At 74.0% G+C, this 57,671-nt stretch carries 38 protein-coding genes and 1 tRNA gene (1 of these 39 running past the window's edge); 28 read left to right on the top strand and 11 right to left on the bottom strand.

Translation table 11 applies throughout. The annotated features are described in order from the left end of the window. On the bottom strand, positions 1-789 hold the 5' portion of the coding sequence (locus tag ABTY56_RS27270; RefSeq protein ID WP_350631825.1) for a DNA glycosylase AlkZ-like family protein. The gene continues 441 nt to the left of window position 1, outside the view; 789 of the gene's 1,230 nt are visible here — the first part of the coding sequence; the start codon lies at positions 787-789; its stop codon lies beyond the left edge, outside the window. Positions 790-1,026: 237 nt separating this feature from the next. On the opposite strand from ABTY56_RS27270, the gene ABTY56_RS27265 reads away from it, so the two are divergent. The 7 genes from ABTY56_RS27265 (at position 1,027) to ABTY56_RS27235 (ending at position 9,820) form a co-directional block, all read left to right on the top strand. Next, a complete protein-coding gene (locus ABTY56_RS27265; RefSeq protein WP_350631839.1) occupies positions 1,027-1,782 on the top strand; it encodes a nucleotidyltransferase domain-containing protein in 756 nt (251 codons plus the stop codon). 47 nt (positions 1,783-1,829) lie between these two features. Further along, positions 1,830-1,905 (top strand) — tRNA-Lys (locus tag ABTY56_RS27260). Between the two features lie 418 nt (positions 1,906-2,323). Beyond that, positions 2,324-3,865 (top strand): tryptophan halogenase family protein, encoded by a 1,542-nt coding sequence (locus ABTY56_RS27255; RefSeq protein WP_350631824.1) that lies wholly within the window; start codon positions 2,324-2,326, stop codon positions 3,863-3,865. 317 nt (positions 3,866-4,182) lie between these two features. Beyond that, positions 4,183-4,698: a flavin reductase family protein gene (locus tag ABTY56_RS27250; RefSeq protein ID WP_350631823.1), complete on the top strand. Its 516-nt coding sequence runs from the start codon at positions 4,183-4,185 to the stop codon at positions 4,696-4,698. Next, entirely contained in the window at positions 4,695-6,092 is a 1,398-nt protein-coding gene (locus ABTY56_RS27245) for a cation:proton antiporter (protein WP_350631822.1), read from the top strand. Before ABTY56_RS27250 ends, ABTY56_RS27245 begins: the two co-directional genes overlap by 4 nt. Positions 6,093-6,483: 391 nt before the next feature. Next, positions 6,484-9,507, top strand: a complete 3,024-nt coding sequence (locus tag ABTY56_RS27240) for an AfsR/SARP family transcriptional regulator (protein ID WP_350631821.1) — start codon at positions 6,484-6,486, stop codon at positions 9,505-9,507. 127 nt (positions 9,508-9,634) lie between these two features. Continuing rightward, the gene (locus ABTY56_RS27235) at positions 9,635-9,820 is read left to right on the top strand and encodes a hypothetical protein (RefSeq protein WP_350631820.1); all 186 of its coding nucleotides are present in this window, start codon (positions 9,635-9,637) and stop codon (positions 9,818-9,820) included. A gap of 177 nt (positions 9,821-9,997) precedes the next feature. Here the strand turns inward: ABTY56_RS27235 and fabG are convergent, their stop codons facing one another. From fabG to ABTY56_RS27200, 7 genes are all read right to left on the bottom strand, one after another. After that, entirely contained in the window at positions 9,998-10,780 is a 783-nt protein-coding gene (gene fabG / locus ABTY56_RS27230; RefSeq protein ID WP_350631819.1) for a 3-oxoacyl-ACP reductase FabG, read from the bottom strand. A 137-nt stretch (positions 10,781-10,917) separates the two neighbouring features. After that, complete coding sequence (locus tag ABTY56_RS27225; protein ID WP_350631818.1) at positions 10,918-12,060, bottom strand: beta-ketoacyl synthase N-terminal-like domain-containing protein; 1,143 nt, start codon at positions 12,058-12,060, stop codon at positions 10,918-10,920. Positions 12,061-12,088: 28 nt separating this feature from the next. Continuing rightward, on the bottom strand, positions 12,089-13,327 hold the full coding sequence (locus ABTY56_RS27220; RefSeq protein ID WP_350631817.1) for a beta-ketoacyl-[acyl-carrier-protein] synthase family protein: 1,239 nt from the start codon (positions 13,325-13,327) through the stop codon (positions 12,089-12,091). Then, positions 13,324-13,593 carry an acyl carrier protein gene (locus ABTY56_RS27215; RefSeq protein ID WP_350631816.1) on the bottom strand — a complete coding sequence of 90 codons (270 nt, stop codon included), beginning with the start codon at positions 13,591-13,593 and terminating at the stop codon, positions 13,324-13,326. The genes ABTY56_RS27220 and ABTY56_RS27215 overlap by 4 nt, the downstream gene beginning before the upstream one ends. A 112-nt stretch (positions 13,594-13,705) precedes the next feature. Continuing rightward, positions 13,706-14,737 (bottom strand): AfsR/SARP family transcriptional regulator, encoded by a 1,032-nt coding sequence (locus ABTY56_RS27210; protein ID WP_350631815.1) that lies wholly within the window; start codon positions 14,735-14,737, stop codon positions 13,706-13,708. 178 nt (positions 14,738-14,915) lie between these two features. After that, positions 14,916-15,560 carry a response regulator transcription factor gene (locus tag ABTY56_RS27205; RefSeq protein ID WP_350631814.1) on the bottom strand — a complete coding sequence of 215 codons (645 nt, stop codon included), beginning with the start codon at positions 15,558-15,560 and terminating at the stop codon, positions 14,916-14,918. Beyond that, positions 15,524-16,861 carry a sensor histidine kinase gene (locus ABTY56_RS27200; protein ID WP_350631813.1) on the bottom strand — a complete coding sequence of 446 codons (1,338 nt, stop codon included), beginning with the start codon at positions 16,859-16,861 and terminating at the stop codon, positions 15,524-15,526. The genes ABTY56_RS27205 and ABTY56_RS27200 overlap by 37 nt, the downstream gene beginning before the upstream one ends. 412 nt (positions 16,862-17,273) lie before the next feature. Here ABTY56_RS27200 and ABTY56_RS27195 point away from each other — a divergent pair, with 412 nt between their 5' ends. The 21 genes from ABTY56_RS27195 to ABTY56_RS27095 all read left to right on the top strand — a co-directional run bounded on the left by ABTY56_RS27195 (position 17,274) and on the right by ABTY56_RS27095 (position 55,347). Continuing rightward, on the top strand, positions 17,274-18,056 hold the full coding sequence (locus ABTY56_RS27195; protein WP_350631812.1) for a thioesterase II family protein: 783 nt from the start codon (positions 17,274-17,276) through the stop codon (positions 18,054-18,056). A gap of 101 nt (positions 18,057-18,157) precedes the next feature. Continuing rightward, positions 18,158-19,402 carry an FAD-dependent monooxygenase gene (locus tag ABTY56_RS27190; protein ID WP_350631811.1) on the top strand — a complete coding sequence of 415 codons (1,245 nt, stop codon included), beginning with the start codon at positions 18,158-18,160 and terminating at the stop codon, positions 19,400-19,402. 79 nt (positions 19,403-19,481) lie between these two features. After that, complete coding sequence (locus ABTY56_RS27185; RefSeq protein ID WP_350631810.1) at positions 19,482-20,105, top strand: ArsR/SmtB family transcription factor; 624 nt, start codon at positions 19,482-19,484, stop codon at positions 20,103-20,105. A gap of 137 nt (positions 20,106-20,242) precedes the next feature. Beyond that, positions 20,243-22,390, top strand: coding sequence for an MMPL family transporter (locus ABTY56_RS27180; protein ID WP_350631809.1), 2,148 nt, complete (start codon positions 20,243-20,245; stop codon positions 22,388-22,390). 211 nt (positions 22,391-22,601) lie between these two features. Then, the gene (locus ABTY56_RS27175) at positions 22,602-24,002 is read left to right on the top strand and encodes a condensation domain-containing protein (protein ID WP_350631808.1); all 1,401 of its coding nucleotides are present in this window, start codon (positions 22,602-22,604) and stop codon (positions 24,000-24,002) included. A gap of 234 nt (positions 24,003-24,236) precedes the next feature. Further along, entirely contained in the window at positions 24,237-25,250 is a 1,014-nt protein-coding gene (gene sbnA / locus ABTY56_RS27170; protein WP_350631807.1) for a 2,3-diaminopropionate biosynthesis protein SbnA, read from the top strand. After that, positions 25,244-26,248, top strand: a complete 1,005-nt coding sequence (gene sbnB / locus ABTY56_RS27165) for a 2,3-diaminopropionate biosynthesis protein SbnB (protein WP_350631806.1) — start codon at positions 25,244-25,246, stop codon at positions 26,246-26,248. The genes sbnA and sbnB overlap by 7 nt, the downstream gene beginning before the upstream one ends. Before the next feature lie 60 nt (positions 26,249-26,308). Next, positions 26,309-26,524 carry an MbtH family protein gene (locus tag ABTY56_RS27160; protein ID WP_350631805.1) on the top strand — a complete coding sequence of 72 codons (216 nt, stop codon included), beginning with the start codon at positions 26,309-26,311 and terminating at the stop codon, positions 26,522-26,524. 151 nt (positions 26,525-26,675) lie between these two features. Further along, a complete protein-coding gene (locus ABTY56_RS27155; protein WP_350631804.1) occupies positions 26,676-31,697 on the top strand; it encodes a non-ribosomal peptide synthetase in 5,022 nt (1,673 codons plus the stop codon). Continuing rightward, positions 31,694-42,478 (top strand): non-ribosomal peptide synthetase, encoded by a 10,785-nt coding sequence (locus tag ABTY56_RS27150; RefSeq protein ID WP_350631803.1) that lies wholly within the window; start codon positions 31,694-31,696, stop codon positions 42,476-42,478. The genes ABTY56_RS27155 and ABTY56_RS27150 overlap by 4 nt, the downstream gene beginning before the upstream one ends. Positions 42,479-42,524: 46 nt before the next feature. Next, positions 42,525-43,475 (top strand): ornithine carbamoyltransferase, encoded by a 951-nt coding sequence (locus tag ABTY56_RS27145; RefSeq protein WP_350631802.1) that lies wholly within the window; start codon positions 42,525-42,527, stop codon positions 43,473-43,475. Further along, positions 43,472-44,776, top strand: coding sequence for an MFS transporter (locus tag ABTY56_RS27140; protein ID WP_350631801.1), 1,305 nt, complete (start codon positions 43,472-43,474; stop codon positions 44,774-44,776). Before ABTY56_RS27145 ends, ABTY56_RS27140 begins: the two co-directional genes overlap by 4 nt. 183 nt (positions 44,777-44,959) lie before the next feature. Next, entirely contained in the window at positions 44,960-45,784 is an 825-nt protein-coding gene (locus ABTY56_RS27135) for a hypothetical protein (protein ID WP_350631800.1), read from the top strand. A gap of 121 nt (positions 45,785-45,905) precedes the next feature. Then, positions 45,906-47,069, top strand: coding sequence for an inositol-3-phosphate synthase (locus ABTY56_RS27130; RefSeq protein WP_350631799.1), 1,164 nt, complete (start codon positions 45,906-45,908; stop codon positions 47,067-47,069). A gap of 83 nt (positions 47,070-47,152) precedes the next feature. Further along, positions 47,153-48,001, top strand: a complete 849-nt coding sequence (locus ABTY56_RS27125) for an SCO3242 family prenyltransferase (RefSeq protein ID WP_350631838.1) — start codon at positions 47,153-47,155, stop codon at positions 47,999-48,001. Further along, positions 47,998-48,894 carry a sugar phosphate isomerase/epimerase family protein gene (locus tag ABTY56_RS27120; RefSeq protein ID WP_350631798.1) on the top strand — a complete coding sequence of 299 codons (897 nt, stop codon included), beginning with the start codon at positions 47,998-48,000 and terminating at the stop codon, positions 48,892-48,894. Before ABTY56_RS27125 ends, ABTY56_RS27120 begins: the two co-directional genes overlap by 4 nt. Next, on the top strand, positions 48,891-49,595 hold the full coding sequence (locus tag ABTY56_RS27115) for an EboA domain-containing protein (RefSeq protein WP_350631797.1): 705 nt from the start codon (positions 48,891-48,893) through the stop codon (positions 49,593-49,595). The genes ABTY56_RS27120 and ABTY56_RS27115 overlap by 4 nt, the downstream gene beginning before the upstream one ends. Before the next feature lie 42 nt (positions 49,596-49,637). Further along, complete coding sequence (locus ABTY56_RS27110; protein WP_350631796.1) at positions 49,638-50,513, top strand: TatD family hydrolase; 876 nt, start codon at positions 49,638-49,640, stop codon at positions 50,511-50,513. A 3-nt stretch (positions 50,514-50,516) separates the two neighbouring features. Beyond that, positions 50,517-51,707: a metabolite traffic protein EboE gene (gene eboE / locus ABTY56_RS27105; RefSeq protein WP_350631795.1), complete on the top strand. Its 1,191-nt coding sequence runs from the start codon at positions 50,517-50,519 to the stop codon at positions 51,705-51,707. Further along, entirely contained in the window at positions 51,704-53,092 is a 1,389-nt protein-coding gene (locus ABTY56_RS27100; protein ID WP_350631794.1) for an alkaline phosphatase family protein, read from the top strand. Before eboE ends, ABTY56_RS27100 begins: the two co-directional genes overlap by 4 nt. Before the next feature lie 248 nt (positions 53,093-53,340). Next, positions 53,341-55,347 (top strand): carbamoyltransferase C-terminal domain-containing protein, encoded by a 2,007-nt coding sequence (locus tag ABTY56_RS27095; protein WP_350631793.1) that lies wholly within the window; start codon positions 53,341-53,343, stop codon positions 55,345-55,347. A gap of 91 nt (positions 55,348-55,438) precedes the next feature. Here ABTY56_RS27095 and ABTY56_RS27090 read toward each other — a convergent pair whose 3' ends face one another. The 3 genes from ABTY56_RS27090 to ABTY56_RS27080 all read right to left on the bottom strand — a co-directional run. Continuing rightward, positions 55,439-55,624, bottom strand: coding sequence for a hypothetical protein (locus ABTY56_RS27090; protein WP_030245889.1), 186 nt, complete (start codon positions 55,622-55,624; stop codon positions 55,439-55,441). An 82-nt stretch (positions 55,625-55,706) separates the two neighbouring features. Further along, positions 55,707-56,591, bottom strand: coding sequence for a class I SAM-dependent methyltransferase (locus ABTY56_RS27085; RefSeq protein WP_350631792.1), 885 nt, complete (start codon positions 56,589-56,591; stop codon positions 55,707-55,709). Continuing rightward, on the bottom strand, positions 56,588-57,671 hold a 1,084-nt coding region (locus ABTY56_RS27080), incomplete at its 5' end, for a cytochrome P450 (protein WP_350631791.1). The genes ABTY56_RS27080 and ABTY56_RS27085, both read right to left, overlap by 4 nt.

Here is a 57,671-nt window from a genome sequence, read left to right as displayed (position 1 = left end):
GGGCGATAGCAGGAGCTCCGAGCCGGGTGCGAGCGGGACCGCGCCCGCCTCGGCGACGGCCCGCCGGGCGGTCGCGGCGGTGAAGCCGGAGAACCAGCGGAAGTGTTTGACGGTGGCCGGGCCGGCCCAGGAGAAGTAGCGGCGGGCGAGGTCGACGGCGTCCCCCGCGACCGGCTGGTCCCAGCCGACGTAGCCGTAACGCTGTTGGTCCAGGCGGCCGTTGACGGACACCCGGCGGATCCGGCCGCGCGACTGCATCAGCCCGAGGGCGAGCGGCAGCGTGGTGGCGAGGCCGCGCTTCCTGCCCGCCTCGCCGAGCGGGCGGACCGCGTCGCCGACCGACTCGCGGATCGTGGTCGGGTCCAGCGGCTCGTCCGGCGACAGCACCCGCTCGATGGCCAGGCAGAGCTTCTCCACCTCGTCCCGGCCGACCCCCAGGTGCTTCTCCGCCGCGGCCAGTTCGCCCACCGGCGCGGCGCCGCCGCAGGCCAGGCCGAGCGCGAAGTCGGAGCCGGGCAGCAGGTACGTGCAGCCGCGGGCGGACGGCAGCTCGTGCACCTCCAGCCGGGCCACCGCCGCGTCCACCGCCGCCCGGCGGAGCCCGGCCCGGGCGAACAGGCCCAGGTACGGCGCCGCGCCGCCCACCGAGCGGGCCCAGCCGGTGGCGGCCAGCGCCTCGGCGGCGGACGCACCGGTGTGCGGGCGGTCCAGCCACTGCCGGTGCGACCACCAGGCCCGCAGCTTCTCGACGCCGCCTGCCACCGCTTCCACGTGGGGATCGTGCTCCATGGGGCCAGTATCGGCGGCCGGGCGGGCCCCGGACCGGAAATCGCTCGCCCGGCGCGGCCCGTTCCGGAGAGGATGCCCGTACCCGCCGCAGCCTGGCCGTCCGCGGCCCGACCGCGGCCGGCCCGTTCGCCGTCCGACCGTACGCCTCCCGGGAGGAGACCGCCCGTGCCCGCAGCCACCTCCGTGCCCGTAGCCACCCCCGGGACCGTAGCCACCCGCGGGACCGCAGCCACCCCCGTGCCCGTAGCCACCCCCGGGACCGTCCTGCTCTCCGGCATCGTCGGTTCCACCGCCTACGGCTTCGCCCACGCCGGCTCCGACCTGGACCGGCTGGGCCTGTTCGCCACCCCCACCGAGGAGTTGCACGGCCTGCACCGCCCGGCCGAGTCGCACGTCAGCACCGCGCCCGACCTCACCCTGCACGAGGCCGCCAAGTGGTGCCGGCTGGCGCTGACCTGCAACCCGACCGCCTCCGAACTCGTCTGGCTGCCCGACGACCTGTACGAGACCCGCACCCCGCTCGGTACGGAACTCATCGGCATCCGCACGAGCTTCCTCAGCGCGCCCGCCGTGCGGAAGGCCTATCTCGGCTACGCCGACCAGCAGTTCCGCAAGCTGCTGACCCGCGACACCACGGACCCGGCCACCCGCCGCCGGGCCGCCAAGCACGCCCGGCACCTGGTCCGGCTGGTCGAGCAGGCCGTCCGGCTGCACGAGAGCGGCCGCAACCTGATCCGGCTGCCCGACCCCGAACGGATCCGCGAACTCGGCGAACGCATCGCCGACCGCCCGGCCGTCGCCGAAACGCTGCTCGCCGACGCCGCCGACCGCCTGGCCGGCCCCGGCGTCCTCCCGGCCGCCCCCGACCCGCGCCCCGCGGAGGCCTGGCTCCGCCGCGTCCGCGCCGCCCACTACACGCCGCCTCGAGGACCGCTGCACACCGACGGCGCGTCCGCGCAATCCACTGGCGGAGCCCTGGGCCCCACCGGGTAGGATCGCCGTGGCTCTCCCCACCGGGCACCACCGGGGCCAAGAGCCGCGGGGCACTAGCTCAATTGGCAGAGCTGCGGACTTTTAATCCGTAGGTTCAGGGTTCGAGCCCCTGGTGCCCCACCAGATCCGTCACCGGCCGCCCCGGCGAGCTCCCGGAGGCGGCGGATCGGACGCCGCGTGCTGCGTCGGTGAGCCCCCCGCCGCAGCGGAACGGCCAGGGCTCTCGGGCCCACCCCTCCCCCGAACGACGCCGTGCGGCGCCGTGCCCGCCGTGCGGCGCCGTGGCCGCCGTGCGCGGTTTCGGCGGTATCCGGACATTCCCGCACAGCCCGTCTGGGCCCCCGGCACGGGCGTCGAGCCCGACCGCGTCCGCTCCCGCCCCGGCGCGCGACCACCCGTGGTCTTCGATTCGATTCGGGCGTCCGTCGATATTGTCGGGAACATTGTCGATCTTCCCGCGCCATTGACGACCGATAACGAAGGAAAAACGTGGCTGGATAACTTCGCTGCACGAATCACGGATCTCCAGGAGGGCTCGGGGATGATCAACTCGGTAGTGATCGTCGGCGGCGGAACCGCAGGCTGGATGAGTGCCACCTACCTGAAGGCGGCATTCGGCGACCGGATCGACGTGACGCTGGTGGAATCGGACCGCGTCGCCGCCATCGGCGTCGGCGAGGCGACCTTCAGCACCGTCCGGCACTTCTTCGACTATCTCGGCCTGGACGAGCGGGACTGGATGCCGCACTGCTCCGGCTCCTACAAGCTCGGCATCCGCTTCGAGAACTGGCGCGAGGTCGGGCACCACTTCTACCACCCGTTCGAGCGGCTGCGGACCTCCGACGGGTTCAACGTCGCCGACTGGTGGCTGCAACTCAGCGACCGCAGCGAGTCCTTCGACCGCAGCTGCTACGTCACGCCGTACCTGTGCGAGTCCAGACGCTCGCCGAGACTCCTGGACGGGTCGCTGTTCGCCGGTGGCCTGGACGGTTCGCTCGGCCGCTCCACCCTGGAGGAGCAGCGCGCCCAGTTCCCGTACGCCTACCACTTCGACGCCGGCCTGCTGGCCCGGTTCCTCACCGACTACGGCACCCGGCGCGGGGTGCGGCACGTGGTGGACGACGTGGTGGACGTGGCCCGGGACGAGCGCGGCTGGATCAGCCACGTCACCACCCGCGAGCACGGCGAGCTCGCGGGCGACCTGTTCATCGACTGCACCGGCTTCCGCGGGCTGCTGATCAACCAGACGCTGGAGGAGCCGTTCGTCTCCTTCCAGGACGTCCTGCCGAACAACCGGGCCGTCGCGCTGCGGGTGCCGCTGGACGAGGAGCAGCGCAAGGACATGCGTCCGTACACCACGGCCACGGCCATGGAGGCGGGCTGGATCTGGACCATCCCGCTGTTCGGGCGCAACGGCACCGGCTACGTCTACTCCGACGAGTTCGCCACCCCGGAGGAGGCGGAGCGCACGCTGCGCGAGTTCGCCGCGCCCGGCCAGGAGGACCTGGAGGCCAACCACATCCGGATGCGGATCGGCCGCAACGAGCGCTCCTGGGTGAACAACTGCGTGGCCATCGGCCTGTCCAGCGCCTTCGTGGAGCCGCTGGAGTCGACCGGCATCTTCTTCATCCAGCACGGCATCGAGCAGCTGGTGAAGCACTTCCCCGACGAGCGCTGGGACCCGGCCCTGGCCGCGGACTACAACCAGCGCGTCGCGAACGTGCTGGACGGCGTCAAGGAGTTCCTCGTCCTGCACTACTGGGCGGCCCGCCGCGACGACACGCCGTACTGGAAGGAGACCAAGGTCCGCCCGCTCCCGGACGGCCTGGCCGAGCGACTGGAGGTCGCCGCCTCGCACCTGCTCGACGAGCAGACCATCTACCAGGGCTACCACGGCTTCGAGCACTACTCCTGGAACACCATGCTGCTCGGACTGGGGCACGAACCCCGGGCGGCCCGGCCGGCGCTCGCGCACATCGACCCGACCACGGCCCGCGCCGAGCTGGCCCGGATCAAGGCCGACGCGGACCGCCTCGTCGCCGCCCTGCCGAGCTGCTACGAGTACCTCGCGTCGATCAACTGACGCGCACCCGGCAGGGGCGCACCGAGCCCCCGGCCCGACGGGTCCCGACCCCCGCGGACCCGTCGGGCCGGGTTCCCGTCGGCGCACCGGCGGCGACCGAGGACGGTCGCCGTCCGACGGCGCCCGGCGGTGCCCCCCGGCAGGGTTCGGCGACCATCCGCACCGCTCCCAGAAGGCGAGAACGCATGGCCAGCCCACCCGCGTCGAGCCAGGCCCCGGCCGGCAGACGCTTCGTGGACCGCGCCGGTCCGCAGCCCCGCTCCCCGAGACAGCCGCCCATCGCCGGACACGTGCCGGCGGACGACTACCGGGGGCTGATGAGCCGATTCCCGACCGGCGTCGCGGTGGTCACCACCACCGACCCGGCCGGCCGTCCCCGCGGGCTCACCTGCTCCTCGCTGAGCAGCGTGACCACCGCTCCGCCCGTCCTGTCCGTCTGCCTGAAGGCGCCCAGCAGCACGCTGGACGCGCTGGTCGCGCGGCAGGCCTTCGCCGTCAACCTCCTGCACACCGGGGGCCGGGCCGCCGCCCGGGTGTTCACGAGCGCCGTGGCCGAGCGCTTCGCGCACGTCGACTGGCGGCCGTCGCCCGTCCTCGGCCTGCCCTGGCTCACCGGGGACGCGCTGGCGCTGGCCGGCTGCCGGGTGCGGCAGCTGGTCGAGGTCGGCGACCACGTCCTGGTCCTCGGCGAGGTCGTCGAGGTGCACCGGGCGGGCGGGGTCCCGCTGTTGTACGGGCTGCGCCGGTTCGCCGACTGGCCCGCCGCCGAGCAGGACGCCGAGCCGGACGCCGAGCCGGCCGGGGTCGGCGCCCGGGGGGTGTCCGCGCCGTGACCACGGTGGGAACACCGGCACCCGAGGGGCCGGTCCGTCGTGGGGCGTCGGCGCGGCGCCCGCGGGAGGGCGCCGTCCGGCAGGCGGTGGTCCGCTGGGTCCCCGGGCTGGTCGTCGTGGTGCCGGCCCTCGTGCTGTGGGGGCCGGGGCTGGTGGACACCGCGCGCCGGGCCGACCAGGTCGACCCGATCGCCCGCTTCCTGCTGGCGGTCGCCGTGGTCGTGCTGCTCAGCCATCTGCTGGGCTCGCTGATGGTCCGGCTGCGTCAGCCCCCGGTGGTCGGCGAGGTCCTCGGCGGGCTGCTGCTCGGTCCGTCCGCGCTGGGCTGGGTCTGGCCGTCCGGGCAGGCCTGGATCTTCTCCGCGGAGGTGCGCGGCGGGCTCGACCTCGCGGCGCAGCTCGGGCTGTCCGTCTTCGTCTTCCTGCTCGGGTGCGAGCTGCGGGAGGTGCGGCTGCGCGGGCCGGTGGTGGCCGCGGTCGGCGGCGGGATGGGCCTGCCGTTCCTGGCCGGCGGCGCGATCGCACTGGCGGCGCCGGACGTGCTGGCCGGCTCGGCCGGGACGTCCTGGGGCTACCCGGCCTTCTTCGGGCTGGCCCTGTCGGTGACCGCGCTGCCGGTCCTGGCCCGGACCCTGGTCGACCTGAAGATGGACCGCACGCCGCTCGGCGGCTACGCGCTGACCACGGCGGCGCTCGGTGACGGGGTGGCCTGGTTGGCGCTCACCGGCATCCTGGCGGCCTCGGGCGGTGGCAGCGGGAGGCTCGGCCCCACGGTGGGGCTGACCCTGGCGCTGGTCGCCGGCACCGTGCTGTGGGTGCGGCCCGCGCTCGCCGCGCTGATCCGGCGCTCGGAGCTGCGGAACTCGCCGGAGCGGCTGCTGCTGCCCGTCCTGCTGACCGGAGCGCTCGGATACGCGGGGCTGACCCAGCTGATCGGGCTGCACCCGGCGGTCGGCGCCTTCCTGTTCGGAACGGTGGTGCCGCACCAGTCGAGCGTGATCGAGCGGATGCAGCAGCACTTCCAGGGCTTCACCCTGGCCGTGCTGTTGCCGGTGTTCTTCGCCGGTGTCGGCCTGAAGGTTTCGATCGGCTCGCTCGGGCGGGACGGCGGGCACTGGCTGGTTCTCGTCGTCGTCGTGCTGGCGGCCTGCGTGAGCAAGCTGGTCGGCGCGGGTGGAGCAGCCCGGCTGGCCGGTTTGGACCGGGCGGACGCGATGCGTTTCGGCGCGTTGATGAACTGTCGCGGGGTGACCGAGATCGTCCTCGCCGGGATCGGTTGGCAGGCACATCTGATCAGTACCGCGGGGCTCACCGTCCTGGTGCTGATGGCGCTGCTCACGACGGCGATGACCGGTCCACTGATCCACGCCGTCCGTTCGGCTCCCGGCGGCTGATCCCGCCGGAGCACTCCGGCTCCGGCCGGTTCCGGCGGATTCCCCCACCGCCGGGACCGGCCGGTTCTCCTTCGGACGGCGCCGGTCCACATGCCGGCGCTATCCGGCGGACCCGTGGGAATTGGGCGCACCGGTCGGTTTGTTTCACCGTTCCGTTCCGCCATTTCGGGCGAATTGACGGGGGGCCGGCCGCGGGCGCGGGCGAGTTCCGGCCGTGAATGATGCCGACGCAAGCCAGGCGTGATTTGTGAATCAATCAAGTATCCTCGGTCGCGCTGCGGCACCTGGCGTGAGACCAACGGGGGTACAGATGGTCGATGCGGCTGAACGGGATATTGGCCTTGATTTCGGCATTCTTGGGCCATTGTCGGTTACATATCAAAGTCGGCCGGTGGCGATAGGTGGGGCGCGTCAGCGCACCATCATGGCGATGCTGGTACTGGCCTGGGGAAAGGAGGTGTCGGTCGACAGCCTCGTCGAGGCGGTCTGGGAAGGGCAGCCGCCCTCGACCGCGAGGACCCAGGTGGCGATCTGCGTCGCCGCACTGCGCAAGGCGTTCCGTGCGGTCGAGTGCCCGCGGGAGGTCATCCTCACCGCGCACCCCGGCTACCGCTTGCAGGCCGCGGGCAACACCCTGGACTCCGTGCACTTCGACCGCCTGCTGAACGAGGCCGCGCAGGCGCGCCGGGAGGGGCGCAACGAGGACGCGGCCGGCCTCTACCGGCTGGCGCTGGACGTCTGGCGCGGCCCGGCACTGGCCGGGGTGACCGGCCGTCGGGTCGAGGGTGCGGCCGTCGCGCTGGAGGAACAGCGGCTGATGGTCTACGAGGAGCTCACCGGGCTGGAGCTCGGGCTCGGCCGGCACCAGGAGCTGATCCCCCAACTGGCCGCCGTGATGCGGGAGAACCCGCTGCGCGAGCAGCTGAGGTACAACCTGATGCTCGCCCAGTACCGGGCCGGGCGGAGGGCCGAGGCGACCGAGACGTTCCGGGACGGGCGCCAGCAGTTCGTCGAGGAGCTCGGCCTGGAACCGGGCCCGGTGATCCAGCGGCTGCACGACGCGATCCTGCGCGACGACCCCGAGCTGATGCTGCTCGGCTCCCCGCAGGAGACGGTCGCCGCGCCCGCGCTGTCGGTCGAGGACTACGTCGTCCCGGAGCTCGAGGCGGCCGACGACTCGCCCCGCCGCGCGCTGGGCGGACTGCCGCCGCCGGTCTCGGCCTTCGTCGGCCGTGAGTCCGAACTCGCCTCCCTGGACCTCCTGTTGGATGACGAATCCAGGGGCGGTGGGCCGGCCCGTGGCTTCGTCACCGGATTCCCCGGGGTCGGCAAGACCGGCCTCGCCCTGTACTGGGCGCACCGGGTGACCGAGCAGTTCCCCGACGGACAGCTCTACGCGGACCTGTTCGGCTACGACGAGCACCGTTCCCCGGCCGAACCCGGGGATGTGCTGAATCGTTTCCTCCGATCCCTCCGGGTGCCCGGGGAACGGATCCCCACCGCCCACGACGACCGGGTGTCGCTGTACCGGGCGATCCTGGCCGAGCGCCGCGTCCTGGTCATCCTGGACAACGCCCACTCCTTCAACCAGATCCGCGACCTGCTGCCCGACGGCGGGCGTTCCTGCGTCGTGGTCACCAGCCGGGAGGACCAGCAGGACCACCTCGCGGTCGGCCACAGCAGGGTCCGGCTGCGGCTCGACCCGCTGCCGGAGCCGGACGCCCTGGCACTGCTCGGCATGATCGCCGGAGCGGACCGGGTCACCGACGACCCGGACGGCGCGCGCCGGCTCGTCCGGCTCTGCGACCGGACACCGCTGGCCCTGCGCATCGCCGCGGCCCGGCTGGCCTCGAAGCCGCACTGGAACGTACGGCACCTGGCCGCCCGGCTCGCGAACGAGTGCTGGCGGCTGGACGAGCTGACCGCCGGGGACCTGGAGGTCCGGGTGAGCTTCGGCCTCAGCTACCGCGACCTGCCGGTGGACGTGGCCCGGATGTACCGGCGGCTCGGACTGCTGGCGATGCCCGACTTCACCGCCTGGGTCGGCGGAGCCCTGCTCGACATGCCGCCGACGCAGGCCGAGAACCTGATCGAGCACCTGGTCGACGCGCAACTGCTGGAGGCGGCGGGCACGGACGCCACCGGCGCGCTGCGCTACCGCTTCCAGACCCTGCTGCGGCTGTACGCGCGCGAGCGCGCCGAGCTGGAGGAGCAGGAGGCCGAGCGGCGGGAGGCGGTGACCCGGGTGCTGCAGACCTGGCTCGCCCTGGCCGAGGAGGCCCACCGGCGCGAGTACGGCGGCGACTTCTCGGTGGTGCACGGCTCCGCGGAACGCCGCCCGCTGGACCGCGCCCACACCGACGAGCTGCTGGAGTCCCCGCTGCGGTGGTTCGAGACGGAGCGCGAGTCACTGGTCGCCTCGGTGCTCCAGGCCTGTGAGCTGTCGCTGGACGAACTGGCCTGGGACCTCACCGCCTCCTCGGTGGTGCTGTTCGAGATCCGCAACCACCACGAGAACTGGCGGCTCACCTGCGAGCGCTCCCTGGAGGCGGCGCGGCGGGCCGGGAACGAGCTCGGCGAGGCCGTGATGTGCCACGAGCTGGCCGCCGTCGAGATGTTCCAGGAGCGCTTCCACGAGGCGCAGACCTGGTGCGAGAACGCGGTGCGGCTGTTCGCGCGGATCGGCCACCGCTACGGTCACGCGCTGGCGCTGCGCAACATGGTGATCATCGACCGGATCCACGGCGACCACCGGCTGGCGATGGAGCGCCTGCAGGAGGCCCGGGAGGTGTTCCGGGAGGTCGGCGACGCCTCCGCGCTCGCCCACACCCTGGGCCAGATGTCGGTGATCGAGCGGGAGCAGGGCGCGCTGGACTCCTCGCTGCGGCTGGCCGTGGAAGCGGTCGGCGTCTTCGACCGGATCGGCCGGACCAGGGGCGCGGCGCAGGCCGTCAACCGGTTGGCCGGCGCGTACCTGGCGCTCGACCGGTTCGACGAGGCCGAGGACAACTTCCGGCGGGTGCTGCAGATCGTCCGGCAGAAGCACGACCGGCGCGGCGAGACGCACGCCCTGCTCGGCCTGGGCGAGGCGCAGCTGCGCTCCGGCCGGCCGTACGAGGCCCTGGCGACGCTGCAGACCGGGCTCGGGGTGGCGCAGCGGATCGACGTCCCGCTGCTCAACGCCCGGCTCGGCCTGGGGCTCGGGGAGGTGCTGCGGCGGCTGGGGCGCTTCGACGAGGCGTTCCGGCGGCTGGTCAGCGCCCGGGACGCCTTCGAGGCCCTGAAGTCGCCGCGGTTGGTCGAGCAGGCCGAGAAGCACCTGGCCGAGCTGATCGGGGCGATGGAGGACCTCCGCGGGGAGGAGGGCCCCCGGGGGGTGGCGGAACCCGACCTGGTGTGCCCCCGCTGGAGGTGACGAGGCTGCCGGACCGGTCGGATATCGCTTGAGAACCGGACAAGAACGTATCGATAAGAGCTTGAAGTGGCGACTGCATAACCTCGTTTCAGAAGCGAGGGAAACCCATTCTTGAGGAGATGCGGCAGTGCGCTACGTCCGACTCGTGAACACGTTCCGGCCGGCCCTGGTTGTGCTCGGCATGGCTGCCACCCTGTCCCTCGGACTGATGGCGTCCGAGGGCGGGCCCGCCGCCGCCCAGGTCCGCGCCGGCGGCCCGATCGTGTCGGCCCCCCTGCCGATCGACGGTCCCGGCAGCGAGGAGTGGAACTGACCGGGTGTACGGGGGACCGCTACAACGCCGTCGGCCGTCACGGGGATCCCGTGACGGCCGACGGCGTTCCGGCGTGTGCGGTGGGGGTCGCGGCCGGTGCGGTGGGGCGGTCGTGCGGTGGGGGTTGCGGGGGTCAAGGGCTCAGCGGGCTCGGAGGGCCGGGCGCGCGCGGCGCGCTCAGAGGGCGATGCCGCCGTCGATCCGGAGGACCTCGCCGGTGAGGTAGGCGGCGCGCGGCGACACCAGGAAGGCGACCAGGTCGGCCACCTCGTGCGCGGTGCCGAAGCGCCCCATCGGGATCCGGCGCAGCAGTTCCCGCTCCCGCTTCGTCGACAGGCCGGCGCTCATGTCGGTCGCGATCAGCCCGGGGGCCACGGCGTTGACCCGGACGCCGTGCGGGCCGACCTCCTTGGCCAGGGCCTTGGTCAGGCCGACCAGGCCGGCCTTGGAGGCGGCGTAGTTGGCCTGGGTGGCGTTCCCGGTGAGCCCGACGACGGAGGAGAGGGTGACGATGGCGCCGCGGCCACGCTTGATCATCGGGAGCAGGGCCGGCCGGCAGACGTTGAACGTGCCGTCCAGGTTGGTGCGCAGCACGGTGTCCCACTCGGCGCCGCTCATCAGGGCGGCCGGACGGTCCCGCAGCACTCCGGCCGAGGCGACCAGGGCGTCCACCGGGCCGAGGCCCGCCGTCACCTCGGCGACGAACTCCTCGGCCGCCGCCCGGTCGGCGACGTCGAGCCGGCGGGTCAGCACCCGGGCGCCGTGGGCGCGGGCCAGGTCGGCGGTCCGCTCCGCGGCGGCGTCGTCGCTGCGGTAGCAGAACGCGATGTCGTGGCCGTCCTGGGCGAGGCGTTCGACCACGGCCCGGCCGATGCCGCGGGAGCCCCCGGTGACCAGGGCGATCGGGCGGGGCGTGGGCTGTTCCGCCGGCGGCGGTACGGGGACGGACGGGGTGGTCATGGTCTCTCCTCGGGGTCGCGCGGTCGGATCGATGGGGATCGGTCGGATCGGTCGGCTCGATGGGACCGGCCGGGCCGGCCGGTGAGGCCGACCCGGCCGGGTCGGACGGGGTGGTGCCGGGCGTCGGCCGGGGCCGGTCAGGCGACGGCGGGGTGCTCCAGCCGGAGCAGGGTGCAGCCGACCGTCCCCGCCGGGCTGACCGAGGTGACCAGGGCCAGCGCTCCGTCCGGCTGCTGCTGCGTGCGGGCCAGCGCGAGGACGGCGGCGAGCTGGAACCCGGCGGAGGCCGCGCCGGTGTCGCCGAGCAGCCGGCGGACGCGGAGCCGGACCGGAGCCGCTGCGGCCGCTGCGGCCGGGCCGAGCGCCCGGTCCAGCCCGGCCTCCTCCTGCGCGCCGAGCGGGCCCGGCGCCTCGCCGGGCGCGACCACCCGGACGTCGGCGGCGGTGGCGCCGGCGGCGGCGAGCACCTCGGTGACGGCGCGCGCCAGGGTGGCCCCCACGCTCCCGGGGCTGTGGAAGGCGAGGAAGCGCGAGCCGAGCACGGTGGCCAGCGGCTGCCTCCCGGCCGCGCGCGCCCCGGCCGCGGTCTCGGTGAGGAACACGGCGCAGCCCTCGCCCAGCGGGCCGGGTGCTCCGCCGCCCCCGGGGCCGCCGCCGTGCCACTCCAGCCGGGCCCGCTGGGCCGAGTACTCCTCGACGGCGCCGCAGAGGAAGACCCGGCCGTGGCCCTGGCGGTGCATCCGGACCGCGTAGTTGAGTGCCAGCAGCGAGGTCAGGGAACCGCCGCTGATGGTGGTGTTCGGGCCCTTCAGGCCGTAGCGGATGGCGCCGGCGCCGGTCGCCCGGTTCTGCACGGTGTTGGGGAAGAGCGCCGGGTCCACGTCGTAGGGCCGCTCGCCGGCCTGGGAGGCCCGGGAGAAGTCCATGATGCTCTGGACGCTGGTGGCACCGATGCCCAGGACCAGTCCGATGTCCTCGGGATCGGCGCCGAGTTCACCGTCGTACTGGTCGAGCAGCAGGCCGACGGTGGCGAGCGCGATGCCGGTGGAGCGGTCCAGGGCGCGGGTGCCCTTGCGGCCGAGCACGCCCGCGACGGTGAAGTCGGGGATCAGGCCGGCCGTGTCGTACGGGCCGCCCCAGTGGTCCCGGTCCAGCGGCGCGGTCGCCGCGTGGCCGGCCGTCAGCCCGTCGGTGAAGGCCTCGGCGCCGAGGCCGAAGGGCGAGGCGGCCGACCAGCCCGACAGCACGATCGGCCGGTCCGGCGGGGAATCGGTGGTCACGTGAGAGCTCCTGATCGTCGGGGTGCCGTCAGGCGGCGGTGGGCGCGGCACCCAGCAGCAGGACGGCGTTGTTGCCGCCGAAGGCCAGTGCGTTGTTCTGCACCACGCGCAGGTCGGCCGGCCGGGCCACGTTCGGCACCACGTCCAGGCCGATCTCCGGGTCGGTCTCGACGTGGTTGATGGTGGGCGGGATGAAGCGCTCGGTGAGGGCGATGGCGCAGGCCGCGGCGGCGATCGCACTCGCGGCGCCCATCGAGTGCCCGATCATCGACTTGATCGAGACGGTGGCGGGCGGCCGTTCGCCGAAGACCCGCCGGATCGCACGGGACTCGGTGATGTCGTTGGCCTTGGTGCCGGTGCCGTGCGCGCTGATGAAGTCGACCTGGTCCGGGGTCACCCCCGCGTTGCGCTGGGCGATCCGGATGCACCGGGCGATGCTGTCCTCGTCCGGGGCGACGGGGTGCTGGGCGTCGCAGGTCAGGCCGTAGCCCAGCACCTCGGCGTAGATCCGGGCGCCGCGGGCGAGCGCGGAGTCCAGCGACTCCATCAGCAGGATGCCGGCGCCCTCGCCGGTGAGGATGCCCTGGCGGTTCACGTCGAACGGCCGGCAGACCTCGGGGGCGATCGTGCCCAGCCGGTAGAAGCCCGCGAAGGTCTTGCGGCAGAGCGCGTCGGCGCCGCCGCACAGGGCCAGGTCGGCGTCCCCGAGCCGGATCGCGTCGTAGCCGTAGCCGACCGCGTAGTTGCCGGCGGCGCACGCGGTCGGGACGGTCGCGGCCTCGACGTCGACCAGGCCGAGCTCGCGGACGATCCCGGCGGAGAGCTGCTCGTTGCCGACGCGGCGCGCCAGCACCGGGTCGACCTGCTCCGGGCCCTCGGCGATCTGCCGGCCGACCAGCGCGTCGAGGTCGCGGGTCTCGCCGTCGGTGGTGCCGACGGCGACCACGGTCCGGGCGGCCAGCAGCCGTTCCCGGTCGAGCCCGGAGTCCTCGAAGGCCATCCGGGCGGCGGCGGCCGAGAACTGCGAGGCCCGGCCGAGGTCCTCGGGGCGGACGGTGCGCAGGTGCTCGGCCGGGTCGAAGTCGGTGATCTCGCCGGCGTTGGCGTACTCGAAGCCCGCGGTGTCGAACGCGGTGATGGGCTTGACGCCGCTCGCCCCGGCCCGCAGGCCGGAGGCGAACGCGTCGACGCCGATCCCGATGGCGGAGACCAGGCCGAGGCCGGTCAGCACCACTCGGCGCCCCCGGGCCGGGTCGACGGTGGTCACCGGGACTCGGCCTCGGCGACGACGGCGTAGACACCGGCCAGGTTGGTCATCCGCTCCAGTTCCTCCTGCGCCAGCTCGATGTGGAGGTCGCGCTCCAGCGTGGCGAGGATGGTCAGGCCGGCCAGTGAGTCGGCCTCGTGCTGCTCGACGAAGTCGTCGGCCTCGCCCAGCTCCGCCGGCTCGACCTCCAGCACGTCGCACACGATCTGCTTGACCAGGGCCTTGCGCTCGGCGTCCAGGATGCCGGTGACTTCGGTGTCGGACATGGTGTCCCTCGATTCTGCGGAAGGAGCGGAAGGGTGTCGGGCGGCTGCCGCGCGGCCGGGCGGTGCTCCGTCCCGGCGGCGTGGACCGCGGGAGGAAGGCTCCCCCCGGTTCCTATGCGGACTCCATATACGGCTCCGCGCGCAGGGCGCAGGCCGCGCACTCCGCGGAGTCGTGCGGCACCAGGAGCGAGGGCTCGCCCACCCAGTAGCGGGGCGTCCCGTCGTGGCCGGGCTCGCGGACCTTCAACAGCCCGGCCCGGACCATGGCGGCCAGCACGTCCTCGCCGCGCACCGGGAGGCTGGAGTGCACCAGTGCGAGCAGGTTCTCCCGGCCCCGGACGTGCTCGGGTCCGGCCGTCCTGGTCGGCCGGACCACGGCCGGTTGCGGCCCGCCGGGCCCGGTGAGGAGTTCCGGGCTGTCGGTCAGGACCGCCTGGTGGACGGCGGTCAGCTCGGGGCCCGGGTCCACGCCGATCTCGTGGGCGAGGATGCGCCGGCCCTGCTGGTAGGCGGCGAGCGCGTCGGCGCGCCGGCCGGAACGGTAGAGCGCCGTCATCAGCTGGGCCCGCAGCCTTTCCCGCAGGGGGAGTTCGGTGACCAGCGAGGTCAGCTCGGGGACAAGCCGCTGGTGCCGGCCGAGCGCCAGGTCGGCTTCGACCCGGCCCTCCAGCGCGGCCGTCCGGGCCTCCTCCAGTCCGGGCACCTCCAGTTGGGCGAGGGCCTCGGTGACGTTGCCGAGCGCCGGCCCCTGCCAGAGGGCGAGTGCGGCTTCAAAGTCCCGTGCGGCGGAGTCGAACCGGGACGCCGCGAGGGCGGACCTGGCCTGCCGGGTGAGCCGCTCGAACTCGACCAGGTCGAACCGGGTGTCGCCGATGTCCAGCTGGTAGCCGGGGCCTTGGCGGGAGAGTCGCACCCGGGGACCGAGCCGCTTGCGCAGCCGTGAGATGTAGGTGTAGATCTGCGCGCTCATGGTGGCCGGTGGATTCCAGTCCCAGAGCAGTGTGCTGAGTCGGGCGTCCGTCACCACCCGGCCGCGGGCCAGCAGCAGGGCGGCCAGCACCGTGCGTTGCTTGGCACCGTCGAGCCCCACCTCCGCCCCGCGGGCGTCCTTCACCGAGACCAGGCCGAGAACACTGAACTCCATCGAGCTACCCCCGTTCTGTCGCCATCGGCGCCCAGGCTAGGAAGCTCGCTTTTTGGATCTGTATCGCTTCAATTTCGCCGCTGCAGGCTGCCCCGGGCCGCTGCCGGACGGGGGGCGGGTGCGCGGCGGGTGCGGAGCGTTCCGCTTCGGTGGCGGCGGGGTGCGGCCGGGGCGGTGGTCAGCCGTTGAGGTAGGCGAGGACGGCCAGCACCCGGCGGTTGTCGTCGTCGTCCTCGGGGAGGTCCAGCCGGGCGAAGATGCTCGCGGTGTGCTTGCTGACGGCCCGTCCGCTGACCACCAGGCGTTGGGCGATCGCCGCGTTGGAGCGTCCCTCGGCCATCAGGGCCAGCACCTCCCGCTCGCGCGGGGTGAGCCGGGCCAGGGCGCCGGACTGCCGCCCACCGGAGAGCAGTTTGGAGATGACGTCCGGGTCCAGCGCGGTGCCGCCGCCGGCGACCCGGTGCAGCGCGTCCATGAACTGGGCGACGTCGAAGACCCGGTCCTTCAGCAGGTACCCGACGCCGCCGCTGTTGTCCGCCAGGAGCTCGCGGGCGTAGAGCTGTTCGACGTACTGGGAGAGGACCAGCACCGGCAGTCCGGGGATCTCCTTGCGGGCCGCGATGGCGGCCCGCAGACCCTCGTCGGTGAAGGTGGGCGGCAGCCGGACGTCGACCACCGCGACGTCCGGCCGCTGGGTGAGCAGGGCCTCCAGGAGGGCCGGCCCGGTGCTGACCGCCGCCACCACCTCCAGGCCGGCGGCCTCCAGGATGGCGACGAACCCCTCCCTCAGGAGGACGAGGTCTTCGGCGATGACAACACGCACGGGATCTCCAGAATCGCCATGGTCGGACCGGACTCGGGGCTGCTCAGAGTGAGGATGCCATCAAAGGCGGCCAGTCGGCGCTCGATTCCGCGCAGTCCGCTGCCCTTGTCCGGGTCCACCCCGCCGTGGCCGTCGTCGCTGACGGAGATCCGCAGCAGGTTGTCGCCGTGCGCGAGGTCGATCCACACCCGGGCGGCACCGGAGTGCCGGGTGGCGTTCGTCAGCAGCTCGGAGACCGCGAAGTAGGCGGCGGACTCGACCGGCAGCGACACCCGGCCGGGCACGTCCGAGACCACCTCGACGATCAGCGGGCTGTCCAGGGCCAGGGCGCGTACCGCCTCCGACAGGCCGCGGTCGCAGAGCACCGGCGGGTGGATGCCGCGGACCAGGTTGCGCAGCTCGCTCAGCGCCTTGGAGGAGGAGTCCTTGACCTCGGCGAGCAGACGGCGGGCCGCCTCCGGGTCACTCGACAGCAGCTGCTCGGCGGCCCCGATCCGCATGCCCATCGCGACCAGCCTGGCCTGGGCGCCGTCGTGCAGGTCGCGCTCGATCCGGCGCAGCTCGGCGGCCTGACTGTCCACCACCTCCGTTCGAGTGGCGGCGAGTTGTTCGACCCGCTGCCCGAGGAGGGCCTCGGCGCTGGGGGCCAGCAGCGCGGCCGTCCAGCGGCCGTGCAGCTGCAGCAGGGCCGGGCCGGTGGTCAGGCCCAGGGCGATGGACGCCAGGCCGATCGGGACGGCGAACAGGGCGCCGATCCCGAAGCTGCCGTGCACGTGGATCACCAGGGCGTACCAGTCCTCGTACCCGGCCGAGGTGAGCGGGTGCCACAGGAGCGGCAGCAGAACGCCCTCGATCCCGTACGCGACCAGCGCGGCGGGCAGCAGCGCCGCGACGCCGCCGACCACCGGGTCGGTGATCGCCCAGGCGAGGTCCCGCCAGGTCGCACGGTCCGTCAGGATCCACCGGACGCGCTCCACCCAGCCCACCGGGCCGGCGCTGAACGCGGGCTTCGGCACGTACGGCCGGGCGATCTCGACGCCCGCCCACCGGCCGTTGAGCCGCCGGGCGAGGTCGGCGATGCGGCGCAGCCCGGCCGTCGCGGCCGGGAGCAGCAGGACGCCCACCCCGAGGACGAGGTAGCCGATCGAGGCCAGTGAGAGGGCGAACAGCACCAGTGCCGGGATCTTCAGTGCGAAGAGCCGCAGCCCGCGCAGTGGTGCCTTGAAGTCGAGCCGCAGCCGTCGGCCGCTCAGGGCGCCCGGGAGCCCTGCCCTCCGGACGGTTGACGTCTGGTCCACCATGATGAACTCTCCCCATTCGGGAGCCCGTTGGCTCCGTGGCCTCAAGTCTGGCCGCGCGGGCGGCCCGGTGCAGTGGGTCTTACCCCCGAGTCCGCCGGTGTAGGTACCTACACCCCGGTGGTTCCGGGAGCGGCACAGCGGATCGCGGAGCGTCCGGCCGGGGCTCCGACGGCGCGGCCCGACGGTGCGGCCGACGGGCGGATCCGGCGGTCCCCGGGACGCCCCCGGAACGCCGCTGGAGTGCCCCGGAGTGCCCGCGGAATATCCCCGGGAATGTGCCGCGCGCGGGCCGGGGCGCGTGGCTCCCGCAGGCATTTTCCAAGGTCCGGCTATATTAATTCGATACGTCGGAATCGTTCGCCTCGGAGAATTCCCGCCGGTTATGCTACGGCCGGATGGAGGAGGACGGGAAATGGCTGATCCGAAGAATTCCGGCGACGCGTCCTGGTTCCGGCACCGCCCGGGGGTCGAGCCCCCGGCGCTGCGCCTGGTGTGCTTCCCGCACGCCGGGGCCGGTTCCGCCGCCTTCGCCGACTGGCGGTCCGGCCTGCCGGCCGGGGTGGCGGTGCTCGCCGCGTGCCACCCCGGGCGGCAGGACCGGCTGGCCGAGCCGCCGGTCGGGTCGATGGACGAGCTGGCCGACCGCTCGGTGGCCGCGCTGCTGCCCTGGCTGGACCGGCCGTACGCGCTGTTCGGCCACAGCATGGGCTCGGCGGTGGCCTACGAGGTGGCCCGTCGACTGGCCGAACTCCCGGTTCGCCAGCCGGAGTTGCTGGTGGCGTCGGGTCGGGTCGCCCCGCACCGGGTGGTCCCCGGGGACTTCCCGGGCGACGGTGACGACGAGATCCTGGCCTCCCTGCGGGAGGTCTCGGGGCACCGGCTGGACGCGTTCGCCGAACCGGCCCTGCGCGAGCTGCTGATGCCCGCCCTGCGCGCCGACTACCGGGTCCTGCGGACCTACCGCCCGGAGCCGGCGGTGCTGGACGTGCCGATCGCCGGGTGCGTCGGCATCAGCGACCCGCGCTGCGACCTGGTCGGCATCCGGACCTGGGCCGAACTGACCTCGGCCGGATTCGAGCACCGGTTGTTCGCCGGGGACCACTTCTATCCGGAAACGCACCGGAGCGACCTGCTGGGATACCTGTCCAGGCGGCTGCCGTGCGGTGGCGGAATTCCGTTGCCGGCCCGGCGGTAGGTGCGGCGCATTGTGGGGCCGGCCGTCCGGTCGGCCTTTTCCTGTCCGTGGACGAAAACGGGCCCGGCGGGCTGCCGGGCGGAGCGAGAGGGGGTCGGCCGATGGCCGAGGAGGACCTGCGGGTCGCGGTGGTCGGGGCCGGTATCGGCGGTCTGGCTGCCGCCATGGCACTGCACCGCAAGGGAATCGGTGTCGAGGTCTTCGAACAGGCGCCCGCACTGCGGGAGGTCGGCGCCGGGTTGCACCTGGCCCCGAACGGCAGCCGGCTGCTGCACCGGTTCGGGCTGGCCGACCGGCTGCGCGGGATCGCGGTGCGCCCGGAGGCGTTGGAGGTGCGGCTGTTCAACGGGGCGAAGGTGCTGACCCGGCAGCCGATGGGCGCCTCCTGGGAGGCCGAGTACGGTGCCCCGCACTACACGGTGCACCGCGCCCACCTGCACGCGCTGTTGGCGGAGCAGGTGCCGGCCGGGGCGATCCGGACCGGTCGGCGGCTGGTCGCGTTCACTGAAGGGCCGGACGGCGTGCGACTGGAGTTCGCCGACGGAACGAGCGCGCGGGCCGATCTGCTGGTCGGTGCGGACGGGGTGCACTCGGTGGTCCGCCGGGCCCTGGGCCACCCGGACGAGCCGGTCTTCTCGGGGACGGCGGCGGTGCGCGGCGTCGTCCCGGCCGAGCTCGTCCCGGATGTCGCCCCGGACACCATGTACGTGTGGGCGGGCGCCGAACTCCGTTTGATGGCGCAGCCGGTGGACGGCGGACGGCAGATCTCCTTCGTTGCCGTGCTGCCGGACACCGGCGGCAGCGCGGAGTCCTGGAGCCGGCCGGGCGACCGCGGGGCACTGCTCGACGCCTTCGCCGGCTGGGACCCGGCCGCGACCGCCCTGCTGGCCGCGGCGACGGAGACGTGGCACTGGACGCTGTACGACCGGGAGCCGCTGCCCGCCTGGAGCACGCCGCGCAGCACGCTGCTCGGCGACGCCGCGCACCCGATGCTGCCGCACCACGGCCAGGGCGCCAGTCAGGCGATCGAGGACGCCGTCGCGCTGGCCGCCGTGCTGGCGGACCGGGCGCCCGGCCCGGAGGGGCCGGCGGAGGCGCTGCGGCGGTACGAGCGGCTGCGGCTCGACCACACCTCGCGGGTGCGCGCCGGCTCGCTGGCGGGCGGGTCGCAGCGGCTGGCGCCGCCCGGCAGCGGCCCTGGCGGCCCCGGCGGTGCCGGCGGTGCCGGAGGTCCCGGCGGCGCCGGCGGTCCCGGCGGTGCGATGTCCGCGCTGGTGGCGGACGTGTCCTGGGTGCAGAAGTACGACGTGGCAGCCGAGTTGGCGGCAGTGCCGACCGGACGGTGAGTCAACTCCCTTGGGAGGAAGCAAAATCTCCTTGCAAAGAAGACTTGCAAGGAGATTTTGCAACCCCTACAGTGGTGGCATGGTCGATCGCGATGCGAAGCCGGTCACACGTGAGGTCACCGACATCGAGGCGCTACGCCTGTTGGCGCACCCGCTGCGGAATCGGATCGTGCAGCAGCTCAGGTCAGGGCCCGCCACCTCAACCACGCTGGCCAAGGCCCTGGGTGAGAGCAGCGGCCTGACCAGCTACCACCTCCGGCAGATGGCTCAGCACGGTTTCATCGAAGAGGTCCCGGAACTCTCCAAGGGCCGGGAACGCTGGTGGCGCACGGCGCCGGTGGATCTGCGGATCCCCCGCCGGGTCGACCAGAGCCCGGAGATGCGTGCCGTCATCGACGAGATGACCAGGCTCGACCTGGCCTTCGACCTGGAGCACTTCGCCAGGCTCCAGCTGGAGGCCGGATCGGAGGACGGACCCTGGGGAGAAGGACTGCCCATCTCCCGGGGGCAGATCAAGGTCACCTACGACGAACTCCTGGAGTTCTTCGAGGAGTACATCAAACTGCTCTACCGCTACAAGCGCCCCGAGTCGGAAACCCCGCCGGGCGCCCGTGCGGTGCTCACCCGCTTCTTCGCCTTCCCGGCGCAGCCCGCATCCGGCGGGATACCGGGTGAGCCCGGACCGGACCGTCCGAACAACTGATCCCCGTGCGTTCCCGGAGAGGGAGCACCGGGCCGTCCAGCGGCAACTGGGCGACCCGGCAACGGAAGTCGCAGCACCACGCCGAATCGACGTGGCTTCATCGAATTGCACGCCTCCACAGATGAGGAGAACATCCCATGTCGGGATCCAGCAAGTCCGGCGGCGGATTCCTCGGGTTACCGGGGAGCCGGGTAGGCAAATGGCTGGTGCTGGTCGCCTGGATCATCGCCACCGTCGTTTCGGTACCGCTGGGCGCCAAGCTCTCCGGTGTCGAGAAGAACAGCGTCACCGTCGAACTCGCCCGCGGGGCCGAGTCCACCGACGCGGCCGACGCGGCCGACAACTTCCCGGACGCCAAGATCTCCAACGGCATCGTGGTCTACGTCCGTGACTCCGGTGTCACCGAGGCCGACAAGGCCAAGGCGGAGGCCGACCGCAAGGCCTTCGGGGACTGGGCGGTCGGACCGGTGCAGGCCGTCTCCACCTCCTCCGACGGCAAGGCGCTCAGCGTCGTCGTCCCGCTCGACAGCAACACCACCAAGCTGCCCGTGGACGCGGAGAAGGTCCGCGACCGGGCCACCGGCGACCTGCCGGACGGGCTGACCGCCAAGCTCACCGGCCCGGCCGGGTCCTCGCTGGACGCCGCGGACGCGGCCAAGTCGACCGGACACGTGCTGACCCTGGTCACCATCGTGGTCGTGGCCGGCCTGCTGCTCTACACCTACCGCAGCCCGTCGCTCTGGCTGCTCCCGCTGCTGACCGTCGGCTTCGCCTTCGCGCTGTCCCGCGGCCTCACCTACGTGATGGCCGAGGTCACCGGCGTGACGGTGGACTCCGGCAACGGCATCGTGGTCACCGCGCTGCTGTTCGGCGTCGGAACCGACTACGCGATGCTGCTGCTCGCCCGGTACCGCGAGGAACTGTACGAGCACGAGGACCGGCACGTCGCGATGAAGATCGCACTGCGCCGTTCCGTCCCGGCGATCGCCGCCTCCGCGGCGACCGTCGCCATCGCCCTGCTCTGCCTGCTCGCCGCCGACATGGGCTTCAACTACACCTTCGGACCGGCCGGCACGCTCGCCGTGATCTGCGGCTTCATCGCGATGACCACGCTGCTGCCGGCGCTGCTGGTGATCCTCGGCCGCTGGATCTTCTGGCCGGCGATCCCGCGCCCCGGGGCACCGCTGACCGGACGGCGCGCCAAGGCCGCCAGCAAGGGCACGGTCTGGGACCGGATCGGCACCCGGATCAGCCGTCGGCCCCGGACGGTCTGGCTGACCTCCGCGTTGCTGCTCGGCGTGGTGGCGTTCGGTTCGGTCGGCATCAAGACCGGTCTGGACGACGCCCACGTGGTCACCGGCAAGCCGGGCTCGGTGGCCGGTCAGGAACTGCTGGCCGCGCACTTCCCGGCCGGCCGGACCAAGCCCGTCATCGTCATCTCCGACACCGGGGCGGCCACCGCGGTCGCCACCGCGGTCAAGGGCGTCGACGGCGTGGCCGAGGTCAGCGCACCGAAGGCGTCCAACGACGGCTCCCGGACCATGGTCCGGGCCGTGCTCAAGGACGCGGCCGACAGCCCGGCCGCCGTCGCCGCCGTGGAGCGGATCCGCACCGCGGCCCACGCGGTGCCCGGTTCCAACGCCCTGATCGGTGGCCCCACCGCCATCGAGCAGGACAAGGAGATCGCGCAGGCCCACGACCGCAAACTGGTCATCCCGCTGGTGCTGGTCGTGGTCTTCCTGATCCTGATCGTGCTGCTGCGGGCGCTGGTCGCCCCGGTGCTGCTGATGCTCACCGTGGTGCTGTCCTACTTCGCCGCGCTCGGCATCAGCTGGCAGCTGTTCGACAAGGTGTTCCACTTCCCGGCCGTGGACATCCAGGTCATGCTGATGGCCTTCCTGTTCCTGGTCGCCCTCGGGGTGGACTACAACATCTTCCTGCTGCACCGGATCCGGGAGGAGGTCGGCGCGCTCGGGCACGCCGACGGCATCCGTCGCGGCCTGTCCGCCACCGGCGGGGTGATCACCAGTGCCGGCGCCGTCCTGGTGGCCACCTTCGGTGCGCTCACCGCCTCCCCGCAGACGGCGTTCATCGAGATCGGCACCATGGTGGCGCTCGGCGTCCTGATCGACACCTTCCTGGTCCGCTCGGTGCTCGTCCCGGCCCTGGCGATCGACACCGGCCGGAAGTTCTGGTGGCCGGGCCGGCTGTCCCGGCTGACCGGTGGCCCGGGGCCGGTCGCCCAGGACCCCGCCCCGCTCAGCCTGGTGGACTCCGCCGGCTGAGCACCCCGTGAACTCCGTGGTTGCGGCCTCTCCGGAGAGGCCGCAACCACGGTTCGGCGTTTCCGGGGCCGGGCGGGCGGCGCCGGCCGGTGGCAGGGAGGCCGATATGGGCGCGCTATAGCCGGGTGCCGGACGGTGGTCCGAATCCCACCGGGTGGCCCGCCCGGACCCCGGAGCGTGGGCCCGGTGACCGGCCCCTGGGAGCCCGTCCATGTCGCCCGACCCGCACGCCCGGCCGTTGTCGGCCGACCCGCACGCCCGGCCGTTGTCGGCCGACCCGCAGTACCGGCCGTTGTCGGCCGGCCAGCAGATGATCTGGACCGCGCACCGCGTGGCCCCCCAGAGCAGCGCCTACGTCATCGCCGTCGCGCTGCGGATCCGCGGCGAGCTGCGCACCGACGCGCTCGCCACCGCCGTCGACGCCCTGGTGGCCCGGCACGAACTGCTCGGCTCGGTCGTCGTCGAGGACGCCGGCCGGCCCCGGTTCGCACCCGCCCCCGACACCGGCCGGGTCCTGCGGGTCGAGGACCTGCCCGACGAGGGCGAGGAGGCCTTCCTCGCCGCCGTCCGCGACCGCTGCCGGGAGGGGTTCGCACCGGCCGAGGAGCCGATGGTCCGGGTGACGGTGCTGCGCCGGCCCGGGCAGGAGGCCGCGCTGGTCCTCACCGCGCACCACATGATCAGCGACTACGCCTCCCAGCACGTGATGCTGCGCGAGCTCCTGGAGGACCACCACGCACTCCTCGCCACCGGCGGACTCCCGCCGAGGCCGGCCGCGTTCCCCTACCGGACGTACGTCGCCGAGGAACGCGGGCTGCCGGGCACTCCCGCCGCCGAGCGGGCCGAGGCGCACTGGCGGTCGGTGTGCGAGGGATCCGAACCGATCGGGCTGGCGCTGGACCGCCCGCGCCCCGCGGTGCCCGGCTACCGCGGCGGAACGGTCGAACTCGACCTCACCGAGGACGAGTTCGCCGAGGTCAGGGAGCGGGCGGCGCTGGCGGGCACGATCCCGTTCGGCTACCTGCTCGGGCTCTTCCAGGCCGCCCTGTACCGCTACACCGGCCGACGGGACTTCCTGATCGGCGTCCCGGTGTCGCAGCGGCGCCGACGCGCCGACGCCGTCGGCTACTTCGCCAGCACCGTGCCGCTGCGGGCCGGCTTCGCCCCCGGCACCACCGTGCGCGACGCGGTGCAGTCGGTCGGGCGCCAGCTCGGCGAGGCCCGGACGCACGCCCGCCACCCCGTGACCCCGCCGCTGCGGGTCGCCCTCACCATGATCACCACGGACCGGCAGCTGCCCGTGCTCGACCACGTGCCGGCCGGCACGCCGTACGGGCCGGAGCGCGAGTACCTCGGGCTGCGGATCAGCCGGATCGGGATCAGCCAGCAGGAGGGCCAACTCGACCTGGTGGTAAGGCTGGAGGAGAGCGGAGGCGCGCTCAAGGCGGTGTTCGCCTATGACGGGGACCTCCTCGACCGGGCCACCGTGCAGCGGATCGCCGACTACTTCGGACGGCTGCTCGACCGGGCCGCCGCGGACACCCGGATCGACGACATCCGGCTCGCCGACCGCACCGACCTGGCCGACCTGCTCGCCCTCGGCCAGGGCTGAGCGCCCCGCAGGACGCCCCCGCAGGACGCCCCCGCAGAACACCGCCGCGGGCCCCGCGGATGCCTATAGGTCGGGTATAGCGCGGCGACGGAGGCTGTGGGAGTGCGGACGGTGGCGGCGGGACAACCGCCCCCCGGTCGCCGTGCGGCGCCGCCCCCGTGAGCAGACGCCGGGGGCGGACACCGGGGCCCGGAACCACGCCCGGACCTCGTACGAACCCACGAAGGGGACACCGTGGCCGAATCTGGGCCCAGAGGGATTCTCTCCACGATCGGGAACACTCCGCTGGTACAGCTGGACCGCCTGCTCCCGGGGTTTCGCGGCAGGGTCCACGCCAAGCTGGAGCGCTTCAACCCGGGTGGCAGCATCAAGGACCGCTCCGCGTACAGCATGGTGCGGGCCAAACTGGCCTCCGGTGAACTGCAGCCGGGGCGTTCGGTGGTCGTCGAATCGAGTTCGGGCAACCTGGCGATCGGGCTGGCGCAGGTCTGCCGCTACTACGGCCTGCGCTTCATCTGCGTCGTGGACGCCAAGACGACGGAGCAGAACCTCGCGATCCTGCGCGCCCTGCAGGCCGAGGTCGAGGTGGTCACCGAGGCCGACCCGGCCACCGGGGAGTACCTGCCGATGCGGCTGCGCCGGGTCCGCGAGCTGGTCGCCGCCCTGCCCGACGCGTTCTCGCCCAACCAGTACGCCAACCCACTCAACCCGTCCGCCCACTACGAGACCATGCGGGAGATCGCCGAGGCGCTCCACGGCCGGGTGGACTACGTGTTCTGCCCGACCAGCACCACCGGCACCCTGCTCGGCTGCCGCGCCTACATCGCCGACCAGGGGCTGGACACCAGGCTGGTCGCGGTGGACGCCGTCGGCAGCGTGCTGTACGGCCGCGGCGACGGCCGGCGGCGGCTCATCCCGGGCCACGGCGCCTCGGTGCGCCCGCCGCTGCTCGACCCGACCGCACCCGACCACGTCGTCCACGTGAGCGACCTCGACTGCGTGGTCGGCTGCCGACGGCTCGGCCAGCGCGAGGCGATCCTCGGCGGCGGCTCCTCCGGAGCGACCGTCGCCGCCCTGGACAAGCTGGCTCCGGCCCTGCCGGACGACGCGGTCTGCGTCCTGGTCTTCCCGGACGGCGGCGACCGCTATCTGGACACCATCTACTCCGACAGCTGGGTGCACGAGCACTTCGGCGAAGTGACCCACCTGTGGAAGGAATCCCGGGAAGGGGTGCCACAACCTTGCTGATCCTTCGACACGACGACGTCCGGCGGATCCTGGACGGCCGGACGGCCGAGCTGATCGACCTGGTCGCCGAGGCCTACCGGGCGCACCACGAGGGCCGTTCCTCGTTGCCGCACTCGGTCTTCCTCCGCTTCCCGGAGCAGCCAGCCGACCGGATCATCGGACTGCCCGGCTACCTGGGCGGGGAACGGCCCGTCGCCGGGATGAAGTGGATCGCCTCGTTCCCCGGGAACCTCGCGGCCGGGCTGGCCCGGGCCAGCGCCGTCATGGTGCTGAACTCGCCGGCCACCGGCCACCCCGAGGCGCTCGTCGAGGCCTCGCTGATCTCCGCCCGGCGCACCGCGGCCAGTGCCGCGCTCGCCGCGGGCCTGCTGCTGCCCGACGGCGGCGCCGGCACCACCGGCGTCACCCTGGTCGGCACCGGGGTGATCAACGGCGAGGTCCTGGCCGCCCTGCGCGTCCGGCTGCCGGACCTCGCCGAGGTGACCGTCCACGACCACGACCCGGAGCGCGCCGAGCGGTTCGCCCGGGTCACCGCCGACGAGACCGGCCTCAAGGTCCACCGGGAGGACAGCCTGCCGGCCGCACTCGCCGCACACGGCCTGGTCTCCTTCGCCACCACGGCCGGCGAACCGTACGTCGACCCGGCCGACGTGCCGGCCGGCTCCACCGTGCTGCACGTCTCGCTGCGCGACCTGCACCCGGAGACCGTCCTGGGCAGCCGCAACGTCGTCGACGACGCGGACCACGTCTGCCGGGAGCGCACCTCGCTGCACCTCACCGAACAGCGCGTCGGGAACCGGGAGTTCATCGAGGCCGAGATCGGCGCCCTGCTCGGCCCGGACGCCGCCCCGTTCGTCCGGGACCGCGCGCAGACCGTGGTGTTCTCGCCGTTCGGCCTGGGCGTGCTCGACCTCGCGCTCGCCGACTTCGTCCGGCGCGAGGCCCGCCGCCAGGGCCTCGGCCTGACCGTGGACGGCTTCCTGCCGCAGCACGACTGACCTACCGACAGCAGTCCGACACCGGCGGCCGACGGGCCGCCGCGACGAGAGGAGGCCACGATGGCCGACGAAGCGAACGACCGGGTCTACCTCGTGGTGCACAACGACGAGGAGCAGTACTCGATCTGGTGGGCCGAGCGCGAGGTGCCGGCCGGCTGGTACCGCGAGGGCACCGAGGGCACCCGGGCCGAGTGCCTGGCCCGGATCGAGGAGGTCTGGACGGACATGCGGCCGCTGAGCCTGCGCCGCCGGATGGAGCAGGCCGGCGCCGCCTGACCGCAACCGGCCCGTCCCCCGGGCCCCGGGCCGCCCCGCCGGCCTGGGGCCCCTGCCTTCGAACTCCCGCCTTCCGACTCCCGCCCGCGGGGCGACGAACCACCCGGCCGCGAGGCGATCGAGCATCCGCGCACAGAGCACAGGAGTAGTGGTGAAATCCCAGCTGAGGCCCCAGAAGTCGACCGCGGCCCGGCCCTCGGCCGGGCACGTGCTGCCCGGCCTGTTCGCCGAGCAGGCCCGCCGCACCCCCGATGCGATCGCCGTCGAGACCGCCGACGAGCGGATCGACTACCGCACCCTCGACCGGAGGGCGGACGCCCTCGCGGCCCGCCTCGCCGCGCGCGGGGTCGGCGCCGGCGCGCCGGTCGCCGTCTGCCTGCCGCGCGGCGCGGACGTGGTGAGCGCGCTGCTCGCCGTCTGGCGGGTCGGCGCGATGTACGTCCCGCTCGACCCCGCCCACCCCCGCGAGCGGCTGGCCTGGCTGCTGGAGGCCACCGCGGCGCCGCTGGTCCTGACCGACCGGGCCACCCGGGCGGTCCTGCCGCAGGACGCCCCGGCCGGCTGCCTGGACGAGGACTGGCCGACCGACGGCGACGCCACCCCGGTCGCGCCGTTCCCCGTCGGGCCGCTCGACGCCGCCTACGTCATCTTCACCTCCGGCTCGACCGGCCGCCCCAAGGGCGTGGTGGTGCCGCACGAAGGCATCGCCAACCGGGTCGGCTGGACGGTCCGCCGGCACGGGCTCGGCCCGGGCGACCGGATCCTGCAGAAGACGACGCTCAGCTTCGACGCGGCGGGCTGGGAGATCTTCGCCCCGCTGGTCAGCGGCGCGACCGTGGTGATGGCGCCGCCCGGCACCGAGCGCGACCCCGCGCTGATGGTCGCCACCGTCGCCGAGCGGCGGATCACCGTGCTCCAGGTCGTCCCGTCGGTGCTGCGGCTGCTCACCGAGCAGCCCGCGTGGGAACGCCTCGACACGCTGCGGCTGCTGTTCTGCGCCGGCGAGCCGCTGCGCGCCGAACTGCTCCGCAAGCTCCCCGCCGGGCTGGCCAACGGCGTCTGGAACACCTACGGCCCCACCGAGTGCTCGATCGACGTCACCGCCCAGGAGGTCGACCTCGACCAGGCGGACGGACCGGTGCCGATCGGCCGGCCGATCGAGGGCATGCGGGTGCTGGTGCTGGACACCGCCGGCGAGCCGGTGCCGATCGGCGTGCCCGGCGAGCTGTACGCGGGCGGCCCCGGCGTCGCCCTGGGCTACCTGAACCGTCCCGACCTGACCGCCGAGCGCTTCGTCCCGGACCCGTACGGCCGGCCCGGCGGCCGGCTGTACCGCACCGGGGACCTGGTGCGCTGGCGCCCCGACCGGACCCTGGAGTACCTGGGCCGGCTCGACCAGCAGACCAAGGTCAACGGTGTCCGGATCGAGCCCGGCGAGATCGAGGCGGCCCTCGCCACCCACCCCGGCCTGCACGCGGCCGCCGTCACCGTCGCCACCGGCCCGGACGGCGCCGTCCGCCTGGTCGCCCACGTCCGGCCGCAGGCCGAGCGGATCGGGTCGGCCGAGCTGCGGACCTTCCTGCGCGACCGGCTGCCCGAGGCCATGGTCCCCGCGCTGTACCGCAGCGTCGAGCGGTTCCCGCTCACCGCCAGCGGCAAGACCGACCGCCGGGCACTGGCCGCCGAGGCCGCCGCCGACATCGCCCGGCCCGCGTTCGTCCTCCCGGCCGGCGCGGCCGAGCGGGCCGTCGCCGAGGCCTGGGCCGCGCTGCTGCCCGCCGAGGCGATCGGCCGCGACGACGACTTCTTCCAGCTCGGCGGCTCCTCGATCCTGTTCACCCGGCTGCTGGCCCTGCTGCGGGACCGCTCCGAGCGCGAGATCGACCTGCGCGAGCTGTTCACCGCCACGACCGTGCGGGAGCAGGCCCTCCTGCTCGCCCCCGACCGCGGCCGGCACACCGCGATCACCCCGGTGCCCCGCACCGGGCCGCTGCCGCTCTCGCCCGCCCAGCAGCGCTTCTGGTTCCTCGACCGGATGGACCCGGGCAGCCCGGAGTGGGTCACCCCGCTGCTCGTGCGGCTGCCCGCCGACGTCACCGAGGAGCGGCTGCGCGCCGCCCTGGCCGCGCTCGCCGGCCGGCACGAGATCCTGCGCACCCGCTACCTCACCGTGGACGGCGAACCCCGCCAGCTGGCCGACCTGCCGGCCGAGGCCCGGCTGACCGTCCGGGAGACCGGGCCGGACGGCGTCGCCGACCTGCTCGCCGAGCGGCTGGCCGAGGGGTTCGACCTGGAGCGCGGCCCGGTCTGGCGGGCCCTGCTGCTGAAGGTGGCCGGGCAGCGCCCGCTGCTGGTGGTGACGATCCACCACATCGCCTCGGACGGCCGGAGCTCCGTCGTGCTGGAGCGGGACCTGCTGGACCTCTGCGCCGGCCGTGAGCCCGCCGAACCTCCCATCCAGTACGCCGACTTCGCCGCCTGGCAGAACCGGCGGCTGACCCCGGAGCTGGTCCGGCCGCAACTGGACTTCTGGCGGGAGCGGCTGGCCGGACTGGAGCCGCTGGAGCTGCCCGCCGACCGGCCCCGGCCGGCCGTGCGCGACTCCCGCGGCGGTGTGGTCGAGTTCAGCGTGCCGGAGGACCTCACCGGCCGCCTGCGCGCCCTCAGCCGCCGGCGCGGAACCACCCCCTTCATGACCCTGCTGGCCGCGTACGCCGTGGCGCTCGCCCGGCACACCGGCCGGGAGGACATCGCGGTCGGCACCCCCGTCCTCGGGCGCAGCCGCCCGGAGGCCGCCGACGTGGTGGGCTGCTTCCTCAACAACCTGGTGCTCCGCTGCGACCTCGCCGGCGACCCGACCTTCGACGAACTGCTGGACCGCGTCCGGGAGACCTCGCTGGCCGCCCTCGCCCACCAGGACCTGCCGTTCGAGCGCCTGGTCGAGGAGCTGAGCCCCGAGCGCGACACCTCGCGCACCCCGCTCCACCAGGTCGCCTTCGACTTCCAGGACGAGGGTGCCACCGGCACCGCCCTGGACGACGCGGACCTCGCGGCGCTCACCGCGGGGTGGCGGGTCGCCAAGACCGACCTGACGCTGTTCGTCCAGCACACCGTGGGTGGTGGTCTTCGGGGGCAGGTGGAGTTCGCGACGGCGTTGTTCGATCGGGTGTCGGTGGAGGGGTTCGCGGGTCGGTTCGTGCGGTTGTTGGAGGGTTTGGTCGCGGATCCGTCGGTGCGGGTGTCGTCGGTGGGGTTGCTGTCGGCTGGGGAGTTGGCAGTCGTGGCGCCGGGTGCGGCACTGCGTGGCGGTGTGGTGGCTGGTCGGTTGTTGCATGAGGTGTTCGAGGAGCGGGTGGCCGAGTCGCCGTCGTCGGTGGCGGTGGTGGCCGGTGGTGTGGAGCTGTCGTACGGGGAGGTGAATGTCCGGGCGAACCGGTTGGCGCATCTGCTGCGGGAGTTGGGGGTGGGTGCGGAGTCGCCGGTGGGTGTGTGTCTGGGGCGTGGTGTGGATCTGGTGCCGTCTCTGTTGGGGGTGTTGAAGTCGGGTGCGGCGTATGTGCCGTTGGATCCGGCGCATCCGGTGGAGCGGCGTGGGTTCGTGTTGGGTGACACGGGGGCGTCGGTGGTGGTGACGTCGTCGGAGTTTGTGGACGAGCTGTCGGGGGTGTTCTCGGGTCGGCTGGTGGTGGTCGACGAGGGGTTGCCGGTTCGTGTGGGGTGGGATGCGGATCCGGTGGCGGTGGGGTCGCCGGAGGGTCTGGCGTATGTGATCTACACGTCGGGTTCGACGGGGCGGCCGAAGGGCGTGTGTGTGTCGCACGCGAGTGTGTGGCGGCTGTCGGTGGTGACGCGTGGGCAGTACGGGTTCGGTGCGTCGGATGTGTGGCCGTTGTTCCACTCGTACGCGTTCGACGTGTCGGTGTGGGAGATGTGGGGCGCGCTGCTGAACGGTGGGCGCCTGGTGGTGGTGCCGTTCGAGGTGGCGCGTTCGCCGGAGGACTTCCTGGATCTTTTGGTGGAGCACCGGGTGACGGTGTTGAACCAGACGCCGTCGGCGTTCCGTGCGCTGGTGACGGCGGCGGGGGAGGGTGACGAGCGGATCGGCCGGCTGGCGGTGCGGGTGGTGGTGTTCGCGGGTGAGCGGCTGGAGTTCGGTGAACTGCGGCCGTGGGTGGAGCGGTTGGGGCTGGAGTGCCCGGCGCTGGTCAACATGTACGGGATCACGGAGACGACCGTGCACTCCACCTACTACCGGGTGACGGAGGAGGACCTGTCGGGCACCGGGAACCCGGTGGGTGTGCCGTTGGGGGATCTGCGGATCTATGTCCTGGACCGGTTCGGTGAGATCGCCCCGCCCGGTGTGGTGGGTGAGATGTATGTCGGTGGTCCGGGTGTGGCACGTGGCTATCTGGGGCGTCCGGCTCTGACGGCGGAGCGTTTCGTGCCGGACCGGTTCGGTCCGGCGGGCGGGCGTCTGTATCGCAGTGGTGATCTGGCGCGTCGGATGGCGGACGGTTCGCTGGAGTTCGTCGGCCGGATCGACGACCAGGTGAAGATCCGCGGCTACCGCATCGAGTTGGGTGAGATCGCGGCGGTGATCGCGCAGGACGAGGCGGTGCGGGACGCCGTGGTGCTGGCACGGGAGGACGTGCCGGGTGAACGGCGGTTGGTGGCGTACGTGGTGCCGGCCGGCACGGGATCGGACGGTGTCCGGTTGCGGGCCCGGGTGGCGGAGCAGCTGCCCCCGTACATGGTCCCGGCGGCCTTCGTGGAGCTCGAGGCCTTCCCGCTGACCGCCAACGGCAAGCTCGACAAGCGCGCGCTGCCGGTTCCGGACGGGCGTGCACTGGCCCTGGGCGGGGAGTTCGTGGCCCCCGACGGTCCGGTGGAGGAGCTCGTCGCGGCGGTGTGGGCGGACGTCCTGGGCGTCGAACGGGTCGGCGCCCACGACAACTTCTTCGACCTCGGCGGCAATTCGCTGCTGGCCCTGCGCCTGGTGTCCCAGGTGCAGGAAGCGATCGACATCGACCTTCCGGTCCGGCAGGTGTTCGACCAGCCGACCGTGGCCCGGATGGCCGACCAGGTCGAGGCAAGGCTCAGGGCGGAGCTGTCGCACGGCGGCTCCGCGGTGAACGGGAACGGCACCAAGGACGTCGAGGAGACGAACGCATGAGCGCCGCAGACAGCCAGCGCCAGGACAGCCGGCGCCAGGACACCGCCGACAACGCCGACAACGCCGAGACTGCCGTCAGCACCGAGCAGCTGCGGGCCGAACTGCTGCGCCGCCGGGCCGCGGGCCGGGCCGGCGGCAGCCGCACCGCCATCCCCCGGGCCGACCGCTCCGCCGCCCTGCCGCTCACCTTCGGCCAGCAGCAGCTCTGGTTCCTGCACCGGCTGGACCCGACCAGCCCGGAGTACCTCGTCCCGCTGCTGCGCCGGCTCCGCGGCCCGCTCGACCGCGCGGCGCTGGACCGGTCCTGGCAGGAGCTGCTGGACCGGCACGAGATCCTGCGCACCCGGTACGGCCTCGCGGACGGCCGGCCCGTCCAGCTGATCGACCCGGCCGCGCCGCTCGACCTCCCGCTGACCGACCTCACCGGCCTGCCCGCCGGCGAGCGCGAGGCGCGCGCCACCGAGCTGGCCGAGGCCGCCGTGGCGGAGCCCTTCGACCTGGCCGCGCAGTGGCCGGTGCGCGGCTCGCTGATCCGGCTCGCCGAGGACGACCACCTGCTGGTCGTGGTGTTCCACCACATCGCCTGCGACGCGTGGTCGACCCGGGTGTTCGAGGAGGAACTGGGCGCGCTGTACGGCGCGTTCACCGCCGGCCAGGCGTCGCCGCTGGCTCCGCTGCCGGTGCAGTACGCGGACTTCGCGGCCTGGCAGCGGGACCGGGTCGCCGGGGACGAGCTGGACCGGCTGCTCGGCTACTGGCGGGAGCGGCTGGCCGGCCTGGAGCCGCTGGAGCTGCCCGCCGACCGGCCCCGGCCGGCCGTGCGCGACTGGCGCGGCGCGGCCGTTCCGGTGGAGGTCCCCGCGGCGCTGGCCCAGCGGCTGGACGCCTACTCCAAGGAGCGGGGCGTCACCCTCTTCACCACCCTGCTGGCCGCCTTCGACGTGGCGCTCGCCCGGCACACCGGCCGGGAGGACATCGCGGTCGGCACCGTCGTCTCCGAGCGCAACCGCCCGGAGCTCGGCCGGATGATCGGGTACGGCGTCAACACCCTGGTGCTGCGCGAGCAGTGGACGGGCGAGCCGTCGTTCGCCGAACTGCTGGACTCCGTCCGGACGACCGTGCTGGACGCGTTCGACCACCAGGAGGTGCCGTTCGCCCGGCTGGTGGACGAGCTGAGCCCCGAGCGCGACACCTCGCGCACCCCGCTGTTCCAGGCCGCCCTCACCCTGCACGAGTCCGTCGAGGGGCTGCTCAACCTGTCCGGGATCGACACCGAGGTCGTCGAACTCCCTTGGCGGACCGCCAAGTTCGATCTCGCGATGCAGATCGAGACCACCGTGGGTGGTGGTCTTCGGGGGCAGGTGGAGTTCGCGACGGCGTTGTTCGATCGGGTGTCGGTGGAGGGGTTCGCGGGTCGGTTCGTGCGGTTGTTGGAGGGTTTGGTCGCGGATCCGTCGGTGCGGGTGTCGTCGGTGGGGTTGCTGTCGGCTGGGGAGTTGGCAGTCGTGGCGCCGGGTGCGGCACTGCGTGGCGGTGTGTCGGGTCGGTTGTTGCATGAGGTGTTCGAGGAGCGGGTGGCCGAGTCGCCGTCGTCGGTGGCGGTGGTGGCGGGTGGTGTGGAGCTGTCGTATGGGGAGGTGAATGTTCGGGCGAACCGGTTGGCGCACTACTTGCGGGAGTTGGGGGTGGGTGCGGAGTCGCCGGTGGGGGTGTGTCTGGGGCGTGGTGTGGATCTGGTGCCGTCGCTGTTGGGGGTGTTGAAGTCGGGTGCGGCGTATGTGCCGTTGGATCCGGCGCATCCGGTGGAGCGGCGTGGGTTCGTGTTGGGTGACACGGGGGCGTCGGTGGTGGTGACGTCTTCGGAGTTCGTGGACGAGCTGTCGGGGGTGTTCTCGGGTCGGCTGGTGGTGGTCGACGAGGGGTTGCCGGTTCGTGCGGGGTGGGATGCGGATCCGGTGGCGGTGGGGTCGCCGGAGGGTCTGGCGTATGTGATCTACACGTCGGGTTCGACGGGGCGGCCGAAGGGCGTGTGTGTGTCGCACGCGAGTGTGTGGCGGCTGTCGGTGGTGACGCGTGGGCAGTACGGGTTCGGTGCGTCGGATGTGTGGCCGTTGTTCCACTCGTACGCGTTCGACGTGTCGGTGTGGGAGATGTGGGGCGCGTTGTTGAACGGTGGGCGCCTGGTGGTGGTGCCGTTCGAGGTGGCGCGTTCGCCGGAGGACTTCCTGGATCTTTTGGTGGAGCACCGGGTGACGGTGTTGAACCAGACGCCGTCGGCGTTCCGTGCGTTGGTGACGGCGGCGGGGGAGGGTGACGAGCGGATCGGCCGGCTGGCGGTGCGGGTGGTGGTGTTCGCGGGTGAGCGGCTGGAGTTCGGTGAACTGCGGCCGTGGGTGGAGCGGTTGGGGCTGGAGTGCCCGGCGCTGGTCAACATGTACGGGATCACGGAGACGACCGTCCACTCCACCTACTACCGGGTCACCGAGGGCGACTTGTCGGGTGCGGGCAATCCGGTGGGTGTGCCGTTGGGGGATCTGCGGATCTATGTCCTGGACCGGTTCGGTGAGATCGCCCCGCCCGGCGTGGTGGGTGAGATGTATGTCGGTGGTCCGGGTGTGGCACGTGGCTACCTCGGCCGTCCGGGGCTGACGGCGGAGCGTTTCGTCCCGGACCGGTTCGGTCCGGCGGGTGGCCGGCTCTATCGCAGTGGTGACCTGGCGCGTCGGATGGCGGACGGTTCGCTGGAGTTCGTCGGCCGGATCGACGACCAGGTGAAGATCCGCGGCTACCGCATCGAGCTCGGCGAGATCGCCGCCGTCCTGACCGCCGACCCGGCCGTCCGGGACGCCGTCGTCCTCGCCCGCGAGGACGTCCCCGGCGACCGCCGGCTGGTCGCCTACCTGGTGCCCGCGGACGCCGAGCTCGACGCCGCCGCACTGCGGGCCCGGGTGGCGGAGCAGTTGCCCCCGTACATGGTCCCGGCGGCCTTCGTGGAGCTCGACGCCTTCCCGCTGACCGCCAACGGCAAGCTCGACAAGCGCGCGCTGCCCGCCCCCGAGGGCCACTCCCTCGCCCTGGGCGGGGAGTTCGTCGCCCCCAGCGGTCCGGTGGAGGAGCTCGTCGCGGCCGTGTGGGCGGACGTCCTCGGTGCCGAACGGGTGGGCGCCCACGACAACTTCTTCGACCTCGGCGGCGACTCCATCCGCGGCGTCGTGCTGGTCGGGGCGCTGCGGGCGGCCGGGCTGGACGTGTCGGTGCGCGACGTCTTCGAGCACCGTACGGTGGCCGCGCTGGCGCGGTCCGCCGGCGGCCGGGCGGCGGCCGGCGAGCAGACCTACGTCCGGCCGTTCGAGCTGCTGTCGGCCGCGGACCGGGAGCGGGTGCCGGACGGCGTCACCGACGCCTACCCGATGTCGCAGGTGCAGCTCGGCATGCTGGTCGAGATGCTCGCCGACGACGAGCTGAACAAGTACCACAACATCACCCTGTTCAAGATCCGCGACGACGGCCCCTTCGACGGCGAGGCGCTGCGCGAGGCCGTCCGGGTGGTGACCGCGCGGCACGAGATGCTGCGGACCGCGTTCGCCGTCTCCGGCTACTCGGTGCCGATGCAGCTGGTGCACGCCGAGGCCGAGATGCCGGTGCTGATCCACGACCTGTCCGCGCTGGACGCGCACGCGCAGCAGCGCGAACTCGCGGCGCACACCGCGCGGGAGCGCGCCGCCCTGTTCGACCTCACCCGCCCGCCGCTGCTGCGGGTCTCCGCGCACCCGGTGGACGAGCGGACCTGGTGGTTCGGGCTCACCGAGTGCCACTCGATCCTGGAGGGCTGGAGCTTCCACACCCTCCTGATGGAGTTCCTGGCGGTCTACCGGCAGGTGCGCGACGGCTCGGAACCCGAGCCGTTCGACCCGCCCGCCGTCCGCTACGCCGACTTCATCGCCGCCGAGCTGCAGGCGCTGGAGTCCGCCGAGGACCGCGCGTACTGGCAGGGGACCGTCCGCGACCACCAGCCGGTCGGCCTGCCCGCCACCTGGGCGGACGGCGCCGACGAGCCGCGGGAGAGCTACCGGATCAAGGTGCCCTACCTGGACCTGGACGCCAGGCTGCGCGCGCTCGCCGCCGAGGAGGGCGTCTCCCTGAAGAGCGTGCTGCACGCCGCGCACCTCAAGGTGATGAGCCAGCTCACCGACGCCCCGGCGTTCTTCACCGGGCTGGTCTGCAACGGCCGGCCGGAGGCGGAGGGCGCCGAGCGGGTGTACGGGATGTACCTGAACAGCCTGCCGTTCGGCTTCGAGCGGGGCGCGCGGACCTGGCGCGAGCTGGTCGGCCGGGTGTTCGCCCGCGAGGTGGAGCTGTGGCCGCACCGGCGGTTCCCGATGCCGGTGATCCAGCGGGAGTTCGGGGAGGGGCCGCGGCTGCTGGACATCCGCTTCAGCTACCTGGACTTCCACCAGGTCGACACCGGTCTGGTCGACGCCGGCGCCAGCGTGGACGACAGTCTGACCGAGTTCGCGCTCGCCACCCTCGTGCTGGGCGGCAACCTGGTCCTGATGTCGCACACCCACGCGATGAGCCGCGCGCACGCCGAGCGGCTCGCCGGGATGTACCGGTCGGTGCTGGAGGCGATGGCCGCCGACTTCGACGGCGACGCGCTCGACGCCTGCCTCCCGGCCGGCGAGCGGGAGACGGTCCTGCGGGGGTTCAACGCCTCCGCCCCCGCCGACGGCGCCCCGGGAAGCGTGCTGGAGCTGTTCGAGGCGCAGGCCGACCGGACCCCGGACGCGGTGGCGCTGACCTTCGGCGAGGCCGCCGAGGGCGCCACCACCTACGCCGAACTGGAGGCCGCCGCCAACCGGCTGGCCCGGCACCTGCGGGGCCTGGGCGTCGGCCCGGAGTCCGTGGTCGGTGTCCTGCTGGACCGCGGCCCGGACCTGCTGACGGCCCTGCTGGCGGTCTGGAAGGCCGGTGGCGCCTACCTTCCGCTGGACCCGGGGCACCCGAGCGAGCGGATCGGCGCCATGCTGGCCACGGCCGGGGTCCGCGCCGTGCTGACCCAGGAGGCGTACCGGGACGCGGTGTCCGGTGCGGCCGAGCGGCCGGTGGTCGTGTTGGACGCCGAGCCGGACCGCGCGGCGCCGGCCGCCCTGCCCGCCGAGCGGATCGGGGAGCCCGCCGACCCGGCCGGGCTGGCGTACGTCATCTTCACCTCCGGCTCGACCGGCACCCCCAAGGGCGTCCAGGTGCACCACCACGGCCTGGCCAACCACGTCCGCTGGGCGGCCGCCGAACTGGCCGGGCGGGGGAGCGGCGGCGGGGCGCTGTTCTCCTCGGTCGCCTTCGACCTGGTGGTGCCCAACCTCTGGGCGCCGCTGGTCACCGGGCAGCGGGTCCACCTGCTCCCGCAGGACCTCCCGCTCGACCGACTGGGCGAACTGCTCGCCGCCGCGGGCCCGTTCAGCTTCCTCAAGCTCACCCCGGGCCACCTGGAGATCCTCTCCCGGCAGCTGGACGAGCGGCGGGCCGCGGCCCTGGCCGAGGTGGTCGTGGTGGCCGGCGAGGCCTTCCCCGGCCGGTCGGCCGATCACTGGCTGGGCCTGCTGGGCCCCGGCCGGCTGATCAACGAGTACGGCCCGACGGAGGCGTCGGTCGGCACCAGCATCCTGCCGGTGGACCGCCCGCAGCCGGTCGACGTGGTGCCGATCGGCCGCCCGCTGCCGGGCCTGCGGATGTACGTCCTGGACGACGCGCTGGAGCCGGTGCCGGTCGGCGTGGTCGGCCAGCTGTACGTCGGCGGCGAGGGCGTGGCCCGCGGCTACGCCGGCCGCCCCGACCTCACCGCCGAGCGCTTCCTGCCCGACCCGTACGGCCCGCCCGGCGCCCGGCTGTACCGGACCGGCGACCTCGCCCGGCTGTCGGCCGACGGCGTGGTGGACTTCGTCGGCCGCGCCGACGACCAGGTGAAGATCCGCGGCCACCGGATCGAGCCCGGCGAGATCCGCAGCGTGCTGCTGGACCACCCCGGGGTGGCGGAGGCGACCGTGGTCGCCCACCGCGCGGCCAACGGGGACCTCCGGCTGGCCGCCTACTGGGTCCCGGCCGGGCAGGACGGCCGGCCCGGCGCCGAGGCGCTGCGGGCGCACTGCGCCGGGCTGCTCCCGGAGCACATGGTCCCGGCCTCGTTCACCGCCCTGGAACGGATCCCGCTCAACCGCAACGGCAAGGTCGACCGCCGCGCGCTGCCCGCCCCGGACGAGGGCGGCGCCGCCAGCGGCCGGGCGTACGTCTCGCCGCGCAACCCGCTGGAGGAGCAGCTCGCCACCGCCTGGGCCCAGGTGCTGGAGACGGACCGGGTCGGGGTCGAGGACAGCTTCTTCGACCTCGGCGGCCACTCCATCCGCGCGGTCGTGCTGGTCGGTTCGCTGCGTGCGGTGGGACTGGACGTCTCGGTGCGCGACGTCTTCGAGCACCGCACGGTGGCGGCGCTGGCCGCCTCGCTGGCGGGCCGCTCCCACGTCGCCGCCGAACGGCCGGTCGAGCCCTTCGAGCTGATCGGCCCGGCCGACCGCGAGCTGCTGCCGGCGGGTGTCACCGACGCCTACCCGATGTCGCAGGTCCAGGTCGGCATGCTGGTCGAGATGCTCGCCGACGACGAGCGCAACAGCTACCACAACGTCACGGTGCTCAAGATCCGCGACGACGCGCCCTTCGACGCCGAGGCGCTGCGCGGCGCCGTCCGGGCGGCCACCGCACGGCACGAGATCCTGCGCACCTCACTGCACGTCTCCGGGTACTCGCTGCCGCTGCAACTGGTGCACGCCGAGGCACCGGTCCCGGTGGCGGTCCTGGACCACCGGGAGCTCGACGAGCGGGCGCGGCGGCGCGCACTGGACGACCACACCGCCCGCGAGCGGGCCGAGCTGTTCGACCTGACCCGGGCGCCGCTGGTGCGGGTCGCCGCCCTGCTGGAGGGCGAGCACGACTGGCGGCTGGCCTTCACCCAGTTCCACGGCATCACCGAGGGCTGGACCTTCCACAACCTGGTGATGGAGCTGCTGGAGGACTACCGGCGGCTGCGCGACGGCCGGCCGGCCGCGGCGGACAATCCGCCCCCCGTCCGGTACGCCGACTTCATCGCCGCCGAACGGCGCGCCCTGGACTCCGCCGAGGACCGCGAGTACTGGCGCGACCACGCCGCCCGCTACCCGCGCCTCGGCTTCCCCCAGGACTGGGCCGACCCCACCCGGCCGCGCGAGGACTACCACCTGTACGTGATGCACCGGGACCTCGAAGCGGGCCTGCGGGCGCTGGCCAGCGAGGCCGGGGTCTCCCTGAAGAGCGTGCTGCACGCCGCGCACCTCAAGGTGATGAGTCAGCTGACCGACGCCCCGGCGTTCTCCACCGGCCTGGTCTACAGCGCCCGGCCGGAGGTGCGGGGTGCCGAACGCGTCCACGGCATGCAGCTGAACAGCCTGCCGTTCGGCTACGACCGGGGCGCGCGGACCTGGCGCGAGCTGGTCCGGCGGGTGTTCGCCCGGGAGCTGGAGCAGTGGCCGCACCGGCGGTTCCCGATGCCGGTGATCCAGCGGGAGTTCGGCGGCGGGGAACGACTGATCGACGTCCTCTTCACCTTCCAGGACTTCGAGCAGATGGACGCCGACCTGGTGGACCTCGACGCCGGCGAGGGCGACGACAGCACCGACTTCGCCCTCGGCGTGCCGACCACACCCGGCTACTACACCCTGCGCTCCCACACCCACGCGCTGAGCCGCGCGCACGCCGAGCGGCTGGTCGGGATGTACCGGTCGGTGCTGGAGGCGATGGTCGCGGACGCCGACGGCGACGCGCTCGCCACCTGCCTGCCCGCCGGGGAGCGCGAGTCGGTGCTCGACCGCTGGAACGGCCCGCGTGCCACCGAGCCCGTCCGCGGGACCGCCGCCGCCGCCTTCGAGGCGCAGGCCGCCCGCACCCCGGAGGCCGTCGCGGTCGAGCACGGCCCGGATCGGCTCGGCTACGGCGAACTGAACGCGCGGGCCAACCGCCTGGCGCACCACCTGCGTGCGCTCGGCGTCGGCCCGGAGTCGGTGGTCGGCGTGCTGCTGCCGCCGGGCGCCGAGCTGGTCACCGTCCTGCTCGCCGTCCTGAAGGCCGGCGGGGCCTACCTGCCGCTCGACCCGGCCCAACCGCCCGCCCGGCTGGCGCACATGGCGAACGACGCCGGGAACCCGCTGGTGGTGACCCGCGCCGAGCACGCCGACCGGATCCCGTCCGCCGCCGCCCGGGTGCTGCTCGACGCGGACGCCGGGCCGATCGCGGCCCGGCCGGCCACCGACCCGGCGCCCGTCGCCGGTCCGGACAACCTGATGTACGTCATCTACACCTCCGGCAGCACCGGGCAGCCCAAGGGCGTCGGCCTCACCAACGCCAACCTGCTGCGCCTGTACCGGGCGACGGCCGGGCGCTGCCCGTTCGACGCCGACCAGACGTGGGCCCTGCTGCACTCCGCGGCCTTCGACGTCTCGGTCTGGGAGATGTGGGGCGCGCTGCTGCACGGCGGACGGATCGTCGTCGTGCCGTCCGAGACGGCACGCGAACCCCGCGCGCTGCTCGCGCTTCTGACGGAGAGCCGGGTCACCCACGTGTCGATCTCGCCGGTGGCGTTCCGCGCGCTGGTCGCGGCGGCCGACGGCGACCGCGCGGTGCTCGACGCGCTCGCGCTGCGCACCGTGGTCTTCGGCGGCGACCGGCTCGCCGCCTCCGACCTCGCCGAGTGGGCGGCGGTCCGCTCCCCGGACGCGACCGCGCTCGCTCAGGCGTACGGGCCGACCGAGGCCACCGTGCACGTCACCTACCGCCCGATCGGGGCCGCCGACCTCGACCTGGCCGGCGGCATCCCGCTCGGCCGGCCGATCGACGACACCCGGGTGTACGTCCTCGACCCGGAGGGCCGGATCGTGCCGGTGGGCGTGCCCGGGGAGCTGCACCTGGCCGGCCCCGGCCTGGCCCGCGGCTACCTCGGCCGGCCGGCGCTGACCGCCGAACGGTTCCTGCCGGACCCGTACGGCGCGCCCGGCAGCCGGATGTACGCCACCGGTGACCAGGCCCGGCTGCTGCCCGACGGCGAACTGGAGTTCCTCGGCCGGGTCGACGAGCAGCTGAAGATCCGCGGCTACCGGATCGAACCCGGCGAGGTCCAGGCCGTGCTCACCGAGCACCCGGCCGCCCGCGAGGCCGTGGTCACCGCCACCGCGCCGGGCAACGGACCGCGCCGACTGGTCGCCTACTACGTGCCCGAGGCCGGGGCCGCCGCCACCGGGACCGAACTCGCGGCGCACTGCGCCGAGCGGCTGCCCGCGTACATGGTCCCCGCCGCCTTCGTCCCGCTGGAGCGGATCCCGCTCAGCGTCAACGGCAAGCTCGACCACGCCGCGCTGCCCGCGCCCGACCGCGAGGACTCGTGGGCCGGCGAGGAGTTCGTGGCACCGCGCACCCCGGTCGAGCGGCAACTGGCGGCGATCTGGCGGGACGTCCTGGGGCTGGAACGGGTCGGCGCGCGGGACAGCTTCTTCGAGCTCGGCGGGGACTCGATGACCGTGCTGCGCGTCATGGAGCAGGCGCGCGCCGCGGGCCTGCCGCTGACCCTGCGGATGCTCTACCAGACCGCCTCGATCGAGGAGCTCGCCGTGACCCTCACCGCCCCCGAGCCCGCCCCCGGACGGCCCGCCGAACCGGGCGCCGAGCACGGGCCGCGCCGCGCCGCCTCCCCGTACGCGGAGCTGATGGAACGCCACGGCGTCCCCGGGATGAGCGTGGCCCTGCTGCGCGACGGCGAACTCGCCGGGCTGGAGACGCACGGCGTGGTCGCCGCCGGCAGCACCGACCGGGTCACCGCGGACACCCCGTTCAAGGTCGCCTCGGTCAGCAAGCACATCACCGCGCTCGGCACGCTCACCCTCGCCGCCGAGGGTCTGCTGGACCTCGACACCGACGTCAACGCGTACCTGCGCGACTGGCAGGTGCCCGCCGCCGTCGGCCCGGTCACCGTGCGCCACCTGCTGCTCAACACCTCCGGCCTGGCCCTCGAAGCGGAACACGAGCCGTACCGGCCCGGCGACGAGGTGCCGACCGTCCTGCAGGCGCTGCGCGGCGAGCACCCCTCCCGGACCCCGGAGCCCGCCTTCGAGCACCGCCCCGGTGAGCTGTTCCGCAAGAACAAGCTCAACTACCTGCTGCTGGAGCAGGTCCTGACCGACCTCACCGGCCTGCCGTTCCCCGAACTGATGCGCAGCCGGGTGTTCCTGCCGCTCGGGATGACAGCCAGCCGCTACGACTGGGGCTACGGCCGGAGCTCCCGGCGGCCGGTCGCCCGGGGCCACGACACCGCGGGCCGGCCCGTCGACGTCGGGCTGCCGATCCACCCGTCGGTGGCCGGCGGCGGCCTGTGGACCACCGCGACCGACCTCGCCCGGGCCGCCGCCGAGATCCGCCGCGGGTACCTCGACGACGATCCGGTCCTGCTCACCCCGTCGCTCGCCCGGGACCTGCTCACGCCGAGCCCCGGCTCCATGTACGGCATGTCCACCGTCATCGACGCCACCGCCGGTGACCTCGACTTCGGCGTCTTCGGCGAGTTCGAGGGCTACTTCGCGATGACCATGACCCAGGTGCACGGCGGCAACGGCTTCGTGGTGCTGACCAACGGCGACAACGGCAAGGAGCTCGCCCGGGCCGTCATCGAGGCCGGCGAGGGCGACAACGCGCACTTCGGCTCGCGCTGGTGACGCCCCGCCGCCCCGGCCCACCCCCACCGACCGCAAGGAGACACCCATGACGCAGTCCAGGCGCAGCCTGATCTCGCTCGACGACCTCACCGACCCGGAACTCCGCCACCTCGCCCGCCGCGGCGCGCAGTTCGCGGCCGGGCGGGCCGGCGCCGGGCGGCCGCTGAGCGGCCTGATCGCCGGCGCGTACTTCGCCAAGACCTCCACCCGCACCCGCACCGCCTTCTCCGCCGGGGCCCTGCGCCTCGGCGCCCAGGTCATCGCCTACGGGCCGGGCGACCTGCAGACCAACACCGGCGAGACGGTGCAGGACACCGGCCGGGTGTTCGCCGGGATGCTCGACCTCCTGGTCGCCCGCACCACCGGCGACCCGGCCGAACTGCGCGGCTGGGCCGAGGACGGCCGGCTGGCGGTCGTCAACGCGATGACCGCCGACGAGCACCCCACCCAGGCGCTGACCGACCTGGCCACCCTGCTCGGCCACTTCGGGCGGATCGAGGGCCTGCGGGTGCTCTACCTCGGCGAGGGCAACAACTCGGCCGCCGCCCTGGCCCTGGCCCTCGCCCGCTTCCCGGGCGCCCGGCTGGAGCTGCGCACCCCGCCCGGCTACGGCCTGGCCGCCGACGTCCTGGTCCGGGCCACCGCCCACGCCGCCCGCTGCGGAGCCGAGGTGACCGAACGCCACGACCTCGACGACCTCGGCGAGCCCTTCGACGCCGTCTACACCACGCGCTGGCAGACGACCGGCACCAGCAAGCCCGACCCCGACTGGCGCACCGTGTTCGAGCCGTTCCGGGTCACCTCCGACCTGTGGAAGCACAGCCCGGACGCCGTCCTCCTGCACGACCTGCCCGCCCACCGCGGCGAGGAGGTCACCGCGGAGGTGCTCGACGGCCCGGCGAGCCTGGCGTTCCGGCAGGCCGAGAACAAGATGCACAGCGCCATGGCCGTCCTGGAGTGGAGCTGCGCCGCCCGGGACATCGAGCCCCGCGGATGAGCGACCCGGCGGACCCCTCCGCCGGGGCCGGGGACGCGGCGCCCGCACCGCTGCGCCGCAACCGCGACTTCCTGCTGCTGTGGGGAGGCGTCGGCCTCACCCTGCTCGGCGCGCGGGCCTGCGTCGTCGCCTATCCCTTCCTGGTGCTGTGGAAGACGGGCGAGGCCCGCGACGCCGGCCTGGTCGGCTTCGCGGGCCTGCTGCCCAACCTCCTGGTGCAGCTGCCCGCCGGAGCGCTGGTGGACCGCTGGGACCGGCGCCGCCTGATGATCGTCTGCGACGTCGGCGCGGTGCTGGTCGCGGGCAGCGTCGCCGCGGCGGTGCTCGCCGACCGGATCGGCCTGGCGCACCTGGTGGCCGCCGCCTTCGTCGAGTCGACCCTCGCGGTCTTCTACCAGCTCGCCGAACGCGCGGCCGTGCGGCACGTGGTGCCGGCCGAGCAGCTCTCGGCCGCGCTCGGCCAGAACGAGGCCAGGTGGCGCGCCGCCGGGCTGCTCGGCCAGCCGCTCGGCGGCCTGCTCTACACCGCGGCCCGGTGGGCGCCCTTCCTGTTCTCGGCCGTCACCCACGTGCTGTCGCTGCTCGCCCTGCTGCCGATCAGGACCAGGCTGCAGAGCGAACCCGACGGCCCGCGGCCCCCGCTCGTCGCGGAACTGCGCGAAGGACTGGACTGGACCTGGCGCCGCCGCTTCCTGCGCGTCCTGGTCAGCCTGATCGCGGGGACCAACCTGCTGTTCCAGGTGATCAGCCTCACCCTCGTCCTGATCGTCCGGGAGAACGGCGGCTCGGCCACCACCCTGGGGCTGGTCACCGCCGCAGGAGGCATCGGCGGCACGGTCGGCGCACTCACCGGCATGCGGGCGGCCCGGCGGGTGCCGCTGCGCGCCGTGGTGGCCGGCGGCACCGCGCTGTGGGCCGTCCTCGTCCCGGTCCTCGCCCTCACCGGCTCCCCCGTGCTGCTGGGCGCCGTGATGGCCGCGATGGCCTACGTCGGCGGGCTGACCAACGTGGCCGGCGGCGTCTACCAGGTCACGATCACCCCGGAGCGGATGCAGGGCCGGGTCAGCAGCCTGATCCAACTGCTCGCCTTCGGGACCGGCTCCTTCGGCGCGCTGGCCGGCGGCTACCTGCTGGACGGCCTGGGCGTCACCCGCACGCTCGGCCTGATCGCCGTCGCGATGGCGGTGCTCGCGCTGTTCGCCGCGGTCAGCCCGGCGTTGCGGCACCCCGACCGGGTGCCGGCGGAGACGGACCTCCCGGCGGGGGAACCGGCCGCCGCCGGCTATATGGACGCCGTATAGCCGGCGTTCCTAGGCTCCGAAGCATCATCAGCGCAGGCCGGGATCTCCGGCCCGTCCCCGCCGCCGGCCGGCAGGCCCGTGCCGGCGGCCGAGGACTCGCAGCGCAGTCGAAAGTCCACGGACCCCAGTCGGCCCGGAGCGCCTCGGGCGCCCGGCCCGCACGTCCCACACGAGGAGACCTCCGTGTCCCAGCCCATCGACCGTCGGCGCATGCTCAAACTCTCCGCCGGCGCGGTCACCCTGGCCGGCGCGGGCCTGGCCGTCGCCGCCGTCCCGGCCTCCGCGGCCCCGGCGTCCGCGACCGCGGCGTCCGGCACCGCCGCGGCCGCCCCGGCCCGCCGCCGGGACCGCGTCGTCCTCCCCGACGTCCCCGGGATGCTCGGCGACCCGTACGCCAACGAGTTCTGGTACCAGTACGACGAGGTGCTGTGGTTCAAGGCCACCCCCGAGATCAAGACCGCCTACGGGCAGCTGGCGGCCGCGCTCGGCAAGGACTTCGAGGTGGCCATCGTCAAGGCCTACCAGGACCAGCGCAAGGCCGGCACCTACCCGGGCAGCTTCACCGCCATGGTCAGCCCGCTCAAGGACGCGCTGACCGTGATCTCCACGGCCCAGCTCGGCGTCATCGACACCTTCTTCCCGCACGACCGGCACGAGATGATCAGCGCCTTCGTCGACTTCGGCCAGGGCGTGCTGTACGACCCGCGCCGCAACCCCGGCGGCCGGACCCACATCATGAACGGCAACCCGCCGGTCGGCTTCCACGCCTGGCACGGGTTCGTCCGCGCCATGCAGTTCCTGGGCATCGACGCGGACCGCTGGGCCGAGGTCGACCCGCTGATCGCGCTCTCCTGGGCCGTCCAGTCCACCGCCAAGCCCAAGACCGACACCGTGGCCGAGCCCCTCGCGCCGGAGGTGCTGCGCAAGCTGCGCCGCACCTGGCTGCACAAGTCGCCGGAGGAGATCGACGCGGCCTTCGACAGCTTCCCCTACCCGCCCGGCATCTGACGGGCAGTCACAGCCGTCGGGCAGGGAACGGGCCTGCTCCCCGGGGGGCGTACCACCCCCGGGGAGCAGGCCTTCGTCTCCCGGCCGCTCCGACGGCGGTCCCAGCAGCGGAAGGACCAGGATGAACACGGAACAGCAGAGGACCGGCGTCTGGCTGGTCGGGGCCCGCGGATCGGTGGCGACCACCGCGGTGGTCGGCGCGGCGGCGATCGCGGCAGGGCTCGCCGAACCGACCGGCTGCGTCAGCAGCCTGCCGGACTTCGCGGAACTGGACCTGCCCGGCTTCGACGGGCTGGTCTTCGGCGGGCACGACACCGCCACCGAACCGCTGGCCAAACGGGCCGAACGGCTCGTCGACGCCGGCGTGCTGCCGGGCGTCCTGCTGCCGCCGCTGGCGGCCGAACTGGCCGCGGCCGACGACGAGATCCGGACCGTCCCCACCGGCGACGACCTCCCGCAGGCCGAACTGGTCGACCGGCTCGCCGAGGACGTCCGGGACTTCCGGAACCGCCACCGCCTCGACCGGGTCGTCGTGGTCAACGTCGCCACCACCGAGCCGAGCACCGCTCCCGACCCCGCCTGGGCCACCCCGCACGCCCTGCGCGCGGCCCTCGCGGCCGGCCGCGCCCCGCTGCCCTACAGCGCGGCCTACGCCTACGCGGCCCTGCTGGCCGGCTGCGCCTACGTGGACTTCACCCCGTCCACCGGGGCCCGGATCCCCGCCCTGGACGCGATCGCCCGGGAGGCCGGCCTGCCGTACGCGGGCAGCGACGGCAAGACCGGGGAGACCCTGGTCAAGTCTGTGCTCGCCCCGATGTTCGCCAAACGGGCTCTGCGGGTGCGCAGTTGGTCCGGAACCAACCTGCTGGGCGGCGGCGACGGCGCCGCCCTCGCCGAGCCGGACCGGGCCCGCAGCAAGGTCGGCTCCAAGCGGCGTGTCCTCGAGGAGACGCTCGGCCACCCCGTCGAGGGCGGCGTGCACATCCACAACGTGCCCGCGCTCGGCGAGTGGAAGACGGCCTGGGACCACATCGCCTTCGAGGGCTTCCTCGGGGTGCGGATGACGCTCCAGTTCACCTGGGAGGGCTGCGACTCGACGCTGGCCGCGCCGCTGGTCCTCGACCTGGCCCGGTTCGCGGCGCTCGCCCACCGCCGCGGCGTGGCGGGGCCGGTCGCCGAACTCGGGTTCTTCTTCAAGGACCCGGTCGCGGGCACCACCCACGAGCTCGCCGAACAGTACGAGCGGCTGCGCGACTGGGCGCTCGGAGCGGAGGCGGTGCGGTGAGCCCCCTCCTGGCCGGGCCCGGGGCGGTCGGCGCCGCCCCCGGCCCGGCGGCCGGACCCGGACCGACCGGGGTGGGTGACCTGCTGGAACTGGTCCGCGCGCCCGCCGCGCTCTCCGTGCCCGGCGACGTCCTGCTCGGCGCGGCCGCCGCCGGCCTGCCCACCGGGCCGCGCACCGCCCTGCGGGCCGCCTCCTCGGTCTGCCTCTACTGGGGCGGGATGGCCCTCAACGACTACGCCGACCGCGAGCTGGACGCCGTCGAGCGGCCCGAGCGGCCGATCCCGTCCGGGCGGGTCACCCCGGGGACGGCGCTGGCCGTCGCCACCGGCCTCACCGCCGCCGGGCTCGCCCTGGCCGCGGCCGCGGGCGGCACCGCCGCGCTGCGGGTGGCCGTCCCGCTGGCCGGCACCGTCTGGCTCTACGACCTGGTGCTCAAGGACACCCCGGCCGGCCCGGCCGCGATGGCGGCCGCCCGCGGCCTGGACGTGCTCACCGGCGCCGCCGGCAGCGGACGGGTCCGCGCGGCCCTGCCGTCCGCGCTGGTGCTCGCCGGGCACACCGCGGCGCTGACCGTGCTCAGCCGGCGCGAGGTCCACGGCGCCACCCCCGCCCTGCCCCGGGCCACCCTGGCGGCCGGCGGGCTGGTCGCCGGGACGGTCCTCGCCCTGGGCCGCCGCCGGGGCGCCGCCGGGCGGGCGCTGACCGGCCTGCTCACCGCCGGCTACCTCGCCACCGCGGCCCCGGCCCAGCTCGCCGCCGTCAGGGCGCCGTCCCCGGTGCGGGTCCGCCGGGCCGTCGGGGCCGGCATCCACGCGATGGCGCCGCTGCAGGCCGCGCTGTCCGCCGCCGCCGGCGCCCGCGGCGTCGCCCTGGCCCCCGTCCTCGCCGTGTCGCTGGCCCGCCGCCTCGCCCGGAAGGTGTCCCCGACATGACGCACCGGCACCCCGGGCCGCCGGCGCCGCGCTTCGGCTTCGGCACCAACGGACTCACCGACAACCGGCTCCCGGACGCGCTGCGCCTGCTCGCCGACCTCGGCTACGACGGGGTCGCGCTGACCCTGGACCACGCCCACCTCGACCCGCTCGCCCCCGGCCTGGTCCACGAGGTGGACCGGACGGCGGCGCTGCTCGAACGGCTCGGACTGGCCGTGGTGGTCGAGACCGGCGCCCGCTACCTGCTCGACCCCCGCCGCAAGCACCAGCCGACCATGCTCAGCGACGAGGGCGCCGAGCGCCGGGTGCGGCTGCTGACCACCGCGGTGCGGATCGGCGCCGAACTGGGCGCCGAGGCGGTCTCGTTCTGGAGCGGCACCGCCCCCGCCGGCGTCCCGGAACGGATGCTGTGGGAGCGCCTGCTGCGCGGCTGCGAGCCGGTGCTGCGGGCCGCCGAGCAGCAGCGGGTCGTGGTCGGGATCGAACCCGAACCCGGCATGTTCGTGGACACCCTCGACGCGGCCCGGCGCCTGCTGGCCCGGCTGGACGGGGCCGGCGCACCGGGCCGGCTCGGGATCACCCTGGACATCGGTCACTGCCGCTGCCTGGAGCCACGGAGCATCCCGGAGTGCGTCGAGCAGGTCGCCGACCGGCTGGTCAACGTCCAGATCGAGGACATGCGGCGCGGCCGGCACGAGCACCTGGAGTTCGGCCACGGCGAGATCGACTTCCCGCCGGTGCTGGCCGCGCTCGGTGCGGTCGGCTACCGGGGGCTGATCAGCGTCGAACTGCCGCGGCACAGCCACGACGGCCCCGGCGTGGCCCGGCGCTCACTGGAATTCCTGCGCGCGGCCGCCGCCCGGCCCGCGATGACGATGGAGACGGCGCGATGACGGAACCCGAATGGAGCACGACCCGGCTGCGGGAGGCGCTGGCCGACCGGCTGACGCCGCAGGCGGACGAGTGGCTGCGGGGGCGCCTGGCCTCGGCGGCCGCCGGACCGGACACCGTCCGGACGGCCTTCCCGGGCGCCGCCCGGCACGGCGGCCGGGGTGACCTGCTGCCGCCGGGCCGCGACCGCGAAGCCGAGCACCCGCTGGCCCGCTGGCAGGTCGAGGACGCCGTCCGGACCCTGCTGCTCGCGGCCCTGCCGCTGCGCGGCGAAGCACTGGTGGCCGAGCTGACCGCCCTGTACCGGGGCGGCGACACCGCCGAACGCCGCGCCGTACTGCGCGCGTTGAGCGTGCTCGACCACCGCACCACGGACGAGCAGCTGCCCGGGGCGGGCCCGTACGGCCTCGGCGACGGCGCACTGCCCCTGGTCCGGGACGCCCTGCGCACCAACGACCTGCGCCTGATCGCCGCCGCACTGGGCGACTACGCCGCCCGCCGGCTGGACCAGGCGGCCTGGCGGCAGGCCGTGCTCAAGTGCGTCTTCACCGGTATCCCGCTGGCCCTGGTGGCCGGCCTGGCCGACCGCACGGACACCGGACTCCTGCGGATGCTGGACGACTTCGCCACCGAGCGCCGCGCCGCCGGCCGGGCCGTCCCGGCCGACATCGAGTCCGTCCTGCACGCCCACCGAGTGCCCTGACCCGCCCGGACCGGCCTCCCCGTACCGAAGGAACCGACCACCATGCGCATCTTCGACCCGCACATCCACATGACCTCCCGGACCACCGACGACTACGCGGCGATGAGCGCCGCGGGCGTACGGGCCCTGGTGGAGCCGTCGTTCTGGCTCGGCCAGCCGCGGACCAGCGTCGGCAGCTTCGTCGACTACTTCGACGGCCTGATCGGCTGGGAGCCCTTCCGGGCCGCCCAGTTCGGCATCCGGCACCACTGCGCCCTCGCCCTCAACCCCAAGGAGGCCAACGACCCGCGGCTGCGCGAGGTCCTGGACCTGCTCCCGCGCTACCTGGAGAAGGACCAGGTCGTGGCGATCGGCGAGATCGGCTACGACTCGATGACCGCCGAGGAGGACGAGGCGCTCGCCGCCCAGCTCGCCCTCGCGGTGGAGCACCACCTGCCGGTGCTGGTGCACACCCCGCACCGGGACAAGGCGGCCGGCACCCGCCGCACCCTGGACGTGGTGCGCGAGTCCGGCATCGACCCGGCGCTGGTCGTCCTGGACCACCTCAACGAGGTGACCGTCGCCATGGTGCGGGACTCCGGCTGCTGGGCGGGCTTCTCCGTCTACCCGGACACCAAGATGGACGAACCCCGGATGGCCGCGATCCTCGCCGAGTACGGCCTCACCGGGATGCTGGTCAACTCCGCGGCGGACTGGGGCAACAGCGACCCGCTGAAGACCCGGAAGGTCGGCGACACCATGCTCCTCGCCGGGTTCACCGAGGCCCAGGTCGAGCAGGTGCTCTGGGAGAACCCGGTGGCCTTCTACGGGCAGAGCGGCCGCCTCGACCTCAGCGAGCCGGCCGTCGACGCCGCCGGGCTGCACGAGGGCAACTCCGTCCTGCGCGGCGGCGGCCCCACGCCCGGGGCGGTGCGGTAGCCCGTGCGCTTCCGGCACCCGGACGGCACCACCGTCCACCTCGCCTACTGCACCAACGTCCACCCGGCGGAGGACCTGGCCGGAGTCCGGGACCAACTCGCCCGGTACGGCGAGCCGGTCCGCGAGCGCCTCGGCGTCGACCGGCTCGGCCTCGGCCTCTGGCTGGCCCGCCCGGTCCTCGACGAACTCCTCGCCGACCGCGCGGCGCCCGGCCGCCTGCGGGCCGAACTCGACGCCCGCGGCCTGGAGGTGGTCACCCTCAACGGCTTCCCCTACCGCGGCTTCGGCGGGGCCGTCGTCAAGCACCGGGTGTACCGGCCGGACTGGGCCGACCCGGAACGCCTGCGGTACACCCTGGACCTGGCCCGGGTGCTCACCGAACTCCTCCCGGACGACGCCCGGCGCGGCAGCGTCTCCACCCTCCCGCTCGGCTGGCGCGCCGACTGGACGCCGCTCCACGCCGACCTCGCCCGCCGGCAGCTCGACCGGCTCGCCCAGGAACTCGCCCGGCTCTCCGGGAGCACCGGGCGCCTGCTGCGGGTCGGGTTCGAGCCCGAACCCGGCTGCGTCGTCGAGTCGACGGCCGACGCCGTCCGCGAGCTCGCCGACGCGGCCGGCCCGCACCTGGGCGTCTGCCTGGACGGCTGCCACCTCGCGGTCGAGCACGAGGAGCCGGCCGCCGCGCTCGACCGGCTCGCCGCGGCCGGCCTGGAGGTGGTCAAGCTGCAGGCGTCCGTGGCGCTGGTCGCGGACCGCCCGCGGAGCGCCGCCGGGCGCACCGCCCTGGCGCCGTACGCGGAGCCCCGGTTCCTGCACCAGACCCGGGAGCCCGGCGCGGACGGCCTGCTGGGCCGGGACGACCTGGAGCAGGCCCTGGCCGGGGCGGATCCGCTGCCCGGGGAGCAGCCCTGGCGGGTGCACTTCCACGTCCCGCTGGGCACCGAACCGGCCGCGCCGCTGGCGAGCACCGGCCCGGTGCTCCGGGAGACGCTCGGCCTGCTGCTGGGCGGCCCCCGGGCGGCGGTCGACCACATCGAGGTCGAGACCTACACCTGGCCGGTGCTGCCGCCCGGCCGGGAAGGGCGGGCGCCCGACGCGTCCGCCGAAACCCGCACGGTCGGCGGAATCGCCGAGGAACTCGACTGGACGCGCGTCGAACTGCAGCGCCTGGGACTCAAGGAGACGGACTCGTGAAACGGCTGCTGGTGGTGGACGTGGTCGGGCTCACCCCGGCACTGCTCCGCCACATGCCCACCCTCGCCGGCCTCGCCGACCGGGGCTTCAGCGCCCCGCTCGGCACCGTCCTGCCCGCCGTCACCTGCTCGGTCCAGTCCACCTTCCTCACCGGCGAACTCCCGGCCGGGCACGGCGTCGTGGGCAACGGCTGGTACTTCCGCGACCTCGGCGAGGTGCTGCTGTGGCGCCAGCACAACGCCCTGGTCGGCGGCGACAAGCTGTGGGACGCCGCCCGCCGGCGCAAACCCGGGTACACCGTCGCCAACGTCTGCTGGTGGTACGCGATGGGCGCCGACGTGGACTGGACGGTCACCCCTCGCCCGATCTACTACGCGGACGGCCGCAAGGAGCCCGACTGCTACACCCGGCCGCCCGGCCTGCACGACGAACTCACCGCCAAGCTAGGCGAGTTCCCGCTCTTCACCTACTGGGGGCCGACGGCCGGACTGCCCTCCTCGCAGTGGATCGTCGGCGCCTCCCGGCAGATCCTCCGGGACCACCGCCCCGACCTCACCCTGGTCTACGTGCCGCACCTCGACTACGACCTGCAGCGCTTCGGCCCCGACTCCCGCCAGGCCGCCGACGCGGCCGCCGAGATCGACTGGGCCCTGCGCCCGCTGCTGGCCGACGCGGCCGCGCAGGACGTCACGGTCGTCGTCCTCAGCGAGTACGGCATCACCGCCGTCGACCAGCCGGTGGACGTCAACCGGGTGTTGCGCCGGGCGGGCCTGCTGAACGTCCACACCCAGGACGGCATGGAGTACCTGGACCCGTGGACGTCCAGGGCGTTCGCCGTCGCCGACCACCAGCTCGCGCACGTCTACGTCCGCGACCGGTCCGACCGGGACCGGGTGCAGGAACTGCTCGAAGCCGTGGACGGCATCGACACCGTGCTGGACGAGGCGGCCAAGAAGGAGCACGGCCTCGACCACGAACGCTCCGGCGACCTCGTCGCCGTCGCCGCCCCCCGCGCCTGGTTCACCTACTACTACTGGCTCGACGACGCCCTCGCCCCGGACTTCGCGCCCACCGTCGAGATCCACCGCAAACCCGGCTACGACCCCGCCGAGCTGTTCTTCGACCCGGCCGACCGTACCGCCAAGCTGCGGGCGGGCGGCGCCCTGCTGCGCAAGAAGCTCGGCCTGCGCTACCGGATGGACGTCGTACCGCTGGACCCGTCCCCGGTCCGCGGCAGCCACGGGCGACTGCCCGCCCACCCGGACGAGGGCCCGGTCCTGCTCTGCAGCGACCGCGCGGCGGCCCGGGACGCCCTGGAGGCCACCGAGGTCAAGGCGTTCCTGCTGGACCTCGCGGGCCTGGGCCCGGAACCGCGGGCCCGGTAGGGCGGCTCACCACCCGGCCCGTCCCCCCGCCCCGTCGGCGAGCGCCGCCGACGGGGCGCTGCGCATGCGTACGCGGCGTGCGTAAAGGGGGATTTCAGTATGTACCGGGCCTCGGCGGGCGTGGTCGAATGACCGGGTAGTCGCTGGTGCCGGGGGCAGGCGGCCGGCCCTGGGCGGGGTGCGGGAATCCCCTCGCGAACGGGCCGGAATTACCTCCTCCTGGGCAGACCGAGGAAGAAGAGGTAACCGTGGCCGAGCATTTCCTTTCCGCCTATCTGACGCCGCCGGGGCCGGGTGCGGTCTTCTCGGTGCGGCACGACCAGAACGTCGCGCTGTGGCGCCGGGACGACGCGGGCGTCGAACTCGTGCGGGTGTGGGAGCTGGAGCGGGTCAGCGGGCAGAAGCACCACTTCTGGCCGCTGTACACCGAGGGCCGGGCCGAGGCGTTCCTGTCGGCGCTGCTGGCCGAGGAGGGGCTCACCCTCGATGACGTGACGGCGGCCTGGGGCACGCCGGGGCTGCCGAAGGCGCAGCCGGTGCCGAAGCCGGCCGGGGCGGAGGAGTTCCCGCTGCACAGCCTCGCGCACCTGTTCAGCGGGGTGCTGCGGGACGTCCCGCTGTTCCGGGACGGGCAGATCATCGGGATGGCGATCGACGCGCTGCCCGACTACGCGCAGGAGAGCCGCCCGAACACCTACTGGTACGCCGGCTGCGTGGTGAAGCAGGGGCGGATCACCTTCGAGCCGGTGGAGTCCCCCGGCCCGCTGTACACCGCCGCCGAGACGGTGTTCGGCCTGGAGCCCGGCTCGCTGATGGCGCTGGCCACGGCCTCGACCGCGGCGATCGAGTTCGACGCCGAGGCCGCGATCGCGGACGTCACCTTCTTCGGCGGCGCCGCGACCCAGCCCTGGAAGGCCGCGCACGACCTGGTCCGCGCGGTGGTGGCCGCCGCCGAGGAGCAGCTGGCCGGCGTCGAGCTGGACGACTCGCTCAGCCGCGAGGACCACCTGCGCAGCGCGGTCATGAAGGTCATCCAGCGCTGCTGCGAGGGCGTCGCGATCCGCAACGTGGAGCGGCTGCTGGAGGTCGGCGGCATCCGCGCCGAGGACACCCACCTGTCCACCAGCGGCGGCTACGCGCTCAACTGCCCCACCAACACGCTGCTGATGGACCGGTTCGGCTTCAAGGGCCTGGTCACCCCGCCGTGCGCCAACGACTCCGGCCAGGGCATCGGCCTCGGCCTGCTCGGCCTGTACGGGGCCGGCGCGCTCGCGGACTCCGGGATGCGGATCCTCTCGCCGTACTACGGCCGGGACGTCATGGACGTCGAGGAGGCGCTGGCCGAGTTCGCGCCGTGGATCGTCTCGGTGACGGACTTCGAGGCGGAGCGCTTCGTCGCCGACGTCTCGGACGGCGTGGTCGCCTGGGTGGACGGCCGGGCGGAGCTCGGGCCGCGTGCGCTGGGCCACCGCAGCCTGATCGGCGACCCGCGCTCGCAGAAGGTCAAGGACCTGCTGAACGAGTACAAGCGGCGCCAGTGGTGGCGCCCGGTCGCGCCGATGGTGATGGCCGAGCACACCGGCGAGTGGTTCGCCTCGGACCGCGAGTCGCCGTACATGCTGGAGGCGGTCCAGGTCCGGCCGGAGGTGCGGGAGCTGGTGCCCGCGATCGTCCACCTGGACGGCTCGGCCCGGCACCAGACCGTCACCGCCGAGTCGAACCCGCGGCTGCACCGGGCACTGGACGCGTTCCGGGCCGCCACCGGGGTGCCGATCCTGTGCAACACCTCGCTCAACGACAAGGCCGAGGCGGTCGTCGACCAGGCCGGCGAGGCGCTCAACTTCTGTGTGCGCAAGGGCGTCGCGGTGCTGTACCTGTGCGGGCGGCGGGTCGAGCTGCGCGCCGAGCCGGTGCCGGCCGCGGCCGCGCCGACCGAGCCGCGGCCGCGCGCCCTGGAGTACTTCGCCGGGCAGGAGGCGGACCGCGACGCGCTGTGGCAGGGCTGGCTGGACGCCGGGTACACCGTCGAGGGCATGTACCACCTGTCCCGCAGCCACCAGCTGCGCGCCGAGCAGGAGCTGTCCACGCCGGAGCGGGTCAACCTGCTGGCCGCGTACCGGGCGAAGGTGGACCCGTCGTTCTCCGGGCTGGTCGACAACTTCCGCCGTACGCACGGGCCGGGCGGTTCCTTCGTCGACCCGTCCACGCTGACCGGGGCGTTCGGGGTGATCAACCCGCTGCGCCGGTCGAGCTGACACCGGCCGGAAACGGGTCGGGGGGTAGGGCTTTCGAAGCCCTACCCCCCGACCCGTTGTGCGCGCGCTAAGGGTGCCACCGCCGGATCCGTCAGTAGCGCGGCTTCCGGGTCAGCGCCAGCCCGCCCAGCAGGAAGGCGACGCCGAGCACGCCGGCGACGACGGCGTCGGTGGTCTGGGCGGGCTTGTGGCTGGCGTCCATCACGGCGGTGATCAGCCCGGCCACGGCGCTGATGTAGCAGAAGATGGTGATGAAGATCTTGACCTTGGGGTGCATGGCGATTCCTTTCGGTGCTGCTGCGTGAGTGCTGCTGCGGTTTCCTGCGGTCAGGCGGTCAGGCGGTCAGGCGGTCAGGCGGTCAGGCGGTTTCCTGCGGTCCGCGGCCCGCGGGTGCGGTCGCGGCGGCGGTGAGGCCGAGCAGCATCACCCAGGCGTCGGGGTCCGACCGGAAGCGGTTCCAGCGGTCCGCGGCGAGGGCGAGTTCGGCCAGCGAGAGGACGCCCCGGGCCACCAGCGGCTCCAGGCGCTGCGGCCCGAGCTGGGGGGCGAAGGCGTCAGTGGGGTGGTCGTCGTTGGTGGTGGCGAACGGCCGCAGCACGACCTCGTCGAAGCCGGCCGCGCGCAGCAGCCGGGGCAGCCGTCGGCCGATCGACCGGTCGCCGCCGTCGGCGCGCTGGGCGGCCGCCATCTTGGCGTGCACACCGGCGAGTTCGGGGTACGAGGGCTCGGCCGCGCCCCACAGCGCGGAGTCGACCTCGGTGCAGGCGACCCGCCCGCCGGGCTTCAGCACCCGGCGCGCCTCGGCCAGGACGGCGGCCGGGTCGGGGACGTGCTGCAGGACGTAGCGGAGCAGGACGAAGTCCACGCTCGCGTCCGGCATCGGCAGGTCGGCGCCGTCGGCGACCAGCAGGGTGACGCCGGGGCCGGCCGCGTGGGCGAGCAGTCCGCCGTCGATGTCGGCGGCGATCAGGGCGGTCCCGGCGGGCAGCGCGGCGCGCAGCCGCCGGGTCACCGCGCCCGGCCCGGCGCCGAGTTCGAGCACGGTGGCGGGTCCTGGGGCGGTGTCCGTGCCGGCGCCCGTTCCGGTGTCCGTGCCGATCCCGAGTTCGCGCAGGATGCGCAGTTCCTCGGGGAAGGAGAGCGCGGCCTGCGCCTCCAGCCGGTCGAGTTCGGCGGCCAGGCCGCCGCCGGTGGTGCGGGCGGGGTCGTAGGACCCGCCGACGGGGCGTACGGCTGTGCTCATCGGGGCCTCGCGATCATCGTCATGCCGTGCTTGGGGCGGAGGGTGACCAGGGCCTCGGGCTCCACCGGGAAGCCCTCGACCAGTTCCAGCCGGACGGACTGCAGCAGCGTGGCGAGCACCAGGACGGCCTCCAGCATCGCGAAGTGCTGTCCGACGCAGATCCGGTCGCCGCCGCCGAACGGCAGGTAGAGGTGGCTGGGGAGGGTGGCGCCGTCGAAGCGGTCCGGGCGGTACGCGTCCGGCGCGTCCCAGTACTCGGGGTGGCGGTGCAGCACCCACTGGCTGACGCACACCAGGGTGCCGGGCTCGACGCGGTACCCGCCGACGGTGTCCTCGTCCACCGCCCGGCGGGAGATCAGCCACACCGGCGGGTAGAGCCGCATCGCCTCCTGGATCGCCCGCCGGCAGGCCGGCAGGTCCTGCAGGTCGGCGGCGGTCGGCGGGCGGCCGCCGAGGACCCGGTCGACCTCCTCGCGGACCTTGGCCAGCTCCTCGGGGTGGCGGTCGAGCAGGTAGAGCGTCCAGGTCAGGGACTTGGCGGTGGTCTCGTGACCGGCCATCACGATGGTCAGCACCTGGTCGCGCAGGTCCTCGTCGGAGACCAGGTGGTCGGTGGACATCATGGTGTCCAGCAGGTTGCCGCCCGCCCCGCCGGTGCTGCCGCCGGCCCGCCGGGAGGCGATCAGGGTGCGGGTGACGGTGTTGAGGAACACCCGGGCCCGGCCGAAGTCGGCGAACCGGCGCGCGGTGTCGGCCGGGTCGGGGTCGGGGTTCGGTACGTAGTGGCCGATGCAGCGGTTGACGGCGTCCACCGCGCGGCCGAAGCCCTCGCCGATGCCGCCGATGTCGCTGCCGAGGATGGCGTGGGTGAGGATGCCCAGGGTGAGCGCGGTGAGGTGCGCGTCCACCTCCAGCGGGGCGCCGGAGGCCACCGACGGGCGCCAGCGCTCCAGCATGTCGGCGGTGGCGTCGGTGACGATGGTGTCGAAGGTGCGCACCGCGCTCGGCCGGAACGCCGGGGCGGTCAGGTGCCGTTGGCGGGCCCAGTCGGCGCCGTTGCTGGTCAGCAGCCCGTTGCCG

Source organism: Kitasatospora sp. NPDC097691, from assembly GCF_040302665.1.
Classification (GTDB): Bacteria; Actinomycetota; Actinomycetes; order Streptomycetales; family Streptomycetaceae; genus Kitasatospora.
Note: the sequence above shows the minus strand (reverse complement) of the source record. Positions and strands in the feature narration are given on the sequence as shown.

Bases quoted from the DNA above. Each gene is read 5' to 3' on its own strand.
- ABTY56_RS27255 (WP_350631824.1), top strand. From the start codon at position 2,324: ATGATCAACTCGGTAGTGATCGTCGGCGGCGGAACCGCAGGCTGGATG.
- ABTY56_RS27250 (WP_350631823.1), top strand. From the start codon at position 4,183: ATGAGCCGATTCCCGACCGGCGTCGCGGTGGTCACCACCACCGACCCG.
- fabG (WP_350631819.1), bottom strand. From the start codon at position 10,780: ATGACCACCCCGTCCGTCCCCGTACCGCCGCCGGCGGAACAGCCCACG.
- ABTY56_RS27215 (WP_350631816.1), bottom strand. From the start codon at position 13,593: ATGTCCGACACCGAAGTCACCGGCATCCTGGACGCCGAGCGCAAGGCC.
- ABTY56_RS27210 (WP_350631815.1), bottom strand. From the start codon at position 14,737: ATGGAGTTCAGTGTTCTCGGCCTGGTCTCGGTGAAGGACGCCCGCGGG.
- ABTY56_RS27200 (WP_350631813.1), bottom strand. From the start codon at position 16,861: ATGGTGGACCAGACGTCAACCGTCCGGAGGGCAGGGCTCCCGGGCGCC.
- ABTY56_RS27195 (WP_350631812.1), top strand. From the start codon at position 17,274: ATGGCTGATCCGAAGAATTCCGGCGACGCGTCCTGGTTCCGGCACCGC.
- ABTY56_RS27190 (WP_350631811.1), top strand. From the start codon at position 18,158: ATGGCCGAGGAGGACCTGCGGGTCGCGGTGGTCGGGGCCGGTATCGGC.
- ABTY56_RS27185 (WP_350631810.1), top strand. From the start codon at position 19,482: ATGGTCGATCGCGATGCGAAGCCGGTCACACGTGAGGTCACCGACATC.
- ABTY56_RS27180 (WP_350631809.1), top strand. From the start codon at position 20,243: ATGTCGGGATCCAGCAAGTCCGGCGGCGGATTCCTCGGGTTACCGGGG.
- ABTY56_RS27175 (WP_350631808.1), top strand. From the start codon at position 22,602: ATGTCGCCCGACCCGCACGCCCGGCCGTTGTCGGCCGACCCGCACGCC.
- ABTY56_RS27160 (WP_350631805.1), top strand. From the start codon at position 26,309: ATGGCCGACGAAGCGAACGACCGGGTCTACCTCGTGGTGCACAACGAC.
- ABTY56_RS27150 (WP_350631803.1), top strand. From the start codon at position 31,694: ATGAGCGCCGCAGACAGCCAGCGCCAGGACAGCCGGCGCCAGGACACC.
- ABTY56_RS27145 (WP_350631802.1), top strand. From the start codon at position 42,525: ATGACGCAGTCCAGGCGCAGCCTGATCTCGCTCGACGACCTCACCGAC.
- ABTY56_RS27140 (WP_350631801.1), top strand. From the start codon at position 43,472: ATGAGCGACCCGGCGGACCCCTCCGCCGGGGCCGGGGACGCGGCGCCC.
- ABTY56_RS27130 (WP_350631799.1), top strand. From the start codon at position 45,906: ATGAACACGGAACAGCAGAGGACCGGCGTCTGGCTGGTCGGGGCCCGC.
- ABTY56_RS27120 (WP_350631798.1), top strand. From the start codon at position 47,998: ATGACGCACCGGCACCCCGGGCCGCCGGCGCCGCGCTTCGGCTTCGGC.
- ABTY56_RS27115 (WP_350631797.1), top strand. From the start codon at position 48,891: ATGACGGAACCCGAATGGAGCACGACCCGGCTGCGGGAGGCGCTGGCC.
- ABTY56_RS27110 (WP_350631796.1), top strand. From the start codon at position 49,638: ATGCGCATCTTCGACCCGCACATCCACATGACCTCCCGGACCACCGAC.
- ABTY56_RS27090 (WP_030245889.1), bottom strand. From the start codon at position 55,624: ATGCACCCCAAGGTCAAGATCTTCATCACCATCTTCTGCTACATCAGC.
- ABTY56_RS27085 (WP_350631792.1), bottom strand. From the start codon at position 56,591: ATGAGCACAGCCGTACGCCCCGTCGGCGGGTCCTACGACCCCGCCCGC.